Raw genomic sequence first — 54,806 nt, 5'->3', positions numbered from 1 at the left:
ACGCCCTGCTGGTCTTCTCCTATATCACGCTGTCCCTGCCCTATATGTACCGCGCCGTCGATACCGCCATGCGCGCGATCGACGTCCGCACGCTGACGGAAGCGGCCGAAAGCCTCGGCGCCCGATGGACGACCATCATGTTCAAGTGCATTTTCCCGAATGTCATGAGCGGCGTGCTCTCAGGCGCTTTCATCACGCTGGCGATCGTCATGGGCGAATTCACCTTTGCCGCACTTTTGAACCGTCCGGCCTTCGGTCCCTACCTGCAGCTCGTCGGCGCCAACAAGGCCTACGAGCCTTCGGCGCTTGCGGTCATCGCCTTCTCGATCACCTGGCTCAGCATGGGCCTGCTCAACCTCGTTTCCCGCTTCGGCAAAGCCGCCCCGGCAAAGGCTTAAGGTATCTGGCTCATGTCTTTTCTCACGCTGAACAACATTCAGAAATCCTTCGGCCCGGTTCAGGTCGTCAAGAACTTCAACATGACGATCGAGAAGGGTGAGTTCATCTCCTTTCTCGGACCGTCGGGCTGCGGCAAGACGACCGTCCTGCGCATGATCGCCGGCTTTGAAACGCCGACTGGCGGCACGCTGACCATCAACGGCAAGGATCAAAGCTCGCTGAAGCCGAACCAGCGCAATATCGGCATGGTGTTCCAGGCCTACGCGCTGTTCCCCAACATGACGGTGCACGACAACGTCGCCTTCGGCCTCAAGGTGGCAGGCGCGCCGAAGCCTGAGGTCGACGCCCGCGTCAACGAAATGCTCGGCCTGATCAAGCTCGATCACCTGGCCGACCGCTTCCCCTATCAACTGTCGGGCGGCCAGCAGCAGCGTGTAGCCCTTGCCCGTGCGCTTGCCGTCAAGCCGCAGGTGCTGCTGCTCGACGAGCCGCTCTCCGCACTCGACGCCAAGATCCGCGTGTCGCTGCGCGAGGAAATCCGCCAGATCCAGCAGCAACTCGGCATCACCACGGTCTTCGTCACCCACGATCAGGAGGAAGCCCTGTCAATCTCCGACCGCATTGTCGTCATGAATGCCGGTAAGGCCGACCAGATCGGTTCGCCCTTCGAGATTTACAACACACCAGCGACGCGCTTCGTCGCCTCCTTCGTCGGCACGCTGAACCTCATCGAGGCCAAGGTCGTCGATCCCGATACCAACCGCATCCAGATCGGCGATCAGGGCATAACGCTGAAGCAGTCGGTCGCAGCCCACAAGGCAGGCGAAACCATTTCGCTGGCGCTGCGTCCGGAAGCCGGCTCCCTCTCCGACAGTGTCAAGAGCGACACGGCACTGACCGGTCAGGTCGTTTCGGCCCACTTCCTGGGATCAGTCATCCGCACCCGCATGAATGTTGGGGGCAATGTCATCTCCTTCGACATGTTCAACAGCCCGGGCACCACCCCGCCGCAGGCCGGCGAAACGGTGACGCTGCGCTTCATGGCAGCCGACCTGCTCATCATCCGCGACTAACCAGCGTAGCGCGACCTCGCCTGGAAGGCGCCGCCGACGCGGTGCTTTTTTCATTTCAGGCCGGCCGACCTGTCAGCAAACGTGATGCAACCATCACCGTAAGGCACTTGAACTCTCCCAGCCCGGTGCCAGAAGTTGAGTAAACCAAATGAGCCGGGCAGCCCTCCGCCCGGCATTTACGCGATGGGATATGTCAATGATTACCTGCCACCTGCGTTATGTGATCGATCCGTACAAGCTTGCCGAATTCGAGGAATATGCCCGGCTCTGGATTCCGATCGTCAACAGAATGGGCGGCACCCATCACGGTTATTTCCTGCCGTCCGAAGGCGCCAACAACATTGCCGTTGCCTTGTTTTCCTTCCCGAGCCTTGCCGCCTACGAGGACTATCGCACACGCATGGCAAGCGATCCGGAATGTCAGGCCGCTTTCGAACTCGACAAACGCAACCGCAGTATCGTCAGCTATGAACGCAGCTTCATGCGGCCCGTGCTCGGCTGATCGAACCGCACACGACGGAACGAAAAAGCCCCGCCAGGCTGGCTGGCGGGGCTTTTTCGTTCTGTCGTGCGCTTAGCGGATCGCCTGGTCGTCTACATCGAAGCGATGCACGTGCGCCTGGTCCGGGGTCGCATAGACGATCTCGTCCGGCTCATACTGGTGCTCGCCGAAAAGACGCGCCGTCAACAGGCCGCATTGATCAGATTCCAGATAGATGATCGTGTCGGCGCCGAGATGCTCAACATGCACGACCTTCGCAGCCCAAGTCCCCTGTTCGCGCGACAACGTCAGGTGTTCGGGACGCACGCCGATCGTCTTGGCGCTGTGATCGCCGACCTTCTCGGCCGCGATGAAATTCATCTGCGGCGAGCCGATGAAGCCGGCGACGAAAACATTGGCCGGTCGTTTATAGAGTTCCATCGGCGAACCGATCTGCTCGATCGCCCCGGCATTCAAGACAACGATCTTGTCGGCAAGCGTCATCGCCTCGACTTGATCGTGGGTGACATAGATCATCGTCGCCTTCAGACTGCGGTGCAGCCGGGCGATTTCGAGACGGGTCTGGACACGCAGCGCCGCATCGAGGTTCGACAGCGGTTCGTCGAACAAGAAAAGTTCGGGTTCGCGTACGATGGCACGGCCGATGGCGACGCGCTGGCGCTGGCCGCCGGAGAGCTCGGCCGGCCGCCGCGCCAGATAGGGTTCCAGCGAAAGCATGCCGGATGCCTTGCTGACACGCTTGTCGATCTCGTCCTTGGCGGTGCCGGCCTGCTTGAGACCAAGCCCCATATTGTCCTTGACCGTCAGATGCGGATAGAGCGCGTAAGACTGGAACACCATGGCGATGCCGCGCTTGGCCGGCGGCGTCAGCGTCTCATCGCGACCATTGATGACGACGGCGCCTGACGTGACGTCTTCGAGGCCTGCAATGCTGCGCAGCAGCGTCGATTTCCCACAGCCCGACGGCCCGACGAAGATGACGAATTCGCCGTCCCTGACCTCGAGGTCGATGCCTTTCAGCACCTCATGCGTGCCATAGGTCTTGCGGATGGATTTGAGTTGAAGTGATCCCACTGTCTTTCCCTTACAATCTGACCGGCTGGCCGGTACGCACGCTCTCGTCGGCGGCAAGGCAGATGCGCAGCGACGCCACCGCATCCGCCATATGGCGGTCGAGGTCCAGATCCTCGCGGATCGCCCTCAGCATGAAGGCCTGTTCCAGGTCGCAGAGCGCCTGATGGCCGGGTTCGCCTTCCATCGTCATGTCCTGGTCGGGTCGGATGAACTTGCCGTCAGGCCCGGTCTCGGCCGTGTGCAGCCGGATCACCGAGGTCTTGGTGTGGGTGTCGATATCGTCGGACTTGGCGTTCGGTTCCATGACGATCGACACCGCGCCTTTTGGCGACATCACATCCTTCACGAAGAAGGCGGTCTCCGAGATCATCGGGCCCCAGCCGGCCTCGTACCAGCCGACCGAACCATCCTCGAACAGCACCTGCAGGTGACCGTAATTATACATGTCGGCGGCGATCTCTTCCGACATACGCAGCCCCATGCCGCGCACCTCGACAGCCTTGGCGTCGGTGATCTGGCACATGACGTCGACATAATGCACGCCGCAGTCGACGATCGGCGAGGTGGTGCGCATCAGCGACTTGTGCGTCGCCCACGTCGGGCCGCTGGACTGCTGGTTGAGGTTCATGCGGAAGACGTAAGGTGGACCGAGCTTGCGCGCCTCTTCGATCAGCTTCATCCAGGAAGGATGATGGCGAAGGATATAACCGATCACCAGCTTGCGCCCCGCCTTCCTGGCCGCGGCGACGACGCGCTCGGCGTCGGCGACCGTGGTCGCCAGCGGCTTTTCAACGAAGACGTCGCAGCCGGCCTCGAAGGCGGCGACGGCATAATCGGCATGACTGTCGGAGTAGGTGTTGATCGAGCAGAGGTCCGGCTTCAGTTCGGTCAGCGCCGCCATGAAGTCGGGATGGATCGCATAGCCCTGCAGCTCGGGCTCCAATTGCGGCGTCGAGCGGTTGACGAGACCGACGATCTCGAAGCCGGGATTGTTGTGATAGGCGAGCGCGTGGCTGCGACCCATATTGCCGAGGCCGGCAACGAGGACACGGATCGGTTTTACTGTCACTTGACGGCTCCTGACGTGATGCCGCGGATCAGCTGCCGCGAGAAGATGACGTAGAGGACGAGGATTGGCAGGATCGCCAGCGATAGCGCCGCCAGTACCGCGTTCCAGTTGGTGACGAACTGGCCGATGAAGATCTGCGAGCCGAGCGTGACCGTCTTGGTGGCCTCGGAGGGTGCGAGGATCAGCGGGAACCAGAGATCGTTCCAGATCGGGATCATCGTGAACACCGCGACCGTCGCCATCGCAGGGCGCACCAGCGGCAGCACCAGGCGGAAGAAGATCGCATATTCGGAAAGCCCGTCGATGCGCCCGGCATTCTTCAGATCGTCCGAAACCGTGCGCATGAATTCCGACAGGATGAAGATCGCCAGCGGTATGCCCTGCGCGGTATAGACGAGGACCAGCGCCGTCAGCGTATTGACGAGGCCGGCCGCCACCATGCCCTGCAGGATCGCCACCGTGCCGAGACGGATCGGGATCATGATGCCGATCGCCATGTAGAGACCAAGCAGCATATTGCCGCGGAAGCGATACTCCGAGAGCGCGAAGGCCGCCATGGCGCCGAAGAGCAGTACCAGCAGGATCGAGACGATCGTGACGATGAAGCTGTTCTGGAAATAGGTGGCGAAATCGCCCTGCCCGAGCACCGTCTGATAGCCGACGAGGCTGAAGGTCGATGGCGTCGGGATCATCAGCGGCTCGCGGAAGATCGAGGCACGATCCTTGAACGAGTTGACGATGGTCAGAAACACCGGAAACAGCGCGACCAGTGTATAGGCGCTCAGCGCCAGATGCACGAGGCCGGTGCGGATGGGAGATGTGCGTGCCTTGGACATGCGCGCTCCTCAGAACTGGTAGCGACGCATGCGCCGCTGGATGACGAACAGATAAAGCGAGACGCCGGCGAGGATGATGAGGAACATCACCGTGGCGATGGTCGCGCCCATCGAGCGATCGCCGAGCTGAAGCTGGAAACCGAAGAAGGTGCGGTAGAGCAGCGTGCCGAGAATGTCGGTCGACATGTCAGGCCCGGCAAGCGCCCCCTGCACGGTATAGATCAAGTCGAAGGCGTTGAAATTGCCGACGAAAGTCAGGATCGAGATAATGCCGATCGCCGGCAGGATGAGCGGCAGCTTGATTTTCCAGAACTGGGCCCAGCCGGTGATGCCGTCGCATTCGGCCGCCTCGATCACCTCTTCGGGGATGCTGAGCAGTGCGGCATAGATCAGCATCATCGGAATGCCGATATATTGCCAGTTCGAGATCAGCGACACCGCGATCAGCGCCGAACCGGACTTGCCGAGCCAAGGCGCGAACAGGAATTTCAAGCCGATGAGATCGAGCATCCAGGGCGCCACGCCCCAGATCGGCGAGAGGATGAGCTTCCAGATGAAACCGACGATGACGAAGGACAGGAGAGTCGGCAGGAACATCGCCGTGCGATAGAAGGCGACGCCGCGTAGCTTCGGCACCGAAAGCAGGGCGGCAAGCGCCACGCCGATCGGGTTCTGCACGCACATGTGGATGGCAAAGAAGATCAGGTTATTGACAAGGGCATTCCAGAAATCGCGCGCCCAGCGCGCATCGCCGAACAGCACTTTAAAATTCGCCAGTCCGACGAAGGCCGGCTGCCCGTCGACCGTATTGTAGAGCGACAACCGGAGCGTTTCGATAAGGGGCAGCACCATGACGGCGGAATAGACGATCAGGGCCGGCAGCATGAAGACGAAGATGTGCCAGCGCACCGGGCGCCTGATCGGGACGATATCGACCGCGTTGTCGGTTTCGCTCATGGCTTTTGCCTGTTCTTGTCGACTGGCCGCAAGGCGCAGCACAGATGGAAAACATTGCGCCTCACCCTGCCCTTCTCTCCGGCTGCGGGGAGAAGGAACGTGCCCTGCTGAAATGCCATGTCGGGCTGGGAGGTCGCTGCGAGTCTCCTTCTCCCCGCAAGCGGGAGAAGGTGGCCAGCAGGCCGGACGAGGGGCGGCAAACGCCGCCCCTGATCACATCACTTGGCCGGCTTGTACCAGCTGTCGAGGCCCTTCTGGAGCTTTTCGGCAGCAACCGCAGGCGTATCCGTGCCGTTGATCACATTGGCCGATTCGACCCAGGTCTCGTTTTCGAGGTTCGGCGTGCCGCGCGACAGGATCTGATAGGTCGAGCGCATGGTCGACTTGTACGGGCCGCGCCAGGAGACGAACTCCTGAGCGAGCGGATCGGACATCTTGACCGGGGTGGAGTTCAGGCTGAAGAAGCCCGGCAGCGAGTTCGCATAGATGTCGGCGAACTCAGGCGAAGCAACCCAACTGAGGAACTTCTTGGCTTCCTCGGCATGGGTGCTCTTCGCGTTCAAGGCGACGCCGATGTCCGGATGGTCGGAGATGTAGCCGGTGTCACCGGCCTTCGGAACCGGCGGCGGGAAGGCGCCCATCTTGAACTGGGCCTGGCTGTTGAACAGCGAGATTTCCCACGAACCGGCCGGGTAGATGGCGGCACGGCCGAGCGTGAAGAGATTCTGGCTGTCCGAATAGGTCTGGGCTTCGAAACCGTCGCCGAGATAGGGCTTCCACTTGGCAAGCTCTTCATAGGGCTTGACCCATTCGGCGTCGGTCAGCTTCTGCTTGCCTTCGATCAAGGCCTTACGGCCTTCCTCACCCTTCCAGTAGTTCGGGCCGATATTCTGGTAGCCCATGGTGGCGGCCTCCCAGAGATCCTTGGTGCCCATGGCGAGCGGGATGTAGGTGCCGTCGGCCTTGATCTTGTCGAGCGCTGCGTAGAACTCGTCCTGCGTCTTCGGCACGGAGATGCCGAGCTTATCGAAGGCATCCTTGTTGTAGATGAAACCGTGGATGACCGATGCCATCGGCACGCAGAAGGTCGACTTGCCATCGTCGGTCGCCCAGGCGGCCTTGGCGACCGGAGAGAAGTTCTCCATGCCCGGCAGGCTGGTGATGTCGACGAGCTGTTTCTTGTTGAAGAGCTCGAGCGAGGTGAACGGACGGCAGGTGATGATGTCGCCTGCGGAACCGGCATCGAGCTTGGCGTTCAGCGAAGCATTGTATTCGGTCGGCGCGGTCGGCGAGAAGACGATCTTGATGCCCGGGTTCTTGGCTTCGAACGCCGGAATGATCTTTTCCTGCCAGATCTGCAGGTCGTCGTTACGCCAGCTTTCGAGCGTCAGCGTGACGTCGGCGGCATGGACGAGACCTGCCGGCGTCAGCAGGCTAGAGGCAAGCAGCAAGCTTTTCAGAGCAGTGTTTTTCATTTCCCTCTCCTGTTGTCAGGCGCCGAAGGCGCCGTTTTTCGATCTGAAACAAGCAATTGGCGTGTCTGAGGAAACACCCCAATGCCCCTTGGAGGACCGCCAGCGACTGCCGGCCCCGAAAGCTCGTGGACGCAAAGGCGGATCGCCTGCGGCCGGAAGTGCGCGCCTTCCCGGTGGCCTGCACCGGGCGTGGCGAAATGACGAGGGAAAGCCGATGGATGCCTGAACTCAACCACTGGCCACACGGGCCGGCAGGTGTCCTTGCAATCATCCTCGAAGCGGTTCCGGCTTGGCTTTACTGCCGGTTTTCGTGGGCTTCGAAACGCTGTTCCCTTTGATCGAATTAAGGCCAAAAAAATACCAATTGTCCAGCCGAATTTAACTTTTTCGCTGCCAAAAATTCATTAAAAAATTTTATCAAGTAAAATCAATAAGATAAAAAGATTGATTTTCTCCTTCATTCCTACTTGGTAAATGGTATTTTTTTGGTATTGTAGTAAAAAACATGGGGAACGGCATATTCGGAGGCCCGATGACGGAGCTTGCAATCGGCATAGACGGCGGCGGAACGAGCTGCCGAGCCGCGGTCGCGGACAGAAACGGCAATATCATCGGCCGCGGCAAGGCAGGCCCTGCCAACATTCTGTCGGATCTCGAAAACTCTCTTCTCAATATCGTTGAATCCGCCCGGCAGGCGCTGCGCGATGCCGGGCTTGCTGCAGAAACCATTTCCTCCGTCGCAGCCGTCGTCGGCGTCGCCGGCGCCAATGTCGGGGATTACGGCAGGCGAATCGAAAAGGCCCTGCCCTTCGCCGAAGGCCGCGTCGTCACCGATGCGCTGATCGCGCTGCAGGGCGCGCTCGGCGATGCCGACGGCATCGTCGGCGCCTTCGGCACCGGCTCGGTCTATAACGCCCGTAGGGATGGCCGACTGAATGGCATCGGCGGCTGGGGTTTCGTCGTCGGCGACCAGGCAAGCGGCGCCCGCCTCGGCCGTGACCTCCTGGAACGATCGCTGCTCGCCCACGACGGAGTGCGCCCGGCATCGCCGATCACCGAAGCGGTCATGGCCGAATACGGCAATGATCCGGAGCGCATCGTCGAATTCGCGCATTCGGCAAGACCGAAGGACTTTGCCCGCTACGCACCGATCGTCTTCCAGCATGCGGCCAAGGGCGATGCCGTCGCGGTCGGCATCGTTACGGATGCCGCAACGGCGATCGGCGAAAGCCTCGACGCGCTGCTCTGGCCCGAATGCCCGTCGATCTGCCTGCTCGGAGGTCTTGCCGAAGCCTATGAACCCTGGCTTTCCGAACGCTACAGGCCGCTGCTTGCCAGACCGAAGAACGATGCCTTGCACGGCGCGGTGGAACTTGCGGTGAAGCTCCTGAACGACCGACAGAGAGGTGCGGCATGAGCGACGACCTCGCTACCATCCTGTCCCTGGAGCGCCTGCAGGCTGCCGGCACCGGCCCGCTCTACGTCAAGCTGCGCCGCATGCTCGAAGAGGCCGTGCGCACCGGCACGCTCGGCCACGGCGATGCGCTGCCGCCGGAACGTGACATCGCCGAATTCGCCGCCGTCAGCCGCGTCACCGTGCGAAAGGCGATCGACGATCTTGTCGCCGACGGCCTGCTGGTGCGCCGCCACGGCTCGGGCACCTTCGTCGCCAAGCCGGTCTCCAAGGTCGAGCAACGCCTGTCGCAGCTCACCTCCTTTACTGAGGATATGGCGCGCCGCGGCATGTCCTCCCGCTCCGAATGGCTGCACAAGGGCATCCACACCCCCTCGCCCGACGAGATGATGATCCTTGGCCTCGGTACCGACGTCAAGGTTTCGCGCCTCTCCCGCCTGCGCATCGCCGACGACCAGCCGCTGGCGATCGAGAACGCTAGCGTCTCCGGCGAATTCCTGCCCGATCCCTCAGCCGTCACCAATTCACTCTATGCCGAACTCGAACGCCTCCAGGTTCGCCCTGTGCGCGCCGTGCAGCGCATCTCGGCGACCAACATGAAGGAAGCCGATGCCCAGCTTCTCGGCGTCTCCGTGGGTGCGGCCGGCCTGTCGATCGAGCGTATCTCCTATCTCGGCTCAGGCCGCGCCGTCGAATTCACCCGCTCGCTCTATCGCGGCGACGCCTATGATTTCGTCGCGGAGTTGACGATCGCGGTGACTTGAACCGCAAAGCCGACAGCATCGGCTCCAAGGAATAATCTTCTTGATTTTCAAAAGCATGGAGCCGGAAAGTGAATCACTTTCCGGCTCCATCGTTTCTTGAATCACTTTATCAGCGGACGACGCCAAACGGCTGGTTACGCCGCATCCTCGATCTCGGTTTCGACCTTGCGCGGCACGTAGTTCAGCACCGGTCCGAGCCAGCGCTCGACTTCGGAAACCTCCATGCCCTTGCGGGCCGCATAGTCTTCCACCTGATCGCGCTCCACCTTGGCAACGCCGAAATAATAGGAGTCGGGATGGCCGATATAGAGGCCGGAGACCGAGGAACCCGGCCACATCGCATAGCTCTCCGTCAGCTTCACGCCAGCCGCTTTTTCAGCGTCGAGCAGTTTGAACAGCGTTGCCTTTTCGGTGTGGTCAGGCTGGGCGGGATAACCGGGCGCCGGGCGGATGCCGGCATAGGCTTCGGTGATGAGATCCTCCTTGCTGAGCGTCTCGTCCTTGGCATAGCCCCAGTATTCGCGTCGTACCTGTTCATGCATGCGCTCGGCAAAAGCTTCGGCGAAGCGGTCGGCCAGCGCCTTGACGAGGATCGAAGAATAATCGTCGTTCGCCCGTTCGAAACGTTCGGCGATGGCGATCTCCTCGATACCCGCCGTCACCACGAAGCCGCCGACATAATCCTGAACACCGCTTGTGACAGGCGCGACGAAGTCGGAGAGCGCCACGTTCGGCCGCCCGTCCCGCTTCGAAAGCTGCTGCCGCAGCGTATAGAAGGTCTCAAGCTCCTGTTTCCGGCTCTCGTCCGTGAACAGCCGGATATCGTCGCCGACGGCGCCGGCCGGCCAGAAGCCGATGACGGCGCGCGGGCGGAACCACTTCTCGTCGATGATCTTCTTGAGCATGGCCTGCGCATCGGCCCAGAGCGCGCGCGCCGCCTCGCCCTGCTTCTCGTCTTCCAGAATGGCGGGGTAACGGCCGCGCAGCTCCCAGGTCTGGAAGAACGGCGTCCAGTCGATGTATTTGGCAAGCTCGGCCAGATCGTAATCCTCGAACACCCGCGTGCCGAAGAATTGCGGCTTCACCGGCTGGTAGGCAGACCAGTCGATCTTGTGGGCATTCTCGCGAGCCCGGGGCAGCGGCAGGCGCACCTTCTCGGCCTCGCTGCGCGCATGGGCGGCCGCCACCTTGGCATATTCGGCTCTTATATCGTCGACATAGCTCTGGCGGGTCTCCGGCGACAGCAGCGCCGAAACAACGCCGACGGCGCGGCTCGCATCGGTGACGTAGACCGTCTGCCCCTTGTTGTAGCCCGGATGGATCTTCACGGCCGTATGCACGCGGCTGGTCGTCGCCCCGCCGATCAACAGCGGGATCTCGAAACCCTGCCGCTCCATCTCGGCGGCAACATGCACCATCTCGTCGAGCGACGGCGTGATCAGGCCGGAAAGGCCGATGACGTCGACCTTCTCGGCAATCGCCGTTTCAAGGATCTTCGTCGCCGGCACCATGACGCCGAGGTCGACGATCTCGTAATTGTTGCAGGCAAGCACGACGCCGACGATGTTCTTGCCGATATCGTGTACGTCGCCCTTGACCGTCGCCATCAGGATCTTGCCGGCCGACCGGCGTTCATCGCCGCCGTTGAGGCGCTTTTCCTCTTCCATGTAGGGCAGCAGCACGGCGACCGCCTGCTTCATCACGCGCGCCGACTTGACCACCTGCGGCAGGAACATCTTGCCCGAGCCGAACAGGTCGCCGACGACATTCATGCCGGCCATCAGCGGCCCTTCGATGACGTGCAGCGGCCGGGCAGCCTGCTGGCGCGCCTCTTCGGTATCGGCCTCGATATATTCGGTGATGCCGTTGACCAGCGCGTGTTCGAGACGCTTCTCGACGCTCCATTCGCGCCAGGAGAGATCCTGGACCCGGCCTTCCCTGGCACCGGCGCCACGGAAACGCTCGGCCACTTCGAGCAGCCGCTCGGTGCCGTCAGGACGGCGGTTCAGCACCACGTCCTCGCAGGCCTGGCGCAGTTCGGGATCGATATTGTCGTAGACGGCAAGCTGGCCGGCATTGACGATACCCATGTCCATGCCAGCCTGGATGGCGTGGTAGAGGAACACGGCATGCATCGCCTCGCGCACCGGCTCGTTGCCGCGGAACGAGAAGGACAGGTTGGAGACGCCGCCCGAAATATGCACCAGCGGCATGCGCTCGCGGATCGTCCGCGTCGCCTCGATGAAATCGACGCCGTAGTTGTTGTGCTCTTCAATGCCGGTGGCGACCGCGAAGATGTTCGGATCGAAAATGATGTCCTCAGGCGGGTAGCCGATCTTTTCGGTCAGCAGCTTGTAGGCGCGCGTGCAGATATCCACCTTGCGCTCGTAGCTGTCCGCCTGCCCCGTCTCATCGAAGGCCATGACGACGACGGCGGCACCGTAATTGTGCAGCAGCCGCGCCTGGGCGAGGAAGTTCTCCTCGCCTTCCTTCAGCGAGATCGAGTTGACGATCGGCTTGCCCTGGACGCGCTTCAGGCCGGATTCGATGATCGAGAACTTCGACGAATCAATCATGACAGGCACGCGGGCGATGTCAGGCTCGGCGGCGATCAGGTTGAGGAACTCGACCATCGCCTTTTCGGAATCGATCAGGCCCTCGTCCATGTTGATGTCGATCACCTGCGCACCGTTCTCGACCTGGTCGCGCGCCACATCGAGCGCTGCGGTGAAATCGGCATTGGTGATCAGTTTGCGGAAGCGGGCCGAACCGGTGACGTTGGTGCGCTCACCGACGTTGACGAAAGGAATATCCTTCGTCAGTTCGAAGGGTTCGAGACCCGACAGCGACATGAAGGGGCGATGCTCGGGAATCGGCCGTGGCTTGTACTTCGCAACGGTCTCGGCGATCGCCTTGATATGTTCCGGCGTCGAGCCGCAGCAGCCGCCGACGATATTGACCAGCCCCTCGCGGGCGAAGCTGTCGATCTGCGCCGCCATCAGCTCCGGCGTTTCGTCATACTGGCCGAACTCGTTCGGCAGGCCGGCATTCGGATAGGCGCAGATGAAGGTGTCGGCAACACCCGAAAGCTCCTGCAGATGCGGGCGCATCGCATTGGCGCCGAGCGCGCAATTGAGCCCGATCGTGAAGGGATTGGCATGGCGCACGGAATTCCAGAAGGCCGACGGCGTCTGGCCGGACAGCGTGCGGCCGGAAAGGTCGGTGATCGTGCCCGAGATCATCACCGGCAGGCGCACGCCCTTGGCCTCGAAGCGCTCCTCGCAGGCGAAGATCGCCGCCTTGGCGTTCAGCGTGTCGAAGATCGTCTCGATGAGGATGATGTCGGCGCCGCCGTCGATCAGCCCGTCGATCTGCTCGCCATAAGCGGAACGCAGATCGTCGAAGGTGACGGCGCGGAAACCCGGATTGTTGACGTCGGGCGAGATCGAGGCGGTGCGGTTGGTCGGCCCGATGGCGCCGGCGACGAAGCGGCGGCGGCCGTCCTCACGCTCGGCGCGCAGTGCGGCCCGGCGCACGATCTCGGCGCCTTCTTTGTTGAGGTCGTAAACCGCACCTTCCATCTCGTAATCGGCCTGCGCGATGCGGGTCGAGGAGAAGGTGTTGGTCTCGAGAATGTCGGCGCCGGCCTTGGCGTATCTGTAATGGATCTCTTCGATCGCATCCGGCTGGGTCAGGATCAGAAGGTCATTATTGCCCTTCTGGTGACAGGCGCAGCCGATGAAGCGCGTTCCGCGAAACTGGTCTTCGTCATAGCCGAGCCCCTGGATCTGCGTGCCCATGGCGCCGTCGAGAACAAGGATGCGTTCGCTCGCGGCTTGTTTCAAAGCTGCGAACACTTCACTGCCGTCACGCTTGCCCGTTTCCGGACCAAAGAGATTGTCAAACACGGGAGGGCTCCTTGACGTCGTAAGACCAGACTTCCAAATCACATAAAGATATCTTTATGTCAATATATGCCTGTCGATTTCGTGCTTTGCAAATCTCGCCGGATGACAGGCTTGCCCGACCTCTATATAGGCGTTTGCGACGCTTGTGCACGAAATCGGAGGAGCATCATGGCACCCGCAACCGGCAACGCCGCGCTTGGAAACTGGACGACCCGCGCCTATCATCGCGACTGGCTGCTGACCCAGGCGAACGGTCTTTTCGATTTCTTCCAGCACAATTCGGTCAACCCCAAGGGCGGTTTCTACGATCTCGACGACGAAGGCGGGCCGCTCGACGCCGAGGGCCAGGTCCGCGGCATCCATATCGCCGCGCGCGCCGTGCATTGCTTCTCGATCGGCGCCCTGCTCGGCCGTCCTGGTGCTGCCGATGTCGTCGACCACGGCATGGACTATATCTGGAACCATCATCGCGACCGGAAAAATGGCGGTTATTTCTGGTCCCTGAACAATGATGGTCCCGTCGATTCCAACAAGCAGGGCTATGGCCATGCTTTCGTGTTGCTTGCCGCCTCAGCCGCAAAGACGATCGGCCATCCGCTTGCCGACGGCATGCTTGATGATATCACCGAGATCCTGAACACGAAGTTCTGGGAAGCGAATCACGGCGCGATCGCCGAGGAATTCACCGCCGACTGGCAGCCGTTCGATGGCGGCGCCTATCGCGGCCAGAACTCTAATATGCACCTGACCGAAGCGCTGATGGCCGCCTTCGAAGCCACCGGCGACCGGGACTATCTGACCAAGGCCGAAAGTATCGCCGATCTCGTCATCCGCCGCGCCGCCGGTTCGGTCGACTGGCGCGTCGCCGAGCATTTCGACGCCGAATGGAATCTCGACAAGACGTACTATCATCCGAACGAAATGTTCCGCCCGGCCGGCACGACGCCCGGCCACTGGCTGGAATGGGCCCGCCTCATCCTGCAGCTCTGGGCGCTCGGCGGCAAACGCATCGAATGGATGCCGGATGCGGCCAAGGCGCTCTTTGCGCTATCCATGGCGCTCGGCTGGGATAACGACAAGGGCGGCTTCTTCTATACGCTCGATTGGGACGACAAGCCCGCCAAGCGCAACAAGCTCTGGTGGCCAGCCTGCGAAGGTGCGGCCGCCGCGCATTTCCTCAACGAGCACCTGCCGAGCGATTTCCATGAAGAGAGCTACCGCAAGATCTGGAACGTGATCGAACGCGCCTTCATCGATCACAAGAATGGCGGCTGGCACGAGGAGCTGACGGAAGATCTCGTCCCCTCACACTCGCTGTTCCCCGGCAAGGGCGATATCTATCACGCCCTGCAGGCCTGCCTCATCCCGCTCTTCCCGGCGACCGGCAGCCTGACAAAGGGCATCGCCGAGGCCGGCGGGAAGCTCTGAAGCAGAGCATGATGCCGAAAAGTGCGAGCGGTTTTCGGACGACATCATGCTCTAACTATTTAATTACAGCGTCCTTTGCGCGTCCAAAACGACGCGCGGCGCTGTAAGGATCAGTAGCCTGGCGCCGGCAGTTCGGCACTCGGGTTGCGCTGGAACCACTCGACATCCTCGCTGACGCGGTCGAGATCGTCCTGCACGTCGCGCTGGTCGCGGCGGATGTCGTGCATGTCGTCTTCGAGATCCTCGGTCCGCCGGCGCAGTTCCGAGCGGTCGCCATCCTTGGCATCCCTCAGCTTGTCGGAAAGCTCGTCGATTTCAGTTTCCTTATTGCTATAATCGCTCTGCATCGAGCTGAGGCGTGCCTGCAGCTCGTGCTGCTTGCTGCCGAGGCCGAAGCCACGCAGGAAACCCGGCGCGGTCTCGGGCGGGCAGACATTGGCATAGCCGCTGCCCGCCTGGCCGCGCGCAAGCCCGCTGAGCGGCGTGCAGTAGCGCACCAGACCGGCCTGATATCCCTGAAACCAGATCGTCTGATCGGGTACGATCTTGACCCGCTCGCAGGATTTCGCATGTGCGGCGAAGCGCTGTTGCGGCTCGTAGCCCGCCGCCCCGTCGCTCTCGCCGATCACCCGCCAGTCGGCGGCGACGCATTCCTCCTTGGAAAGCGTGTTGCAGGAGGCAAGCAAAAGACCGAAGCCGATGGTGGCGGCAAGCGCAAGAAACAAGCGGATCATGGCGTCCCGGGTAAGATGAGGAGTGCGATGCCGCAGCTTAGCCGCACGACAAGCCCGCGTCACCGTCACGGCGACGCAAATTTGCAGTTTTCATGGCTTTTTTCTGTCAAAATTACGGCGGAAGAAACCGCATCAAAGCAGCGGGGCGAGCCGGAGCGTATCCAGATCCTTCGCCAGCATCAGCGCCAGCGCTTCGACCGCGAGATTATGGTCGTCACGCTGCGGCAGTCCTGAGACGGTGACGGCGCCGATGCAGCCGGTGCCCTTGACGTTGATCGGGAAACTGCCGCCATGCGGCGCATAGTCGGCGCCGGAAAGCCCGTTATCCTCGACCGTCTTGCCGTCCTTCTGCAGCTTCAGGCCGGAAGCGTAGCTGCTGCGGAAATAACGCAGCACCATATTGCGCTTGCGGCGCACCCAGTTGACGTTGTCGGGCGTGACACCCGGGAGTGCCGCATAGAAGACCGGCATCGAATGCAGGGTCACGTCGATCGCGATGCCGAGGCCGCGCTCGGTGGCGAGTTCCTGCAGGAGCTTGCCGAGTTGCCATGCCGTCGTCAGGTCGAAAGCGTCGAAGCTCAGGACTTTCTCCTGCTCCGCGATCCGGCTGAGATCGTCCTCGATTGTCATGGGTAAAGCGCTCCTCTGCCGCAATGATCCGTAGCCGACCATTCTCGCGGGAGCCGAAAAAGTAAAGCAAAAACTTGGGCCTATCCCTGGAGCAATTCCAGCAAGAGTGCGCAGCGGTTTTGCGTCCGGAATTGCGCGAAGACAAAGAGATAGAGCACTTTCGTGACTCGAAGAAAACGCAAATGCCCTATGTCAGAGCTTCGGCGTCAACATCTCGAAACGGTCGCGGATGGTGGCGCAGGTATCGCCGCCGAGCCTCGCAATGGCATCGACCGCGGCCGGATCGACATGCAGCCTTTCCGGATCGACGACCCCGTCGCGGTAATGCGCATAGACGATCTCGCCCATGACGATCTGCCGCGAGCGGCCGAGCTCCAGCGTCACATGCCGCCGGCATTCGAAGGCAGCCGGCGCCTCGGCGATAAAGGGCGAGGCCACTTTCTCGCCCGGCATCGCCGTCAGGCCGGCTTCCTTCAACTCGTCGACGCCGCGCGGATATTTGGCGCCGCAGATATGCATCGCCTCAGCGATCGCGAAGGAGACGATATTGACCGTGAACACCTCGGTCATGCGGATATTGTGGCCGGTGTCCTTGAACGACATGTCGGCATTGTTCTCGACCCCGATCGCAAGGATCGGCGGATCGGCCGAAAGGCAGTTGAAGAAACTGAAGGGCGCGGCGTTGATCCGGCCATTCTCGTCGACCGTCGTCACCAGCGCAATCGGCCGCGGAATGATCGTGCCGATCATCAGCTTGTAGCGTTGGCGCTCGGTAAGCTGCTCGAAGTCGAAGGAAACGGACATCGGTCAGCCGACCTTCAGGATCGGCGAGAACGCGCTCATCGCCCCAGTGAAGGGTTTCGGCAGCGGCGTGGCATAGGAGCCGCGCTTGCTGGTGCAAAGTCCGAGCGACACCAGCGCTTCGGCCTGCTTGACGGCGGCGGCGACGCCATCGACGACAGGCACGCCGTAGATCTCCTGCAGCTCACGCGCCAGATCGGTCATGCCGGCACAGCCGAGTACGATCGCCTCGGCGCCGTCTTCCGAAAGCGCCCGCTCGATCTCGGCCCTGAGCTTGCCGATCGCGCCGGAGGCCGCATCTTCCAGCTCGAGCACCGGAATGTCGGAGGCGCGCACCTTGGCGCGGTCGCCCATGCCGTAGCGGCGCACCAGATTGTCGATCAGCACCCGCGACCGCTCCAGCGTCGTCACCACGGTGAAGCGCTGCGCCAGAAAGCCCGCCGTCACCACCGCGGATTCGCAAAGCCCGAGGATCGGCACATCAGCGAAGGTTCGTGCCGCTTCGAGCCCGGTATCATCGAAGCAAGCGATAACAGCTGCATCATAACCCGCCGGCTGCCGGTCCCTGAGTTCGGCGAGCAGACCGGGGATCGCCAGCGCACCGTCGTAATGTCCCTCGATGGAGACCGGTCCCATGCGCGAGGTGGCGGCGATGATCTCCGTGCCGGATGCGGCCACCGCACGCGCGGCGGTCGCGGCCTTCTCGGTCATGGAGGCCGTGGTGTTCGGATTGACGATGAGGATGCGCATGTCAGTTTATCTTTGCCTGCCGCCGGCTGAGCATCGTCATGATGCCGAGTGCGACGAGAATGATGGTGAAGGAGAACAGCGTCGTCACCGTGCCGAGCGCATAGAGCACCGGCGTCGTGACGTTGGTGGTCATGCCGTAGATTTCGAGCGGCAGCGTATTGTAGGTGCCTGATGTCATCAGCGTGCGGGCGAATTCGTCATAGGAGAGCGTGAAGCCGAACAGGCCGACGCCGACGAGGCTCGGCGCGATCATCGGCAGCACGACATGGCGGAACGTCTGCCAGGAGCTGGCGCCAAGATCACGCGCCGCCTCTTCATAGGCCGGCGAGAAGCGGTTGAAGACGGCAAACATGATCAGCACGCCGAACGGCAGCGTCCAGGTCAGATGCGCGCCGAAAGCCGACGAATACCATGCGGGCTTCAGCCCTCCCTCCTGGAAGACGACGCCGATGCCGAGCGAGATGATGATCGACGGCACGACGAGACTGGCGACCGTGGCGTAGAACAGCGCGGTCGAACCGCGGAAGCGGCGGCGGAAGGCAAGGCCGGCGAGCAGCGAGACGACGACAGTCACCACCATCACCATCAGCCCGAGGGTGAAGGAGCGGCGGAAAGAAGCGCCGAAATCGCCGACCGCCTGCTTCTCGAACAGGTTGAAGAACCAGTGCGTGGAAACACCGTTCATCGGGAAAGTCAGGCCGCCATCCGGCCCCTGGAAGGAGAGGATCAGGATCGCCGAAAGCGGGCCGTAGAGGAACAGCACGAAGATGATGAAGAAGATCGCCAGCAGATAGAATTCCAGGCCGCGTTTTTCGTGGTTCATCTCAAAGCTCCTTGCGGATGTCGACGACACGCAGGATGGCCGCGACCATCAGGAGCACGACGGCAAGCAGCACCACGGCGTTGGCGGCAGCCGCCGGATATTGCAGGAGCGACATCTGGTTCTTCATCATCAGTGCCACCGAGGCGCTCTGGCCGCCGGACATCACCTGCACCGTCGAAAAATCAGCCATGACAAGCGTGACGACGAAGATCGTGCCGATCGCCATGCCGGGCTTGGCAAGCGGGATGACGACATTCCACAGCACCTGCCAGCCGGAGGCGCCGGCATCGCGCGCCGCCTCGAACAACGATCGGTCGATACGCATCAGCGTGTTGAAGATCGGCGTCACCATGAACAGCGTATAGAGATGCACCATGGCGAGCACGACAGCGAAATCGGAATAGAGCAGCCATTCGATCGGCTTGGGGATGATACCCATATTGATCAGCGTCGAATTGACCAGGCCGTTGCGCCCGAGCACCGGGATCCACGAGATCATGCGGATGATGTTCGACGTCATGAACGGCACGGTGCAGACGAGGAAGAGGATCATCTGCGTCGAAGTCTTGCGAATGTGGAAGGCCAAGAAATAGGCGACCCAGAAGCCGATGACGAGCGTCAGCGACCAGACAATCGCAGTGAATTTCAAGGTGTTAAGATAGGTCTTCCACGTCACCCACGAACCGAGCGTGTCGGTGTAGTTCATTGTCAGGAAATCGGGATAGAGACCGGCAAAATCGTAGTCCCAGAAGCTGACGACGCCGATCATGGCGATCGGCAGCAGGAAGAAGAAGCCGAGAATGACGAACAGCGGCGTCGCCTGGAGATAGGATATCGCCGATGGGGAAAGCCTCAGTCCGCGCCCGCCGCGCGCGCCTTGGCCGTCCTCCTCCGTTTCCGCCGCGATGGTCGCCATGATCCGGTTCTCCGTTGTCTCATTGTCAAGCGTGACGACCGAGGGCTCGTGCCCCGCCCCTCGTCCGCCTGCCGGCACCTTCTCCCCGCCGAGGAGAAAAGAATCGCGGCGGCACCTAAGCCACCGCGCACCTCAGTTTCGTCTCGCGGCCAAACCGCGAACTCCCTCTTCTCCCCAGCGGGGGTCCAAAGGACGGGTCGAGACCCGTGGGTCGACCCCGGTCAGATGCCCGAAGGGCAGGTGAGTGGGCGGAGCGAAGCCACGTCTTGAGCATCGCCAAAGACAGTGGCTCTCCACCCTCTCTGCGGAGATCAGGCAGCGATGAACTCGTTCCAGCGACGGACCATGTAGCGGTCCTCGTCCATGACGGAGTTCCAGCAGGCAACCGCGCCCATGCGGGCTTCGAAGGAACCGCCGTCGCGAACGGCGCCGGCCTTCTCCATGACCTTGCCCTCGGGAGACAGGATATCACCCTGCGCCGGCTTGCCCTCGATCCAGTAGCCCCATTCGTCGGCCGACATGAATTCCTTGGCGGTGTCCATGCAGGCGGAATAGTAACCCTGGCGGTTGAGGTAGCCGCCGACCCAGCCCGACGTGTACCAGTTGATGTATTCATAGGCGGCATCGAGCTGCGCGCCCTTGAGGTGCGAGGCAAGGCCGAGACCGCCGCCCCAGGCGCGATAGCCTTCCTTGAGCGGCTGGAAGGTGCAGGCGATGCCCTTCGAACGGACAGCGGCGACGGCCGGCGACCACATCGATTGGATGACGACTTCGCCCGAGGCCATCAGGTTGACGCTTTCGTCGAACGACTTCCAGAAGGCACGGAACTGACCGTCACCCTTGGTCTTGATCAGGAAGTCGATCGTCTTGTCGATTTCTTCCTTCGTCATGTTGCCCTTGTCGGCATATTTGATCTTGCCGGAGGCTTCCATGATCATCGCCGCATCCATGATGCCGATCGACGGGATGTTGAGGATCGCGGTTTTGCCCTTGAAGGCCGGATCGAGAATATCGGCCCAGCTGGTGATCGGACGGCCGGTGAGGTCGGGGCGAATACCAAGCGTATCGGCGTTGTAGATGGTCGGAACCATCGTCATCCACTGCGTCGGCTCCTTGGCGAACTTCTTGGAACCCTGCGCCTCCACGAAGCCGACCGTGTGCGGCGCCGTACCCTGGGCGATGACGCTTTCCGGCTTCAGCTTGCCGTTGATGAACAGCGGCACGATCTTGTCGTAATATTTCAGCTTCTTGACGTCCATCGGCTGCATGACGCCGGTCGGGAACACCTTCTTGGCGATCCAGTATTCGATGTCGGCAATGTCATAGCTGTCGGGCTGGGTGACGGCGCGCTGGGCGGCGGCGTCGGAATCGGTTGCCGTCATCTCCAGCGTGATGCCAAGATCGGCCTTGCACTTCTCGGCGATGGCATTGATGTTCGAAACGCCGGTGCCGAACTGGCGAAGCGTGATGTTCGTCTGCGCCCAGATTGTGGGAAAGCCGGTGATGGCGCCGGAGCCGGCGATGGCGCCGACGGCGGCAGCACCCGTCTTCAGCAGCGTGCGACGGGAAAGTCCCTTCTCCGCTTTGGTCGATGTCGTTTCAGTCGTCATGTCAGTTCCCCTTTTCTTGGATAGAAGGTTCAGTGTTCTTGATGGTGATGGCTCATGCGGAAGAGCGGCCGAGAAGCACGGCATCTTCGAGCGCCCAGCTGAGCGAGACGGTGTCGCCAACGGCGACCGGCCGGGCGAAATAGTCGCCGTCGTCGGCAATGACGGTGAAATCGTCGCTTCCCGCGCCGATAACGGTGATCTTCACGGAAGAGCCGCGATATTCGATGTTGGAGACGATGCCGTCGAAGCCGAGCGTCCATTCGGTCGCCACCTGTAGGCGCACGCGGTCGGTGCGGATACCGATATCGACAGGCTCGCCGACCTCCCTGTCCGTCCCGCGCACGGAAAAGCTCTGCCCTTCCGGCACGGTCATGACGAGCACGCCGTTCTCGCTCGAAGTCACCCGGCCGGACAGCACATTGTGGTCGCCCATGAAGCGCGCGACGAAGGCAGTCGCCGGCCGTTCGAAGACCTCGCGCGGGGCGGCCGCCTGCTCGATCCGGCCATCATTCATGATGACGATGACGTCGGCGAGCGCCATCGCCTCTTCCTGGCTATGGGTAACGTGCACGAAGGTGATGCCGAGCGACTTCTGCAGCTTCTTGAGTTCGGCGCGCATGCGGATCTTCAGGAACGGATCGAGCGCCGACAGCGGCTCGTCGAGCAGCAGCGCTTCCGGATCGGTGATCAGCGCGCGCGCCAACGCCACGCGCTGCTGCTGGCCGCCGGAAAGCTGGGCCGGACGCCGGTTGGCATAGGCCTCCATCTGCATCAGCTTCAGCATCTCGAGCGCCTTGGCCTGCCGCTCCTGCCTGTCGACGCCCTTCATCTTCAGGCTGAAGGCGACGTTGTCGATCAGGTCGAGATGTGGAAACAATGCGTAGGACTGGAACATCATTGCCGTGCCGCGCCTGGCCGGCGGAAAATCGGTGACGACGACATTGCCAAGCCTGATATCGCCCGACGAGATGCTCTCGTGACCGGCAATCATGCGCAGCGTCGAGGTCTTGCCGCAGCCCGACGGGCCGAGGAAGCAGCAATAGGAGCCGGCCGGAATCTTCAGGCTGATCGCATGGACCGCCGTCGTCGCGCCATAGACCTTCGAAACGGATACTATATCGATCTCTGCCGCTTTCGACATCATGCCTTCCCCTGTTCGGAAAAGACGATGCATCTGCCGTGCCAAACTCCGTTGCTCGCGTCAAGCCATTGCGAAATCAGGCTTTTTTCGACGAAAAACTTGCGAGAGCAAATTATATGCACAACGAAATCTGCACATGATTTAGGCTATCGTGCACAGTTTGTGCAGAAAATCGTATACAATATTGCCATCATTTCGGGCACAAATTCCGTTTAACTTTTGCCGCGAACACGGATATGGTTTCTCGTCATCAGGAAATCGATTTTCATGAAATCCGCCGCCAAGGCTCAGCAAGCCGAAGACTCCGCCGAAACAGGCGCGCAACAGATCCGCGATGCCATTCGTGAAGCGATTGTCGAGCGCAGGCTCTCGCCCGGCACCAAGCTTTCGGAGAGCGATGTCGGCAATCTCTTCAACGTCAGCCGCACGCTCGCGCGCGCCGCCCTGCAGGCGCTGTCCTATGAAGGCCTCGTCAGCGTCGAGAAGAACCGTGGCGCTTTCGTCGCCTATCCCTCGCCGGAAGAGGCTCGCCAGATCTTTTCCGCCCGCCGCCTGGTCGAACCCGGCATATTGCGCGAGGCCGCGGCGCGGATCACGCCTGATGACATCGCGCATCTGAGACAGCTTCTGCTGGAAGAAGGCCGCCTGATGAGCGAGCGCGGCCAGACGGCGCGCCGCGCCGAAATCAAGGCATCGGGCGATTTTCACCTGACGCTGGCGCTCATATCAGGCAATTCGATCATGCAGCGCTTCATGGAGGAACTCGTCGCCCGCTCCTCCCTGGTGATTGCGCTCTACGGGCAGTCGACCGCATCGAGCTGCGGCCACTCCGAACATGGTGACATCATCTCGGCGATCGAAGCCAACGAACTCGACCGTGCCTGCCAGCTGATGCTGCATCATATCGCCCATATCGAGGCCGATCTCGACCTGCGTGAACGCAAGAGTCTGGGCCTTAAGGAAGCTTTCGAACTCTGAACATGCAAAAGCTGCGGGGCGGATGCTCCACCGCGCTCCGCTTCAAACGGAATCTCGAAACACTACCAAGGCGTCTTCTTCGGCAACATCTCGAAGGCCGCGAAGATATCCTCCGCGGTCATTGGCTCGATCGAGCGCAGCTTCACGGTTCCGTCGCGTCCGATCAGGATCAACCCGAACTCGCCGGTCGGCGGCCCCTGCAGCCGCTCGCGAATATCGTCGGCATCGAGTTCCCAGTCATCGTCGAACAGCGCAAACGCGCCGCCGCCGGCAATGCTGAACACTTCGACGTCTTCTTCGATGAGGCGCATATGCGCCTTGCGCAGCCATTCGTCCTGAATGAGCGCGCGGTCGTCTTGCGCATCGGCGAAGATGATCAGCACCCGCTTCCTGTCGCGAAACTGCTCGAGCGATTGCGGAAGGTCAGGCTCACGCCTCGGTGTGCCCATGATTTCATGAACGATGGATTTTAGCATGGTACTTATTCCTCGCCCGTCACGACTGCATAATTCCTTAGATCGGGATCGATTTAAGGATAGAATTATGCGGCAATTCAAAGTGCCACAGCGGCGCTGTAGCGGCGGGCCGTGCCTGCCGAATTAAACGGTTGGGAATAGGTGAGGTTCCGCCAGGAAGCGGAAAAGGATCGCAGCCATGGCCGCGATCCTCATCCTGTCAGTCGCGGCTCTGGTCTTCGGACGCGTGGGCCGAAACGGCAACGAGATCCACGGCACCGGTGGCGAGAAGGCGCTTGCGCACCAGCACGCGCATGACGCGCGCCGCCGTGGAGAAGGTCATCTGGTCGAGCGGGCCTTCGCCCTCCCACGGCTTGGTCAGCCGTTCAGTGACGGCGCCGACAATGTTCATCGGCACGATGTCGGTGCATTCGCGCATGGCTTCGAAAACGAAGCTGATTGGAATGACCCTTCCTTCGTGGGTCACGATCGGCTCGGTCAATTCGCTGTCCCATTCCTCAAAGGCATAGAGCGCTTCGCGAAACAGCTGCTGGAGGGTAAACGGCGCGTGGCCGTTATGAAGTGGCGGCAGTGCATTCATCATGTCTGTCTCCTCTTGTTGGATTGAAGCCAAGTCCTCCGGTATCGGTCGGCATCAACGCGGGGAACGAATATTTGCCCCTGCGGACCGAATAACACGATTGATTCTATAGAGTAACGCGCCGGGGTAAAGCCCATTTATCAACCGCTGCGGAAACGAATTCCATAACACCCTGATATTTCTGCATGTTTTAGGCGAAATTTTCTGAGCGTCCCGCATTCTTAAAAATCTATGCCAGCCGCTTCAGATCGCTCCGGAATGGCACGCCGAGGCGAAAAAACCCTGAAAATTCACGGAACTTTTGTCTCTGTAATTTGTTTTGTTCTCACATTCGCAAAACAGTCTGGGGTTATCACCAATGACGCAAATCCATGAACCGGAGCGCCGAAGCAGAATCCTGCGCGGCCGCCCCTATAGCCTTGACGAATTCGCCTCCAAATATGGCCTGCATGGCGATCAGGCCGAAAGTCTTTTCACCCGTTTCGGACCCTCCTCGATCGAACTCGACCTGCTGATGGCAGCCAAACGCCGGCCACCGGTTCTGCAGGACAAAATTGCCGAATAATACTTTAGACGAGTGGAATGGATAGATGAGCAATAGACGCCACGAATGGATCAGCAAAAGAGCTTACGCGATCTGGGAGGAACAGGGCCGTCCTCACGGCCGCGACGACGAACACTGGCGCCAGGCAGTTGCCGAACGCGATGCACTGGAGCGCACGAAGGCCTCTTCCGACGGTCGCGAAGTACTGAAGTTTCGCCCGAGGCAGCCCGAAGCGCTATGCACCGGCTGGCTCGGCCGATCGGCAAGCGTCGGCTGAACCGCTTCCTGTCTCGGCCCGGACGGCTCAATCCGTACCGGGTCGAGCGGCAAATCCCCGCGGGATCGCATCCCCGTTAGGGGTGACTCAGTCGAGCCTTAACCGGAAACGCGCCTGAAAATCTCCCTGCCACCACATCGGGAAATTGGTTCCCCATTTATTGTTGTGCAGATTGAAACGGATGCCGGCGGTGAAATCCGGCAACGTCCTGCAAAACGTCATGAAATCTGAGCCTTGCGGCGCAACGAGCGGCGCATCGAAGGTTTCGATTGTCAGCGGACCATCGGCAAGATCACCGCGTGCCGATGTCACCGCCTGCAATTGTCCGCCGCCGCTCGTCGCAATATTCCCCGATCGATGCCAGAGGCCCATCTTGCGGAAATTCCACTCCGCGGCACGATCAGGCGTGAAGGAGAGGAAGCTTGCCTCCGGCATGCGGTTGGCCGGCTTGTCAAGCAACGTCAGACGCAGATCAAGACGATCGCCCTCGGCGGTGAAATGCAGCATCACATGCGGCGGCGCGCCATATTTCTGCACGGCCTCGACCGGCATCGACAGAAGGATGCCCGCCTCATCAGTCGCTTCCAGCACCGGCAGAAAAATCTTCGAAAGTGCCGCCCCCGACCGGGCAAGCCCCGGCTTGTCATGGTCTAGTATCGCCCATTCCTGCCGATGAGTCAGATAGGTCTGCATGTGACGGTTGATGTCGCCGGCATCGTAGCTCTCGTATCGATAGGCGATCAGCGAGCCGTCGCGGCCGGTGATCGTCCTGCCGGAAGGCGAGGTAATTTCGGCAATATCGCCGCTCACGCCGTCGAGCGCGATCGACCAGCCACCGGCCTGCAAGCGGAGCTCCCGCCCACCGCCCTCGATGACGGCAGGCGTGGCGAGTTCGGCGAGCACGGCCTGGGCCGCCTTCCGGTCCGTCTCGTCGAGCTCCGAAATCGCCTGGTCGAGATAGGCCCGCTGCTCGTCCCATGAGGCTTCGGTATAGGCGAAGCGATAATCGGATCGGCGTGCGGCCTCGAAATCGGCCCGCGACCACGCCTTGTCGTCGCGCAGATAGGATTTGATATCGACGCCGCAGGTATGCTCGGCCACCATCGCCAGCCCGCGCCCGAAGGCAAGACGCCGCGCGTCGAGACCATCCGCCGCGAAGCGGTCGTAGAGCCGCTGCAGCGCGAGAAACCGCGCCGTCTTCACCGGATCGCTGCCGCTGCCATGGATCCAGCTGTCGCCGAGTTCCAGCTCGACCACAGGAAAACGCTCACGCTCGCTCCAGAGAATGGCGCCGTAATCCTCGAGCGTTGCTGCGCGGATGATCGCATCCGGCTCACGGGCGCGCAATTCGCGATAGGCCTCGGCCGTCTGCGGCACGCTCTGCGGCCCGATATTGTCGTTGGTATGGGCAAAGCTCAGGCCATCCTCGAAACCATCAGGGAAACAGGTCTCGCCATAGGAGCGCTGGTACATGACGACCACCTCTTCGCCGCCGGGCACCCGCCAGCGGAAGATGTCGGGCACATCGGGCGGCGGTGAGGCCGTATTGACGCCGAGATGCAGGAAGCGGATGCCCGCCTCGGCAAGCAACGGCACCATGCCGAGCGTATGGCCAGGCACATCGGTCATCTTCGCCGCGATCGTCGTCTTGCCGAAACGCCGGTCGAGCTCCTGCGAATAGGAAAGCCCGGCCCGAAAGAGATCCGGCGACATCAGCTCCGTATGCGTGGTGAACGGCAGGCCGTGCCAGCGGATCTGCCCGCGCTCGATCGCCTGCTCCAGCGCTGCGACCTCTCCCGCCGAGCGCGAATTCAGATGGTCCCAGATCAGCCAGGCGCCTGTCGTCCAGATGAATTTCGGCTCTTCGGGATTTTCGGCATGAAAATGCCTGGCCGTCTCGATCGCCTGCGGAATGAAGCGCTCGTGATATTGCCGGCGGACTTTCTCGGCATGGTCGGTAAAGCCGATATCGAGATGGGTCTTGAAGACCAGATGCACGCGCTTTTCAGTCATTCCATTTCACACATCGGTGATGACAGTCGAAACAGTCTGCAGCCAGTGGCGGTACAGGTGAGGAGTGTAACCGTTTCCACAAGCACCCTTGCTCCTGCCGCAAACGCTCCGTCAACCGTTTTGGCACAAATCCATAAATTAATGCGGATTTCTTAACCATATATCCAGAACGCAGCGTCCGATCCTTTCGCCGCCAAATCGAATCACGACATGAATGAAGACGTGTTCATTGGCAATTTTGCAGAGCAGAAAGGCGGTGGGATTTCCCTGCCGACCGGCGTGGGTGGCCCGCCTAAATTGCGGAGAAAGGGCTGAGCCGTTCGGGAAGGCCGATCGTCAGAAAGCGTTGGTTTCCTGGCAGAGCGCCCGGTGAACCTCGGTCCAGAACAACGCCAGCGGCCTGTCGCCATTGCGTTCGGCAACGAGGGCGCGGATCAGCGCTTCGGAGCCTGCCATGTCCTGCCAGCTGGATTTCAGGCCCTTGGCGGCCTGTTGGCATTCGGCAATCTCGAATGGTCTCTTGCTGTCCATATGAGGTCTCCTCATCACAGGCGCTAGCAGATGGGACCCGGATTGTCATTCCCCGCATATGTGGGGATGCCTTGTATTTGTGACGGCCCTCGCGGTAGGATTGAGGGAATTGGGGCAGTGGAAATGATTGAGAATACCTATAGCGAAAAGTTCGAGTCCGCGTTCGAACAGATCAAGGCGGCGGCCAACGTGGATGCCGCCATCCGTATTCTCCAGGCGGAATATAACCTCGATTTCGTCACCTACCATCTCGCCCAGACGATCGCGAGCAAGATCGATTCGCCCTTCGTGCGCACCACCTATCCGGATGCCTGGGTTTCCCGCTACCTCCTCAACAGCTATGTGAAGGTCGATCCGATCGTCAAGCAGGGCTTCGAACGCCAGCTGCCCTTCGACTGGAGCGAGGTCGAACCGACGCCGGAGGCCTATGCCATGCTGGTCGACGCCCAGAAACACGGCATCGGTGGCAATGGCTACTCCATCCCCGTCGCCGACAAGGCGCAGCGCCGCGCCCTGCTGTCGCTGAATGCCCGTATACCGGCCGACGAATGGACCGAGCTCGTGCGCCGCTGCCGCAACGAGTGGATCGAGATCGCCCATCTGATCCACCGCAAGGCCGTCTATGAGCTGCATGGCGAAAACGATCCGGTGCCGGCATTGTCGCCGCGCGAGATCGAGTGTCTGCACTGGACCGCCCTCGGCAAGGATTACAAGGATATTTCGGTCATCCTGGGCATATCAGAGCATACCACACGCGATTACCTGAAGACCGCCCGCTTCAAGCTCGGCTGCGCCACGATCTCGGCCGCCGCGTCGCGGGCTGTTCAATTGCGCATCATCAATCCCTAGCCCTTTGTGCGTCCAAACGGACGCACGGCGCTCTAAAGCGGGTCGCGATCTTTCAGATTCGCTCCTCGCGCTTTCAGTCTTTGTTTTGGCGCATGTCGTTATCGCAAAACCGCTGCACACTTTTGCGCGACATGCTCTGATCCCCCTCATCTGGGGGGGCCTATCTGAGGGAATTTCCGATCCGGCTCGCCTGAACCATTCTGCTTTCCACGAACTTGAAAACGCTGGAGGGCAAAATGTTCGTTATCATTCAGGCACATGAGTATCAGAAATACGCTGCCGTACTCGACCAGATGTTTCGTCTGCGCAAGAAGGTCTTCGCCGATACGCTCTGCTGGGACGTTCCTGTCATCGGCCCTTACGAACGTGACAGCTACGATTCGCTTGCTCCCGCCTATCTCGTCTGGTGCAACGACAGCCGCACCCGTCTTTATGGCGGCATGCGCCTGATGCCGACGACCGGCCCGACCCTTCTCTACGACGTCTTCCGCGAGACGTTCCCTGATGCCGCCGATCTTATCGCCCCCGGCATCTGGGAAGGCACGCGCATGTGCATCGACGAGGAGGCGATCGCCAAGGATTTCCCCGAGATCGACGCCGGCCGCGCCTTCTCCATGATGCTGCTCGCGCTTTGCGAATGCGCGCTCGATCACGGCATCCACACGATGATCTCCAACTACGAGCCCTACCTCAAGCGCGTCTACAAGCGCGCCGGCGCCGAGGTGGAAGAACTCGGCCGCGCAGACGGCTACGGCAAATATCCCGTCTGCTGCGGCGCCTTCGAAGTCTCGGACCGCGTGCTGCGCAAGATGCGCGCCGCCCTCGGCCTCACCCTACCCCTTTATGTCAGGCACGTGCCGGCCCGCTCGGTCGTGACCCAATTCCTGGAGATGGCAGCATGAACCGCCTCGCTGAAACCGCTACGCAGACCTCAATGCAGAAGGATATCGGCGCGCTGGAGCGCCATGTTCTCGCATCCCGCGACATCGCCACGCAGATCGGGGATCCCTTCCTCTCCTATCTCCTCTCGATGGCGCTGTTCACGATCTACGAAAAGAAAGCCCATCACGAGAACGAGGCGCTGAAGAGCAGCTTCAGCTGAGGGTGCGGTTCCCCTCCGCCCGCCTGAAGACGAGCATGTCTCCCGGCGCCTCGCGCGCAGCCGCAAAAACAGTCCCCGTTTTGCGGCTGCGCGCCCCTGCCATGTCATCAGGACATTGCCGTTACGTCATCAGGGAATTGATGGTCGATATCAGCGCGTCGTGCAGATAGGGCTTCGGCAGGAAAGCGGTATTGGCGGGCAGCGCCATCGGGTCGAGCCGCACCATGCCGGAGGTGATGATGATGCCGATGTTCGGCCGCATCGCCCTCACCCGCTTGGCAAGCTGGAGACCGTCCATCGAACCGGCCATATTGACGTCGGTGAACAGGATATCGACATCCTGCCTGCCCTTCAGCACCACCAGAGCCTCGTCGGCATTCGCCGCCTCCAGCGCCACATGGCCGACCTCCTCCAGCACATCGAGGATATTGAACCGGATCAGCGGCTCGTCCTCCACGATGAGCACCACGGCACTGTTCGAAGCCACCATCTGCGATCGCCCTCTTCATGCGGAATGTGACTTGGATAAGTGTAGCCCGCGCGAGAAGGTTCCAGTGGCTGCCCACGAATTATGCATCGTCCACAGATGCTTGCGCTGCCCGCTTGTGGCTCCTTGCAATTTGCGTTAGAGCGAACCGATGCTCGCGGGAACCATTGCCCCGGCATCACGGCGCCGGCCACCCGACGCCAAGGGCCTGTAGCTCAATGGTTAGAGCCGGCGGCTCATAACCGCTTGGTTGGGGGTTCGAGTCCCTCCGGGCCCACCACTTTTTCCAGGGTTTTGCGCCGTGCGGCCCGTATCGCCGGCTTCCCCTGGTCAACAGGACGACGGCTTTATATCGCCTCCTGTCCCGCATATTTTACAGGAAATGAGCGGTGTTTTCAAACCCTTAGTGAACCGCTGGATTGGTCACTCCTGCACGACGCTGAGCTTCTTTTGCCTTGGAACGCCTGACTGCCGTTCGAGCGCCGGTTCTAACCGCCCCGTCCTGCGGCGGCTAGGCGGGATTCCACTCGCGGAGTTCCAGCGGAGTGTCGTTGCGGAGGGCATTATGTTGAATTGCGAGGACTGCCGTCGGCTCGCCTTGAAATATGGCGACAAGCTTGAAGTTCGTGAGTAGGAAGCAAGAGCCCTGAGCACTGGCCGATCAGCTTGGACATCAACACGACATCCGACCTCGGAGCCACGAGAGAATTCAGTTCGATGATGGTGTTCGGGAGTTTCATGGTTGAGACGTGGGGCATTGAACCCGCCTCGGCTGATGCTCTTTCGTCCACCATTCTTCACCTTTGAGTTCTCGTAATCGGGCAGCGTAGTGAAGCAGATGGGGATTGCGTTCATGTCGGCCTCCGATGACGGACGCCGCATGACGTAGAAGAATATCTCCTGCCATTCAGTGCGAGGTGATCGCACGACCGCTGGACGCGAGATGCTCAGTAATGGCGCGCCGGATTTCGGTAACCGTGTCGAAGAGCCTGTTGTCCAAATCGATGACATTGAACCGGACAGCGATGAATTTGAGGCGGTTTTCGACAGGGACCGCGATCCCGACTTCCTGACCGTTGAATACGACAGCTTGCTTTTGCATAACAAACCTCGGGCGCGCCACACGGGAGCACCATCTTAGAAAAGTGGAACAAAGGGTTTACGACGCGTCAGATTGCCGACGTAGGTCGGTATCGGATCGAGACGAGATCACGCACTCGCTGCACCGTTGCGAAGAAACGAAGTCGGACAAACAACGTCATCATCCTCCTCAAGCGAGGTCAAACGACCGCTGAGTATCGCCGGCGAGGGCCGGTTATTTCGGAACTCTTCTGTAAAAAACGTAGTCGAGAAATTTCAAGTAAGCAACTGATTTTTGTGATTATTTAGCGTTTTGAATCGTATGACAATTACCGCAGGTGCGAAGTAATAAATGATGTACGTTCGTCCGACCCCATCATCGAAAGCCCGCCGACGGCTTTACTGGCGATATTGCAGATCGCCACTGAGCGCAGGTGCCAGGCCGGCTGGACCAAAGAGTCCTATTCCGCTCCCACGTAGTTTCCGGACGGGCGCGATATCCCTGAGGGCTTCAGAAGTACCTGATCACCGTATAACCAGCGATATATCCGAGTGGGAACATTGCCGCTACAGCCAGGTCGATAGTTCGACGTCATGGCAATGACGCTGGTTACTAGCCCGGCTGCAATTCCAGCCGCGAGGACAGCTGGAAGGGCATCCGCCGCGAACGCGCCTGGGCCATCCCCTGATCCTATAGAAAAGAAATAAACAACAATCATTGCGACGGTTGCCGCCATAAGCGTCCACCCCTGTCGCCAGAACGCAAGCGCGACGAAGCCGACGATGTACGGCAAAACAAAAAGGATAAAGAACAACATACCCTACCAACTTGCTATTTCGGAGAATAAGACCCCTCGCGCTGCGGTGCCAGCAGAGCGTCGCGAACAACGATGACCGCGTTCGGCGGCCAGGAAACATTAACCCGTCGCCTTTCAGGAGCGGCCATTGTGGTCGCTCGCGAAGCGCCGATCATTCGGCTGATTTTCCGGACCAGAAGGAGGCGGCCGATGTCCAAAGTATTCGAGGTTTAGAACGGCTCGATGATGCGAACGTCCACTATTTCATCGGGAGATATCGTACTGACACGATAGACGACATGCTCCCGCCTGCCAAATGGAAGGTGACTTTCATCGCCCACTGCCAATCAATCTCCACCGAACCCGCCGGTCGTCGTGTGGGACGAGCTGCCACCGAACGAACTGGTGGTCGACGAATCGTCGAAGCCGCCAAAGCCACCGGAGGAACTGGAGGACGAGCTGCCACCAAAGCCACCACCGAAATCGCCCGACGATGGTGTCGGACGCGGTCGAGGCGGGTCGCGGTGCGCATCGTTCAGCTGCCCAATGACGCTCGCGTCCGTCATCATGTCGCGAAGGAAGGCGTCCGCGAGCGTGCCAACGTTAACACCGCTGAACGTATGACCAGTCGCGTGCCAGTTATTGTGGTCGATCTCACTTTCGATGCGGCGCAGACCTTCAAGCTTGCTCTCGCACGAAGAGAGATTGCGCTTCTCGTCGTCGATCTGGCTGTCGCGGGTTGCGACCTCAGAGGCGATTGCCTGGATGCGTGAAACCGTCGCGTCGTCTTCGGTTGAAGGCGTCTGCTCTGCCATCGCACGCATCTTCGACTGGAAATCCGGCTTTGCCAGCAAGTCTGCAAAATTCGAGATGATCGACTTCAGGTCGGCGTCCTCAGCGAGTGCGGCGTCGGCCAGGAACTGATTGATCGTAGCAAGGGCATCGGCGTGGCTCTTACCGCTGTCGATTGCCTGCTGCCGCTGTTCCTTCAGAGTTTCCAGCTCATCGCGCTTCGGCTTGGTGACGTCGAAATATTCTGCTTCCAGTACATCATACTGGGCCTGCAGTTTCTCATGCTCCGGCTTGCGAGCCGCAATGCGATCTTCGATCATACCCGGCCGGGCAACGAGGAAATCGTAGTCGGCAGCCTGAACGACATAGTTGAAGCTGTTGGCAAGCCGACGATCAAGCATCCGCGTGATCGGAAGGAGACCTCCCTTGTAATCCGGCGTGCCGAACTTGCGCTTATGCAGGTAGACGAACAGTTCGTCCATTTCGAACGCAAGGCGCTTTTCAGCCAGCTCTTCGTTGGCAGCCTGTAGCGCACGATTCATGTCGCTATGAGCCTGCGAGGCGGCCGCCAAATCAACATAGATCGGCTTGACCCGCTCGTCAGCCATGAAGCGCTCACGGATCGCGGCTTCTTCGCTTTCGATTTCGGCAGTGAGAGCGTTGATCTTCTCGTCAAAGATCGCGACCTGCTTCTTCGAGACACCGATCAAGCGGGTCCGTTCGCCGACCTCTTCCTTCTTGGAGGCGACCTTGGCTTTCCGTTCGTCAAGCGCACGCTCGACGGTGGCCGGAAGGGCAACGTCTGCGGAAACGTGGAATGCCGCCAACTTTTTGAAGAGCCCAGACTGCTCGCGAAGTAGCTTGTCGACTTCGCCCTGCAAGCCGAGAATTTTCTCGGAAATGTTGCGACGGTCACGCTCGACATCGTCACGGATGCTGCTGAACTGGCGGTAAACGTCATATCCTGAGATCATGGTCGATCTCCCTACCAGTGCGTGATCGTCTGATTGTCGATGGCGTCAAGGGTCCAGTTCACATCGAGCGAGCCCTTGGGTTTCGTTCCGGCACGGTCGTCGTCGATGATCTTGTCATCGGAGTAATCGTCCAGAACTTTGGTGTATTGGCGCTTGGAAACCCGAATACCCCAGTAGGGAACCGTCTCAGCAATGCCGTCCTCCTTGTTACCAACTTCGACTGGAACGGGCTTTCCGCCGACAAGTGCTTCGACAACAAGATACCAGCGGGTGCCATCCCGCTCGACACCGGCTCGCACGCCACGACGATTGACGATCCTAATCTTGGCTTCGTTCTGAACGTAGGTGACGAGGTTCTTGTATGACGTCATAGCCTGACGCATCTGCTGACCGTCGCCATCCTCGGCCGCTTCCGTGATCAACGAAAGTCGACGGGTCAGCGTGGTACGAGCGACATCGTCGATAGGATTGCCCGAATTAACATAACGAGACAGGGACGCGTCCGCATCAGCAACGAAGTTCGCCGCTTCACCAGTAAGCTGCTTTTGCGCCTGGACCTGTCGAAGATGACTTTCAATCACCCCGATAGCCGCGATAGCTTGCTGCGCACCTTCGACATTCTTCGCAGCAATCGCGCCGAGACCTTCGGTATTGCGGCTTTCGATGTCGGTGACAGCCAGATTGTCGGAGACCGCCACAGCAAGTGCCTTGGCCGAAGTGTAGGCGGCCTGAAGTTGGCTTGGCTGAATCGCAAGCTTGGCTGCCACCTGCTGTACCCGTTGTTCCTTCCAACGCATCGACGTTTCGATAGTGCCAATTTGACGGATTGCCGTTTCAGCACCCGCAACGTTGCGAGCGGTGATGGCAGCCAGCGCCTCTGTATTTCGGCTATCGATGTCAGCCTTGGCCTGAACATCCGCCACGCGGTCTGCGGCGACGGTTGCCGACGACACTGCCGCCTTCAATTCGGCTGGGAGCCGAACGGTGAGCGCAGTTTCAAGCTCGCGAGCCGCCGCTTCCTTTGCCGCCGCTTCGCGGGCGATGGCCGCCTCACGCGGTTTGATCACGAACTGATCGTAGCCAACGTTGTACGCTACCGTACCGACCACCAGGACAGCCGCCGCAATGGCCGTATTGCGGAGATACCGGCCGCGACGCACGTAAGCCGTCGCCGCGAGCCGGTTAGCCCCGGATTTCATCGGCGTGAACGTGAAACGCCGCTCTTCATATTGCTCCACGGCAGCTTCGATGACGTCATCTTTAACGACGACGCCCTCCTTGGCCTTCTGCTCCTTGAGGCGCTGGATGAGGGCCTTCCGGCGTTCACCGGCCCCCAATTCAAAGTCAACCACCCGGTCGCTGGCTCGAATATCGTCGATGATGTTGGAAACACCCAACATGTCGCCGAAGGAAGGGCTCGCGCCCGATGCTGACGAAGCTGCCATGGATATTACCCGTTACGCTGCGATTTTGTTCGCCGTTGCCGCATAGCGACGCTTGACGTCCTCGACCGACGCGCGAATTTCGTCCGCGTTCTGACTAGCTTCCGCGCGGCTCTGTTCGATGAGCTTGGCGTTTTCTTCGTCTTCGACGAGAAGGGCTTCGGCCAGCGTCTTGACGACATCAGCGTCGATGGTCTTTCCGTAGCCACTCCTGATTGCCTTGGCGTTCACCTCGCCGGAAACATCCGCGAGATCGGAAAGCGACTTATTGATGCCGCCGGTCATGGAGTCCAGGGCATTGGTCCCCTCGGCCAGACCGATGGTGGCGTTGTAGTTCGCCTTCAGCGAAGCAAGCGTCGAACGGTTGGTGGCATAGAAGCTGACAGAGCGCTTATAGATGCGGTCCTTGAGCTTGCTGGTGCCTTCCAGCTTCTTCATGGTCACTTCTGTGATGTTGTAGGCGATCATCAGGTTGTCGGCGAGGTCCTTGCCGATATCAAACTGACCTTCGGCCTTTGACCGAGCGTCGTTGGCGCTGTCGCGAGCGATCTGCAGACTGACCTTGGTCGCCTCATCAGCAGCCTGGGCATCATCAACAGCCTTCTGCGCAGTTTCCGCCTTTTCCTTGGCCGCGTTCCAGGTCGCTTCCAGGTTCGCCTTGATCGCGAGCGCCGCGACCTGCGACTGGCCGAGTGCGCCACGGAACAGCTGGTAGGCTTCGAGAATTTCCTTTTCACCCTTCAGCTGGGCCGCAAGAGTCGTCGTGACCTGCTCGAAACGATCTTCGATCTTTGAGAAACGGTCGGCGATGTCGCCCTGGGTCGCTTCCTTGAAGAAGCCGGTGATCTTGCCCCAGATGGATTCATTGCCATCGGCTGCATCAAGCACAGCTTTTTTGGCGTCGGCGCGGATGGAGTCGAAGGCTGCCGTGATTTCCTTATAGTCGTCGCCGACGGCGATGCCGGAAATCTTCTGGACGACTAGGTCGTCGAAAGCCTCCTGCTCAGACAGCGTGCGTGCGATGAAATAGGCAAGGTCCGGATCGGCGTCCTTGATCTCTTCGATGATCGACACGATAGCCTGCGGCTTGCGAACGTCACCACGCAGACCGAGCGACTTCACAATGTCGATAGCCTGCTGCAGCTTTTCGCCGCCTTCCTTCAGAACCGTGGAAACGGCCGTGCTTGCCGTCGCCACGATGGCGTTCCCTTGCGCGGTCAGATCGGTCATGCTGTCCTCCTTCTCCGTGGACGAAATCTCGTCTTGGTGAATATCTAATGCAACAATAACTTGTTCGCAATTACCGGTTTCCCGTGCTTGATATCGCCACGGCACCGACGTCGCCAAACAAGCGACCGCCCGTGGTCTGATAGGGTCTGATAGGGTCTGATCAGCTCTGCAGCTTGCTCGATGATGTAGTTGTTATTCATGTGGGCAGGTTAGCATCCCCAGTCATTTCACCAGGTATCGATGATATCTTTCATGTGCGGCTAGTAAGCAGCTCCAACTTGATCTGCCGTCGGGTCTCAATCGACTCCACACGCTTTCCGAGTGCCGGGGTTGACAGACCCTCAGAGGTTCCTACTTGCCGCCGATATTGATGATTATAGAACCTTAGATTGAGCGTATCTCAGGGATTTCATTCGGAGAACGTTTTGAACGACCTCTTTTTGTCTTCCGATTTCATCCAAGCAAATCGCGTTATAAAGCTTACGTCACCGTTGGGTGACGACCAGCTCCTACCGGAGAGGATGTCGGTCGAGGAAGGGGTAAATCAACTTTTCGAGATAAAGCTCGTCGTTCGTGCCAAACGTGAAGTGGTGAAGCCGGAAGAGCTGATTGGCAACCTGGTGACCGTCGACGTCGAGATCGCCGAAGGCCTTCGACGGCCCTCCTTCTCGGCCTTCCAAACTGCAGGATCGTATATGCCGACGCTATTGGCTTCTTGCCTGTCGTTCACACTTTCAGAGCCCTCATTCCGCGCATCGTTTTCGAACAAAATGCCGCCGATCAAGATCGAGGCGGTTAGGACAAGAAAGGCGATTCCAGCACGCTTCAATTTGGACGTCCTTCGGCTCGGCACGAAAAGAGACGTGAGCAGGTTCCAGCCCATGTAAATGGTGGCAAACCAACCTAGAAAGGCAAATGCCGTGCTCATTCAATTTCTCATCAAGCCGAAGGCACCGCCCTCAATGTCTAGCTCCTTCGCATTGATGCCGATTCCCGCGTAGACCAAATAGCGAAATCGACTGGATGAATGGGACCCCTTTGAACAGACTGCGGCTCCCCATATCGTTGTCCAAACAAACGACATCTGTAGGCGTAGAGGCCAACCTTGATCGTGGCAGCGAGCGCTGGCGAAGGGGTTTTCAGCCAATAACAAAATCTTGATCGGCAACGACAGTTATCGGAACGCCTCATCGGCCCTACTTGCCAGGATTATACGGACACTTTGGACAGTAAGGGGTGGGGAGATGCTTCAAACTCGCAAACTATCGGGGGCCATGACAGCCGTCTTCGTCATTACCGTATCGGCGTCGTCGTGCACCACGAGTTCAAACGACTCGGTGCAGACGGGTTCGGTCGGCTATACCGCTCAGAGCGCTGACTTTGCGCTCCGGCCTGCCTGCCGCGATGGATTCGGCAACGATCGTCCGTGCAGCTATTAGCGCTGGAAAATGAGAAGTCTGATTGCCGCGATGGTTCGTCTGTGGGGATGGCCAGTATCACACGACTTCGTCCGGCGGCATCATGCCCGATCGGCGCACAATTCTAATAGCTACAAGAGCGGCCATCGCTCGGCCTGAACCCACCCCCACACGCCGGATTAAGCGGCTGACGCTCATAGTAACCGCCATAACCGCCGCCGATTGACGACGTCTGGTCGAGGCTTCCGGATGAAGTGCAAGCCGAAGTGATCGTGGCAAGACTGATCAGCGTTCCGGTCGCGATAAATGCGAAAAATCGGTTCATCTGAGCTTCTCCTCGGAGGGGCACGGCTTTAGCCGAAGTTTGCAATCTACCACGCCATCACGAGGGTATGCGAGGACTTATAGGGGCTGAGCGGCCTCGGCGGCCGCTTCTAACGCCAATGTGATCGTTTTTCAGGCCCAATGCCTCAAGCCATGCACTGTCGCATAACTGTCATGTAAAATTGCCCATTGCGATAGCAGCTTGCGCAAAATATATGCTGCCAGCTAACAAAAAAAAGAATGAGTAAACTGCCATGAGTGCCATACAGAAACTTTTCCACCGCAATCTCCTGACCCGCTTCGTTGCTGGTCTCGGCGCGGTTCCCCAGCGTATTCGCGACGCACGCGAAGAGCGCAAGCCCGCCATCCATCCATCCTTCATGGACGATTTCGGCGCCTGAAGCGCGTAGCGAACCTTTAAGTTCGCTTACCGCGCTTTCGCCTTTGGTTTCGCGCATGTGTTTATCGCGAAACCGCTCCACACATTTGCGTGACATGCTTTGGCCATCCAAGGCATCCGCTCGCCGCCGGGTAAGGTAGTGACCTCATCCCGGCTGGCGCGCATCCTCAGTTGACTACGGGTGCGGCCGGTTCGCCCCAGCTGGATATAGGTTGGCCGGCCTTGGTCGCCACCCTGACGTCATAGAGCGCGAGTGAAGCCTGGAGCTGCCGCATATCGTTGCAGCGGTTGATGATGCCACCGATATACTGCACGCAATCGCTGGCGCTGCCCTGTACCGAGCCCGTGGCCCAATCCTTGACGATTCCGTCGGCGCCCACCAGGAAATAGGAAAGCCGGTTGTTCTGCGAAATCGTGGAACTGCCGACCAGGCCGGCGAAATTCGTGCCGGTCTCGGTCTGGGCGCCGGGCGCCATATGCCGGTAGATCGTCATGCCGTTCATCAATGGCGTCGCGCCGATCATCGGCCCGAAGGTTGCGTCGGAGCCGGAAAGCTGCGCCATTGGCGACTGGCCAAGATTGGCGACCTCCGTATAGGGCTTGCCCAGCGCATAGCTGGTGTAAGAGCGGTTGGCGGCGTTCTCCGCCTTTTCCGCCACCTGAGAGCACCCCGCCAGACCGATGGCGAGGCTGATCGAAAGAATTGCCATGAAGCGCATGCTGCCCCCTTGCCGGCCGTAGCAGCGCGGCCGCCGTTTGTTCCTTAACCCGCCTTATTTGCTATCAGGTTTGCAGGATTTGGGAAGCGGTCGCGCCAGAGCAGCATTGTTTGCTACAGCTTTACCGGCGTGCCGTGTGAGTCCCCTCTGCCCAGGCCCGGGCAGAGGGGGGCGGCCACAGCCGGCGGTCATGATCAAGCCACGGCGGAAAATTCCTTGCGGAACCAGATCCGGTCAACGGGCCGGCCTCCCGCATGCCCGCTGATCCTGCCGAATTCGACATATCCGAGCTTCGGGTAAAAATCCGGGGCCTGGGTCGAGAGCGTGTCGACGCAGGCGGCGACCGCGGCGCGGCGACGCCCTTCTTCTTCGGCCGCCGCCATCAATTTCGTGCCGATGCCGCCCAGCCGCAGCGATTTTGCGACCCACAGATTACCGATGAAAAGAACCGAGAAGGAAACGGACGCCGTTATTCCGGCGATGAGCCCTCCGTTCTCTCGCCAAACGACGGCAAAAGCCTCGCGTCTGATCTTAGCGCCCTCGTTGAAGGCGTTCAGGCCGTCTGATATCGCGGTGGCGATCTCGGACGGGACGGGATCGAGCGTTTCGAACATTGCTTCCTCGTCGTCGATGGTCGCCATATGATAGCGAGCCGTCGGTTCCGGTCCAGCCGTTTCGGCTCTTAAGAGTTGGCGGACGTCCTGCAGGTTCAGGCTCCGATACAGGCATCCCTGACATTTTTTTCTCGCTACACATGCGCCTGTCTTTTCCGCCGTAATAGCTTCACAATCAACCGACAGAAAGCTCTTCCGGGAAACGACAACCAAGGAATGAAAACATGGCGCCGATCTATACCAGAACAGTCCTGATGACCGCCCTTTTGGCGCTGCCGCTGGCCGCCGCAGCGCCTGCCTTCGCGCAGGAGATGAAGCCGCGCGAGCCGGTGATTTCGGTGACCGGCGATGGCGAATCGTCCGTCGCTCCCGATATGGCCATCGTCAATTTCGCCGTCGTCAAACAGGCGAAAACCGCCCGCGAAGCGCTCGACGAGAACAACAAGGCGATGAACGACGTGCTTGCCGCGCTGAAGAGCGGCGGCATCGCCGAGCGCGACCTCCAGACCTCCGGCTTTTCCATCCAGCCGCAATACAATTATCCGCAGCCGGTCGACGGCCAGCAGCAGCAGCCGCAGCTGATCGGCTACCAGACCATCAATTCGGTCACCGTCCGGCTGCGCGATCTCGCCAAGCTCGGCGCGGTGATCGACCAGTCCGTCAGCCTCGGCATCAACCAGGGCGGCGACATCCAGTTCACCAATGACAAGCCGGATGCCGCCATCGAAGAGGCGCGCAAGGATGCCGTCGCCGAAGCCGTCAAAAAGGCGAAGACGCTGAGCGAAGCCGCCGGCGTTAAGCTCGGCCGCATCATCGAGATCAACGAGAATGTGCCTCGCGCAATGCCGCAGCCGGTCTATCGCGCTACGATGATGAAGGAGGCCTCCGACGCTGCCGTTCCCGTCCAGAGCGGCGAGAACAATTACAATGTCAGCGTCACCGTGACCTTCGCCATCGAGCAGTAAAATGAAAGCGCCGCGCGTCTTTTCAGGCGCACGGCGCTCAAACTGCTGTCAAAGTCTACCGACTTCCTGCTGATTGAGACACGCGACATCTCGGCTCTGGAGATCGGCGACACCAGCCCCTCATCCGGCTGCCGCCACCAGCCGGATGAGGGGCAGCCATTGGCACCAACCGGACAGCCGTGGCACAAGACCCAAGATGATGCCGGAGGAAAGAGCGCAGTCAAACTGAGCGCACAAAGAAAACCGCCCTTGCCGATCCGGGGAGACTGGCAAAGGCGGTTGTGGCCGCCGCATCGGGGAGACGAGGCGGTATTCGACCTTGATATCAGCGGCGCAGAGCGGGGCAACCGCGCACATTGCCGAAGCTCATCTCATCGGGGCCGCGACGGGTCCAACCCTGGACGATCACGCGGCGCGGCGTGATGTCGACGACGCGGGCGCGGCGGAAGCCGTAATCGCGAGCGAGGTTTTCGGCGAGCTGCGGATTGCAGCCGCGCGACGGGCGGCCATAGCCCGGAGGCGGACGGTCATAACCCGGAGGCGGACGGCGATAGTCCTGCGGCGGACCCCGGTCCGGCTCGCCAATAATGATATTCAACTGGGCGGCGGCAGGCGCCACCGTGCCGGCCAGGGTACCGGCTGTCAGCATGACGGCAAGACCCGCCTTTGCCAGAAACTGCATCATCGAAAAACCTTTCGTTTGAAAGTCGGGCCGGTCAAGCCGCCCTCCCCATTCGTCCGCATTACGCCGAAGCGTCATTTGGGAATCACTCATACAGGTCAGAGAAGAGACGGCTGAAAGTGTCAGCGTCAAGGCAAAAACGGGGCGGCAAGCACCACATGGGCGCTTGCCGCGGAGTCCTCAGCGCCGGATCAGCGGGCAGCCGCGGACATTCGCGAAGGTAATCCTGTCCCAGCCGCGGCGTTCGCGCCCCGCGACGACAACGACCCGCGGTGACATGCGGGTGATGTGGGCGTCCCGCAGGCCGAAATCACGCGCCTTGCGCACCGCATGCATCGGCGAGCAGCCGCGTATCGGACGATGGTATTGCGCCTCGACGATAAAGCTCGTCTGCGGCCCTGCGGCGGCGGCCGTGGAAACTGTGGCCGGAATGGTGCAGAGGGCGAGCAAAGCGGCAAGCGAAGCCTTGGTCAGGAAATGCGTCATGGGGTGTCTCCGTCGATTGGTATTACCTAAGCTCTCCCTTCAGGGATTGTCTCGACAGTAACCGCCGCAAACTGAACGGTGTTCGAACCGGGCATTCAGTTTGCATTCACAAGAATGAATCCGGTTTCAGCTGCTAAGATGCAGCACGATTTCGCGCCGGTGCGGCCGGTCGCGATGTTCGTAGAGATAGATACCCTGCCAGGTGCCAAGCATCAGCCGCCCCCTGGCGACGGGAATGCCGATCGAGACCTGCGTCAGCGCCGCCTTGATATGCGCCGGCATGTCGTCCGGCCCCTCGGCCCGATGCACGACCCAGCCCATCGAGGGATCGGAGGCCGGCGGCACGAGGCGGCGGAAGAAGGAGAGAAGATCGGTGCGCACGTCGGGATCGGCATTTTCCTGGATCAGCAGCGAACAGGAAGTGTGGCGCACAAAGACAGTGAGAAGCCCCTCCTCCCGCCCCGACGCGTTGACGAAAGCGCTCGCCTGGTCGGTGAATTCGTAAAGGCCCTGTCCGCGTGTGGACAAGGTGAGGATCGTCTGAGGCAAGGCGCTCTCCCGTCTTGGAATGACATCTCCCGGGAGTTGGCGCGCCGTGACGGCCAAGTCAATGCTTGCCTCACGCAAGTCTACACGCGCCCTGGCAAGGCGGCATCAGAGCTTGAGCATCATCTCGAAGCCGCCATAGATCATCCGCTTGCCGTCGAACGGCATCTGCCATTGGTCGCCCTTGAGCCTCGGATCGTCCATCACCTTGGCATTGATATCGTCACGCTCCTGCCGGGACCGGTAGACGATCCAGGAAAACACCACCACCTCGTCCTCCTTGGCCTGCACGGCGCGGGGAAAGGAGGTCAGCTCGCCATAGGGCACGTCGTCGCCGATGCATTCGACATATTCGAGCGCGCCATATTCCTTCCAGATCGAGCCGGCGAAGGTCGAGAATTCTTTGTAAGCATCGACATTCTCCTTCGGCACCGCCACGATGAAACCGTCGACATAGGACATTGCGCTTCTCCTCCACCTGCCCTCGTTAGCGGGAGAGATAGGAGGCTGGCCGGACAGGTCCAGGGATAAAGCGCGCGGCAGCGACGGGCAATCAGGGCCCGTTCACCAGCTTGAGGATGAGCTGCTGGATATTGCCGCCGTCACCCATTTCGATCTTGTCGAAGTCACGGCCGCGCTGGCGCTGCCTGCCGGAAATCTCGCCGAGGCGGCGGGTCAGTTCGATCCGGATCTTCTTGCAATCGGGATCGTCGGCGACGGTGAGGCCGATGCTCGTCGCCTCGATTTCCTTGACCATCTCCTTGATGGTCTCGCCATGCACCCGCTCATGGGCCTGCACGCCTGATATGAAGGCCTGCCAGCTGCTCTTGACGGCGGCCGGCAGCTCGGCCGCCGGCTTCGGCAGCGTGTAGGTGATGATCAGCTTCGGCCGGTTGGTCGTGATCACGCAGGCGTTTCCCTGCGGTTCGTATTTCCGGGTCCAGGTCAACTTGAACGTCGTATGCGCGATCACCCTGCCCGCACCGGCTTCAGGCCCTCGCGCCCCAATCGATTCATAGAGCTCAGCGCCCGTTTTGCCTGATATCGAATAAGGCCGCACCTCTTCGACCGCCTGCCACTCGGCCAGCGCCATAGCCGGCACCGACGTGAAAACTGCCGCCAGGACACAGGATAGGAAATTTGTCGTCACGCGCGGCTCCGCCGAATGATATTTGGGGCGAACCTAACGGGAGCGGTCGCCGCTTTCAACGCGTCATGCATGCTCTAGCCCTGCAGCGTCTTGACCTTGGTGAGATCGGGGAAGAGCCGCATCCACAGGAGCACGACGACGATCGTGCCGAGCCCGCCGACAACGCCGGTGGCGACAGGCCCGAGGGCTGCTGCCATCATGCCGGATTCGAATTCCCCGAGCTGGTTGGAGGTGCCGATGAACAGCGAGTTGACGGCACTGACGCGGCCACGCATTTCGTCCGGCGTCAAAAGCTGCACCAGCGAGCTGCGCACGACGACGCTCACCGTGTCGGACGCGCCGACGACGAGCAGCGCTACGACGGAAAGCGCGATATTGGTGGAGAGCGAGAAGACGATGGTGGCGACGCCGAACACGGCGACGGCGGCAAGCATCTTGCGCCCGACATTGCTCTCGAGCGGCCGGCGGGCAAGCACGATCGACATGGCGAGCGCGCCGACCGCCGGCGCCGCGCGCAGCAGGCCGAGCCCCCACGGACCGGCATGCAGGATATCGCGGGCAAACATCGGCAGCAGCGCGGTCGCGCCGCCGAGCAGCACCGCGAAGAGATCGAGCGAGATCGTGCCAAGCATCACCGGCCGGCTTCGGATGAAGGAGACGCCGGCAAAGACCGAGGCTAGTGTCACCGGCTCGCGCTTGGCAGGGCTCCATTGCATCCGGATCGAGATGACGTTGAAACTCGCAACGGCAAAAAGCAGCGCCGCTATAGCAAAGGGCGCGACGGGATGGAGGCCATAAAGCAGGCCGCCGAGCGATGGGCCGACGATCAGCGCCGTCTGCATCATCGAGGTCGAGGTTGCGACCGCCTTCTGCAGCATCGAGGCCGGCACGATGTTCGGCAGCAGCGCCGCCATGGTCGGGCGCTCGAAGGCGACGACGGCGCCGAGCACCGTGACGGCGGCAAGGATGCCGGCCGGCGTCAGCCATTGCTGCCAGGTGGCGATCGCCAGCACCAGGGCCGTCACCGCCTCGATCAACTGGCAGACAAGCCCGATGCGCCGCCGGTCGAACCGGTCGGCGACATGACCGACGACGAAGGTCAGCACCGCCATCGGCAGGAACTGGCAGAAGCCGACGAGGCCGAGCGCAAAGGCGCTGTGCGTCTGATCGTAGATCATCCATCCCATGGCAATGCCAATGGACTGGAAGGAGAGCGAGGAAAAAACGCGGGAGGCAGCGAAGTTCAGATAGCCGGGGTGGCGAAGAACGCTCCCCGGTCCTTGGGATATGTCCATTGCGATGTCACCGGCCGGCAGCGCGGGTCCGCCAGCCTTTATAGAGTTTTTGAATGCCGGAACGGTGTTCTGCTCGAATGGATGGCTTGTCAATCGGAATGAGCTGCGCTCACCGGATTGCGTTAGGCCCGGGCCTTTACTCATACAAAATATGGATGGGACGATATATCGAGTATCAATTTCCGATATGGAGCGGCTGGCCGTAGCCTCATTGCTGTTACCAAACCAAGAGGCTTTCGATGACCATCGACACCACGGCAAGTACGCTGACCGCAGAGCAGCACGCAACGCTTGAAACCTTCTACGGCGCCTTCACGCGCAAAAATCCCGATCTTCTCGATGAGGCCGTCACATCAGGCTGGCAGGATATTCCGCTCGCCCCCGGCCAGGGTCCCGGCCCAGCCGGGCTGAAGCCGATCATCCTCGGCTTTATCGAATCCCTGCCGGATGTGGAGATCGTGGTCGACGAAGTGATCGGCTTCAACGACCGCGCCGGCGTTCGCGCCCGTATCGTCGGCACCCAACGCGGCGCGCTCTTCGGCATTCCGGCGACGAACCGCCGAATCGAGATCGCGCTCCATGAATTCCACCGCTTCGAAGGCGACATGATCTCTCACACCTGGCATCTCGAGGACTGGTTCGGCATGCTGCACCAGCTCGGCGCCTGGCCGCCAAAGACGACGTCCCTTCATCCGAAGAGCGCGTGATGAAGGCCGCCCGCATCCATGCCTATGGCGCGATAGACGATATCCGGATCGAGGACGTGCCCGAGCCGGTACCCGGCCTTGACGACGTGCTCATCCGTGTCGAGGCCGCCGCCCTCAATCCAATGGATAACAAGCTGCTTGCCGGATATCTGAAGGACTTCTTCCCCCTCGCCTTCCCCTATACGCTCGGGACCGATCTCGCCGGAACGGTGGTTGCAACAGGCCCGCTCGTCGCCACCGTCAGGCCGGGTGACAGGGTGATCGCGCGCACCGATCCGGCAAGCGGCGGCGCCTTTGCCGAACTGGCGGCCGTGCCTGCCCGATTGGTCGTTCCGGTGTCGGCCGATCGGCCGCTCGCAAGCCTTGCCGGCCTGCCGACGGCTGCGGCCAGCGCCTGGCAGGCGCTGTTCGAGGCCGGAGCCGTCCAGCCCGGCCAATCGGTGCTCATCCATGCCGGCGCCGGCGGCGTCGGCAGCTTCGCGGTTCAGCTCGCAAAGCGTGCCGGCGCGCATGTGACGGCAACAGCCTCCGCGGCCAATCTCGACCTCGTCCGCTCGCTGGGCGCTGACAAGGTGATCGACTATCGCAACCAGGATTTTACCGCCTTGGCGACGGGCCTCGACCTGGTGATCGACACGATTGGCGGCGAAACGCTGGAGCGATCACTCGGCATCATCCGCCGCGGCGGCAAGCTCATCGGCCTTTCCGCACCGTTCGACACCGAAGGGCCGAAGGCGCGCGGCATCGATGCGCAATTCCTCTTTCACCAGAGCGATGCCGGCCGCCTGGCTGCGGTGGCGGCACTTGCCACAGATGGCCGTCTCCAAAGCGTTATCGGCCAAGAATTCGCCCTTGCGGACACGGCCGAGGCCTTGCGGTCCCTTTCTAGGGGCGGCGCCCGCGGCAAGACGCTGCTGATGGTGTAAGACGAGCTGGCGACTTCAGAAGCAGGATCAGTTCGATTCCCCGAGCCGATCCTGCTTTTTCGCCGCAACTGACCCGATCAGTTCGCGGAACCACTGCTGCCCGACATGGGAATCGTTGCGGCGATGCCATGACAGCGCAAAGGAGACCGGCAGCAGCTCGATCGGCGGCTTATGGAGAGACAGCTGGGCGCGGCTATCCGAAACGTCGACGATGCCGCGCATCAGCGTGGCGACGAGATCGGTCTCGGCGACGATCGCCGGCGCCGCATACATCTGCGGCAGCGTCAGGCCGAGCCTGCGGCGCAGGCCGAGTTCCGAAAGCTTACGGTCGACATGGCCATAACGATCGCCTTCCGGCGATACGAGCAGGTGGTCGAGCGCGACGAAAGTATCGAGATCGAGACCCCTTGCCGCCGCCGGATGATCGGCGCGGACGATCGAAACGAAGCTCTCCTCGAAAAGCAGCCGGGAAAGGATGCGTGGCGACGTGGAAACCGGCACGCCGACCGCCGCATCGACCTCGCCAGCATCGAGCATTTCCACCGCCTTTTCACGGGCGATGAAACCCTTGACATCGATGCTGATATTCGGCGCGGCCTGCCTGATCGCAGCCAGCAGCTTCGGCAGAAGCACGAAGGCTGGGTGTTCGGAGAGACCGAGCCGGAACGAAGCCGATGACGACCGCGGGTCGAAGACGCCACTGAAAGCCAGCGCCTCCTGCGCATGCCGCAGAGATTTTCCGATCGGCTCGGCAAGATCGAGCGCGCGCGGTGTCGGCTCCAGCCCGCTCGGGCTGCGCACGAAGAGCTCATCCTGAAAAAGCTGGCGCAACCTGGCAAGCGCAGCACTCATCGCCGGCTGGGTGCGGCCGATGCGGGCGCCGGCCCGGGTGACGCTGCGCTCTGCCATGATCGCGTCGAAGGCGACGAGGAGGTTGAGATCGACCGCTGGAAGATTATTCATGATGTGGATGATCCCGGTCGACGACTATCGACCGGCAACATGTTGCAAACCCCGTTTAGATGCAAGAACCATGACGCCCTAGCGCGGTTCCCTGGAGATGCTGAGATAGCCGGGATCGAATTCGGCGATTTCCTGCAGGCGTTCCCAGTCGACGATGGTGATCGTCCGGTTCTCCCAGATGAACACGCCCTCGCGCCTCAGCGCCTGCAGCGTCTTGTTCAGATGGACGACGGAAACGCCGAGCACGTCGGCCATCTCGATCTGCGTCAACGGAAACTGGAAGCTTGCGCCCCGCGTCCGCTTCACCACCTGCAGCCGCACGAACAGTTCGCAGACGAGGTGGGCGATATGGGCGCGCTTGGAGCGCCGGCCCATGGCGACGATCCACTCGCGGTGGATGGCGCCATCGACCAGCGTGTCGAGCCAGAGCAACCGCGTCAGGTGCGGCATGCGCTCGGTGATCGTCCTGAGATCGCCGTGGTCGGCGAAGGCGACATGGCAGGACGACAGCGCAACGATGCCGTGATCCATCTTCTTGATCGGGAAAGCGTGCAGATCGACGAAATCGCCGGCGACATGCAGTGCGGTGATCTGGCGACTGCCATCGGCCATCACCTTGTAGCGCGCCGCAAAACCATCAAGCAGCAGCGTGCTGTAACCCGGCCTGCTCCCTTCGGAGACAAGATCCTCCCCGGCAGCAAAATACCTGTCCTTGACAATGATCGCTCTGAGATGGCTTTCCTCTTCGGCCGACAAAATATCGCGGCTTCCAAGGTTGAGCACCAGGGATTCAATCACGGTCTTGCCCGCCCGATATTGCTGGAGCCCTGATCCATTTCGATGCGACCTATATTTTCTATAAGAATCAATGCCTAGCCTCGGGAACAATTGTCTTCATCTGTGATTTCTCCTGTGACGCGCAGGAAAGAACATGGCTCGCTACTATTTCGATCTACACAACGGGGAAGGCCCCACGCGCGACGAGCACGGTACCGAGCTCAGATCTCGTGAAGACATTCCGAAGGAGCTGACCCGCATCCTGCTGGATGTGGCCCGCGACGAACTGCCCGCGGGTGATCGCATGACGATCGCCATCACCGTTCGCGACGAGAGCGGCGATCCGGTCACGGTTGCCAGCCTCGTCTTCAACAATGAATGGCTCGACGTCTTGCGATAGCGGTTGCCGTTTAGGGGCTGCCGCCGGTCACTCCTACGCATCAATCCGACTCGGTCGGTTGGCGCGACGCTAAGACCCGCCTTGATAGCCGGCAATTAAATTTGACATAGTCTTTTGATTGCTTTGGCTCGATCGACCGGCATTCGCAGGTTGGCGTGCCTATCGTGGCTGTTTCGCAATTTCTTCGAGAATCAGCCGGATTTCTGCGAGCGGTCGCCGGCTTTCATCGAAGAGTTCCACCGACATCATGTTCAGAGGTGCAGCCGGCAGACCTTCGGTGGCCATCTCCGCCAACACGCGCCGTGCCTCCGCTTTCGCAGCTTCGATGGATTCAAAATCATATGCCGTCTCGGTCGTCCCGGCGCCATCACGATCGAAGAGCTGAAAATAGAATTTTGGCACGACACATCTCCCCGCTAGATGACCCTAACGGTCCGGCGGCAAACATGTTCCGCCGGAACGGGTTCAATGTCATGCGTGCCGTCAGAAGGCGCCGGCTTCCGGAGAGGCCATCTCTTCGATGCCGTCGACACGGTCGGGATAGAAGGCGAGATGGTCCTTGATGCTGCTGACCGCGGCATTCGGCGCCTCGTAGGTCCAGACGGCATTCTTCGAGCGCTCGCCGCCCGGAATGATGCTGTAATAGGAGGCGTCGCCCTTATAGGGGCAATGGCTGCTATGGTCGGTGCGCTGAAGCAGCGACATGTCCACATCCCTGCGCGGAATATACTGCACCGGCGGATAGGAGGCCTCGCACAGCGTCAGCGCATCGCGCGTATCGGCAATCGTCTTGCCGCCAAGCGTGACGACGACGCGGGAGGGATTGTGCTCGACGGTGATCGGATGATCCGGCCCCGGAATCTTAAACGACTTGTCTGACATCGGGTTCGTCTCCAGAAGCTATCGATCGCATAGAGATAGGGCGGGCATGCCGCCGGCCCAAGGCCCCGAACGTTGCTTTCCCTGAAACGCTGCGCCCTTAGAACTCGAAACGCGGCGACACCGGACTGAGCATCGCCGTTTTCGCCGCCGCCGGCCAGTGCCGTGCAAGCGCATCCGCAACTGTTTCGACCAGCCTGGCGATGTCGTCGCCGGCGGAGGCGTGCAGCGCCTCGGCAACGATCAGCACCGAGCGCGTCGTCGCCCGCACCGCCGAAAGCCCGCTCTGCCGGTTCGTCCAGCGCCGCGCATGCGCATTCTGCGCCCCATCTGCGAAGATCACCTCGTTTGGCTCCGGATGTTCGCTCTCGCCGCCAAAGGTCAGATAGGTCTCGTCACCCCTAGCCCGCCGGACCTGGAGATCGCCTACGATCTTTTCAGCGTCGAAGACGGCGACCGGAATGGCGAAGGCAAGCGAAATCGCATTGCAGAGATCGATAAGCGGATGCAGGCGCGGCAGCGCATGTTCCTGGCGGAAGCGGCGCAGCAGCGCCTCGGAAGCGCAGCGATATTGCGTCGGCTTCAGCCCCATGCGGGAAAAGCCGCGCCGCCAGGCCTGGATTTCGGGGAATTCGCCTTCCTGCGCTTGCGCCAGCCGGGCCTCGGCGATTGCGTTGAAGTCTGCGATCGCCGCCTCGACATCGGCATCCGCATGGATCCCTCCCGCATGCAGCGCGCCGGCGCGAAGCTCCGGAAAGGCCTGCCATATGGCATCGGAATGGCTGAATTGCATGGTCTATCTCCCGCCGGCAAGTTTGATCGTGTGGCTCCCGGCAAAGGCAAGCCCGAGCACGGCCGCAAGCACGCAGGCGATGCCGGCGAGCTGGTGGAGCCCGACCGGTTCGCCAAGGATGATGAAGGCAAGCATGACGGCGGAAACCGGCGCAACCGCGGTGAAGAGTGCGGCTTCGGTGCCGCTCACCCTTTCTGCCCCCGCATACCACAGCAGAAATCCGCCGACGGTCGGCACCAGCGCATAATAAAAGACGGCGGCGACAGTGCTTGCGGAAATGTCCTGTGCGAAAGGCGCTTCGAAAACGGCGGCCGGGATGGCGGCAACGATGAAGCCGATGCCGGTCATCAGCGTCGACTGGGCTAGCGGCGCAATCTCCGTCTTCAGCTTCTTGTTCAGCAGGATGAACAGTCCCTCGCAGACGACCGCCAGGAAGATCAGCGCATTGCCGGAGAGCGATCCTCCGGCCGCATCTGGCGTGAAGGCGATCGACAGCACACCAGCCGTCGCAAGCGCCACGGCCAGAAGCACGGCACGCTGCGGCCGTTCGCGAAGCAGCAGGATGGAGATTGCGGCCGACACCACCGGCAGCGTGCCGATGATGACGCCGGCATCGGCCGCCGAGGTCAGGCTGAGGCCGGAGATCAGCAGCGTCGTATAACCGACGCTGCCGGCCCCCGCCTGAATGAGGAGGATGAGGCGGTCGCTGCTGGAGAGCTTCGGCAACCGCGCGCCGGTCGCCCGCATCAGCAGAAGAAAGACGGGAAAGGCGATGGCGAAGCGCAATGCGGCGGCGCTGAACGGCGGCAAACCCGACGCGATCAGCTTGCTGGCTATGACGGTGCTTCCGACCGTCAGCATCGCCAGCGCCAGATAGAAAAACCCATGAACCTGCCTCGACATCCAGCGTCTCCTGTTGGAAGCGCCGAGGAAATAGCAGGAGCCGGCCGGGGTCTTGAACGAAATTGCAGCCGCAATATCGACGTTCAGATAAAGGCGCCGGCATAGAGGCGCGGCGACAGACCGTATTTGCGCACGAAGACGCGCGTCATGTGGCTCTGGTCGGCAAAGCCGCTGGCAAAGGCGGCTTCCGCCAGCGGCATGCCCTGAGCGATCAGCCGCCTCGCGATATGGATGCGGGCCTGGATGAGATAGGCATGCGGCGTCAAACCGGTCGCCTTGGCAAAACCGCGCAACACCTGGAAGCGGCTCAGCCCGCTTTCCCTGGAAAGATCGGCGAGCGAGACGGCGGCAAGCGGATCGTCGTCAATCAGGTTTCGGGCGGCGCGGATCGACGCCGGCACCAGTGGCCGCTCTTCGGTAGCAAAGCGCTCGCGCATGACGTCGGCGACGAGTTGCAGAAGCAGTTCCTCGCAGAGCAGCCCATCCGCCGCCCCGCCGCCGGTCACCGCGCGAAACAGCATTTCGAAGCGGGCGGCGATCGCCGCATTGCGGATGACCGGATGCGGGATTTCCGATCGCCCTGCCCCGCCTTCGCCGATCTCTTGCCACAGACCACGGACGATGGCGGGGTCGAAATAGAGGATGCGCCACGACCGCCCCTCACCGATCGGCGCACCATCATGCACCTCGTTCGGATTGACCGTGATGATGTCGCCGGCCTCAGCCTTCACCATGCCGCGGCCGCTGAGCGAAGATTGCGCGCCGGCGGAAATCAAGCCGATGCCGAACTGCTCATGCGTATGGCGGGCGAAGCTGTGATGCGTTTCCGCTTCCACCGCTTCGACGCCAGCCAAGGCCGAGCGCAACATCCTGAATTGGTTTTTCGCCATTGTCTGCCCGCAGCTCCGATCGTCGGCCACTCTGCCCGCCGCCGTGAGATGACGCAATCGAGGCAGCTAGGATGCCTGCCTAGAAGAACTCATCGAGCAGCTGATAGTATTCGAGCCGAGCCGGATCGGTGGCCGGCATGCCATAACAATCAAGGAAGGGCTGCACCAGCGCCTCGCCGAAATTATAGGCGATGCTGCGGCAGGCGAGTGCGATATCCTGATAGCGGTCGGCGACGCCGAGGCGGCTGCAATCGATATAACCCGAAAATCCCTCTTCGGAGGCGATGAAATTCGGCAGGCAGGCGTCGCCATGGGTGACGACGAGATCCTCGCCGCCGGGCCTCCCGCTTTCGAGTTCGGCAAACAGAGCCTCGGCACTCTTTCCAAGCCGCGTCTCATCGAAATCGGTCTCGTCGACGATGCCGGCCTGCATCCGCGCTTTCGCCGCCGCCATGCGTCTCTCCAGCCGATGGTCGAAGGGGCAGGATGCGATCGGCAGGCGATGCAGGTCAAGAAGCGCCGCAGCCAGCAGCTCGACCCGTGCAAGCGGCGTCACCGCCGATGCACTGGCGAGATCACTCCCGGGGAGCGCGCTGATCAGCAGCCGGTTGTTCACGCCATCACTATCCTCTGCAATGACAACAGGACAGGACAGACCGTAAGTCTGGAGCCAGCGAAGCCTGGCTGCCTCGTCGGCGAGTTCGCGGAAAGCACCAGCCTCTTCAACTTTCAGATAAAGCGTCGGCAATCCGAGAACTTCCAGCCGGAAGACACTCGCGGCGGAACGACCGAGTGCATCGCGCTCGAACCGGTAACCGGCTAGGCAGGCATCAAGTGCGCCCGCTTGCGGCGATTGATCCTCTTGAAAAATCGACATGATATCTAGGCCATCGATGCTGGCGCATTATCCCGACCGGACGGGAGACCGCAAGCGGCACGGTCAGTCAGCGCACATCGGCACTGAACCCTCTGCGACCTCAATGAACGGTGTCGGCGGGGGCGGCTTCGAGCAGGATTTCGAAAGCCTCTTCCAGAGCAGCCACCAGAATATCGGTCAACTCGTCGCCCTTGTTTTCCAGGAACAGCGCGCTCACGGCTTCGTCCTGACGCTCAAAGAAACGCTCGATCTCATTCGACATATCATTGTCCTCTTCTTCACCGGAATCATCACGGCCATAGGAAGAAGCTAGGTAGGGTTGCTTGCGCGTGGCTTGTTGCGGCGACTCACCAAGAGCGCCATCAATCATGGATAGTCATAAATCGCCCACTCACTTTTGGGAATTACATTCCCGACACCGAATTCAAACGATACAATTTTCGTCGCATTATCGTTCACTTCGCAACTGAACGCCAACTGGTGCAATTGCTGGCCGTCAAAGAACGCACTTCGCTTAAGCGCGAGGAAATTGCCGTTCGGCAGATTGTATCGAGGCACCTCAATACGATTAGGATCATATGCCGCAGACGAATGAAGGAGCTGCTCTCTGAGCTCGCTCCAGCAAAGCTGACCACCCCGCGTTTGGCGCGGCAAGTTATTCATCGCCGTCTTGACCGCGCGGTCTGAGACAAAGTTGTCGGTAAATAGCGTCTTCGCTTTCGTGAGCTTATTCGATTCCTTAGCCTCAACGTCTGGTGGCGTTGAGGAGGTTGTTGCCGTCGAATTCGTCGACGGCTTTGCCGGCTCGAAATTCGTCTTTGCCTCATCGTGTCCTGTGGCAGCCGGCCCGTTCTTTTCCGGATTGGCCTCAGCAGTATCTACCTCGGGAAGTTCGATATCCTGCGGCACCGGATTCGCGGCGGGCATAGTCTCCGGAACCTCCGGCCTTTGGAGTTGCGGCGATTCGACAGGCGGCGTTTCTTCGGGTTTTGGCTCAACGACCGGCGGTTTTGGTGCTTCTGCCTGCTGCGGTATACCCCGCTCGCTTTGTTCCGGCGCTGAATCCTTCTCGGCAAATTCGAAGACCGGGCGGGCGACACGTTGTGGCTGGGGAGCGACGGGCGCTTCCGGCAGCTTCGCAGCTTTTGGAGGCGGTGGCGGTGGCGGCGGAGGCGGTGGCGGTGGCGGTTCCTTCTTGGCCTCTTCCGGCGGCTTCGGCTCCGGTGGCTTTTCCTTGGGCTTGGGCTCCGGCTTCTTCTCCTCCGGCGGCGGAACGAGCTCCACCTTCACGCTCTCGTCTTCGACAGGCTTCGACTCGATCTTCGGCAGCCCGAAAATCAGAAGAGCAATGATAGGAATATGCGCAACAACGGACGCAACGACGCCCCAGCGGATTTCAGGCCGCTGCTTTCCCGTTTCGTGCTGCGTTTCCGCCGGTTCCACGTCTTCTTCTGTCACAGCAGCGATGTGGCCTCTAAAGCCGGCAGCATCAAGCCACAAAAGAAAAAAACCGCGTGATCGCAACAGCCATTTAAAGTGCTACGGCGTCCTTTGCGCGTCCGAAAAGACGCGCTACGCTATAGTGTCATTGGTCGGCGGCTCCATCGTCGGCCACCAGATCATGCGCCTGCCATTC

The 54,806-nt window shown here is 60.8% G+C and carries 61 protein-coding genes, 1 tRNA gene and 1 pseudogene (2 of these 63 cut by a window edge); 20 read left to right on the top strand and 43 right to left on the bottom strand.

Annotation, left to right across the window (positions count from 1 at the left end; genetic code table 11):
• The 3 genes from BS629_RS17695 to BS629_RS17685 all read left to right on the top strand — a co-directional run.
• Window positions 1-398, top strand: partial view of an ABC transporter permease gene (locus BS629_RS17695; protein WP_018446585.1) — the 3' portion only. The gene continues 391 nt to the left of window position 1, outside the view; the window shows 398 of its 789 coding nt (coding positions 392-789); its start codon lies off the left edge, out of view; the stop codon is at window positions 396-398.
• A 12-nt stretch (window positions 399-410) separates the two neighbouring features.
• Window positions 411-1,472: an ABC transporter ATP-binding protein gene (locus BS629_RS17690; RefSeq protein ID WP_018242907.1), complete on the top strand. Its 1,062-nt coding sequence runs from the start codon at window positions 411-413 to the stop codon at window positions 1,470-1,472.
• Window positions 1,473-1,668: 196 nt separating this feature from the next.
• Window positions 1,669-1,974, top strand: a complete 306-nt coding sequence (locus BS629_RS17685; RefSeq protein WP_012758329.1) for an NIPSNAP family protein — start codon at window positions 1,669-1,671, stop codon at window positions 1,972-1,974.
• A gap of 72 nt (window positions 1,975-2,046) precedes the next feature.
• Here BS629_RS17685 and BS629_RS17680 read toward each other — a convergent pair whose 3' ends face one another.
• From BS629_RS17680 to BS629_RS17660, 5 genes are all read right to left on the bottom strand, one after another.
• Window positions 2,047-3,048, bottom strand: coding sequence for an ABC transporter ATP-binding protein (locus BS629_RS17680; RefSeq protein WP_018242908.1), 1,002 nt, complete (start codon window positions 3,046-3,048; stop codon window positions 2,047-2,049).
• Between the two features lie 10 nt (window positions 3,049-3,058).
• Entirely contained in the window at window positions 3,059-4,117 is a 1,059-nt protein-coding gene (locus BS629_RS17675) for a Gfo/Idh/MocA family protein (protein WP_018242909.1), read from the bottom strand.
• On the bottom strand, window positions 4,114-4,953 hold the full coding sequence (locus tag BS629_RS17670) for a carbohydrate ABC transporter permease (RefSeq protein ID WP_018074095.1): 840 nt from the start codon (window positions 4,951-4,953) through the stop codon (window positions 4,114-4,116). Before BS629_RS17670 ends, BS629_RS17675 begins: the two co-directional genes overlap by 4 nt.
• A 9-nt stretch (window positions 4,954-4,962) precedes the next feature.
• A complete protein-coding gene (locus tag BS629_RS17665) occupies window positions 4,963-5,910 on the bottom strand; it encodes a carbohydrate ABC transporter permease (protein WP_018242910.1) in 948 nt (315 codons plus the stop codon).
• Window positions 5,911-6,128: 218 nt separating this feature from the next.
• Entirely contained in the window at window positions 6,129-7,385 is a 1,257-nt protein-coding gene (locus BS629_RS17660) for an ABC transporter substrate-binding protein (RefSeq protein ID WP_018242912.1), read from the bottom strand.
• Between the two features lie 532 nt (window positions 7,386-7,917).
• Between BS629_RS17660 and BS629_RS17655 the strand changes: the two genes are divergently transcribed.
• Window positions 7,918-8,802 (top strand): glucosamine kinase nucleotide-binding domain-containing protein, encoded by an 885-nt coding sequence (locus BS629_RS17655; protein ID WP_018242913.1) that lies wholly within the window; start codon window positions 7,918-7,920, stop codon window positions 8,800-8,802.
• A complete protein-coding gene (locus tag BS629_RS17650) occupies window positions 8,799-9,563 on the top strand; it encodes a GntR family transcriptional regulator (protein ID WP_018242914.1) in 765 nt (254 codons plus the stop codon). Before BS629_RS17655 ends, BS629_RS17650 begins: the two co-directional genes overlap by 4 nt.
• Window positions 9,564-9,697: 134 nt before the next feature.
• On the opposite strand, the gene metH is transcribed toward BS629_RS17650, so the two are convergent.
• Window positions 9,698-13,471, bottom strand: coding sequence for a methionine synthase (gene metH / locus BS629_RS17645; protein ID WP_018242915.1), 3,774 nt, complete (start codon window positions 13,469-13,471; stop codon window positions 9,698-9,700).
• A gap of 168 nt (window positions 13,472-13,639) precedes the next feature.
• Between metH and BS629_RS17640 the strand changes: the two genes are divergently transcribed.
• Window positions 13,640-14,899, top strand: a complete 1,260-nt coding sequence (locus tag BS629_RS17640; RefSeq protein ID WP_018242916.1) for an AGE family epimerase/isomerase — start codon at window positions 13,640-13,642, stop codon at window positions 14,897-14,899.
• 110 nt (window positions 14,900-15,009) lie between these two features.
• Here the strand turns inward: BS629_RS17640 and BS629_RS17635 are convergent, their stop codons facing one another.
• From BS629_RS17635 to BS629_RS17600, 8 genes are all read right to left on the bottom strand, one after another.
• Window positions 15,010-15,633 carry a DUF2799 domain-containing protein gene (locus BS629_RS17635; protein ID WP_018242917.1) on the bottom strand — a complete coding sequence of 208 codons (624 nt, stop codon included), beginning with the start codon at window positions 15,631-15,633 and terminating at the stop codon, window positions 15,010-15,012.
• 132 nt (window positions 15,634-15,765) lie between these two features.
• Window positions 15,766-16,263 (bottom strand): heme-degrading domain-containing protein, encoded by a 498-nt coding sequence (locus tag BS629_RS17630; RefSeq protein WP_012758341.1) that lies wholly within the window; start codon window positions 16,261-16,263, stop codon window positions 15,766-15,768.
• A 192-nt stretch (window positions 16,264-16,455) separates the two neighbouring features.
• Entirely contained in the window at window positions 16,456-17,067 is a 612-nt protein-coding gene (locus BS629_RS17625; RefSeq protein ID WP_018242918.1) for a flavin reductase family protein, read from the bottom strand.
• A 3-nt stretch (window positions 17,068-17,070) separates the two neighbouring features.
• On the bottom strand, window positions 17,071-17,814 hold the full coding sequence (locus tag BS629_RS17620) for an aspartate/glutamate racemase family protein (protein WP_018242919.1): 744 nt from the start codon (window positions 17,812-17,814) through the stop codon (window positions 17,071-17,073).
• Between the two features lies 1 nt (window position 17,815).
• Window positions 17,816-18,637, bottom strand: coding sequence for an ABC transporter permease (locus tag BS629_RS17615; RefSeq protein WP_018242920.1), 822 nt, complete (start codon window positions 18,635-18,637; stop codon window positions 17,816-17,818).
• Window position 18,638: 1 nt separating this feature from the next.
• On the bottom strand, window positions 18,639-19,553 hold the full coding sequence (locus BS629_RS17610; RefSeq protein ID WP_018242921.1) for an ABC transporter permease: 915 nt from the start codon (window positions 19,551-19,553) through the stop codon (window positions 18,639-18,641).
• Window positions 19,554-19,864: 311 nt separating this feature from the next.
• A complete protein-coding gene (locus tag BS629_RS17605; protein ID WP_018074083.1) occupies window positions 19,865-21,163 on the bottom strand; it encodes an ABC transporter substrate-binding protein in 1,299 nt (432 codons plus the stop codon).
• Between the two features lie 52 nt (window positions 21,164-21,215).
• A complete protein-coding gene (locus BS629_RS17600) occupies window positions 21,216-22,304 on the bottom strand; it encodes an ABC transporter ATP-binding protein (RefSeq protein WP_020493400.1) in 1,089 nt (362 codons plus the stop codon).
• Window positions 22,305-22,571: 267 nt separating this feature from the next.
• Between BS629_RS17600 and BS629_RS17595 the strand changes: the two genes are divergently transcribed.
• Window positions 22,572-23,282, top strand: a complete 711-nt coding sequence (locus tag BS629_RS17595; RefSeq protein ID WP_018242923.1) for a GntR family transcriptional regulator — start codon at window positions 22,572-22,574, stop codon at window positions 23,280-23,282.
• A 62-nt stretch (window positions 23,283-23,344) separates the two neighbouring features.
• On the opposite strand, the gene BS629_RS17590 is transcribed toward BS629_RS17595, so the two are convergent.
• Together BS629_RS17590 and BS629_RS17585 are read right to left on the bottom strand one after the other, a co-directional pair.
• Window positions 23,345-23,758 carry a DUF4174 domain-containing protein gene (locus tag BS629_RS17590; protein WP_018242924.1) on the bottom strand — a complete coding sequence of 138 codons (414 nt, stop codon included), beginning with the start codon at window positions 23,756-23,758 and terminating at the stop codon, window positions 23,345-23,347.
• A gap of 199 nt (window positions 23,759-23,957) precedes the next feature.
• Entirely contained in the window at window positions 23,958-24,341 is a 384-nt protein-coding gene (locus BS629_RS17585) for a BRA0787 family protein (protein WP_018446599.1), read from the bottom strand.
• A gap of 355 nt (window positions 24,342-24,696) precedes the next feature.
• Here BS629_RS17585 and BS629_RS17580 point away from each other — a divergent pair, with 355 nt between their 5' ends.
• A complete protein-coding gene (locus BS629_RS17580; protein ID WP_018242926.1) occupies window positions 24,697-24,903 on the top strand; it encodes a hypothetical protein in 207 nt (68 codons plus the stop codon).
• Window positions 24,904-24,928: 25 nt separating this feature from the next.
• The gene (locus BS629_RS17575) at window positions 24,929-25,159 is read left to right on the top strand and encodes a DUF2934 domain-containing protein (RefSeq protein ID WP_018446600.1); all 231 of its coding nucleotides are present in this window, start codon (window positions 24,929-24,931) and stop codon (window positions 25,157-25,159) included.
• Between the two features lie 87 nt (window positions 25,160-25,246).
• Here the strand turns inward: BS629_RS17575 and BS629_RS17570 are convergent, their stop codons facing one another.
• Together BS629_RS17570 and BS629_RS17565 are read right to left on the bottom strand one after the other, a co-directional pair.
• A complete protein-coding gene (locus BS629_RS17570) occupies window positions 25,247-27,172 on the bottom strand; it encodes a DUF5054 domain-containing protein (RefSeq protein WP_018242927.1) in 1,926 nt (641 codons plus the stop codon).
• 336 nt (window positions 27,173-27,508) lie between these two features.
• Window positions 27,509-27,703, bottom strand: a complete 195-nt coding sequence (locus BS629_RS17565; protein ID WP_018242928.1) for a hypothetical protein — start codon at window positions 27,701-27,703, stop codon at window positions 27,509-27,511.
• Window positions 27,704-27,826: 123 nt separating this feature from the next.
• On the opposite strand from BS629_RS17565, the gene BS629_RS17560 reads away from it, so the two are divergent.
• From BS629_RS17560 to BS629_RS17545, 3 genes are all read left to right on the top strand, one after another.
• Window positions 27,827-28,552, top strand: a complete 726-nt coding sequence (locus tag BS629_RS17560) for a LuxR family transcriptional regulator (RefSeq protein ID WP_018242929.1) — start codon at window positions 27,827-27,829, stop codon at window positions 28,550-28,552.
• A gap of 236 nt (window positions 28,553-28,788) precedes the next feature.
• Window positions 28,789-29,454 carry an acyl-homoserine-lactone synthase gene (locus BS629_RS17550; protein WP_018242930.1) on the top strand — a complete coding sequence of 222 codons (666 nt, stop codon included), beginning with the start codon at window positions 28,789-28,791 and terminating at the stop codon, window positions 29,452-29,454.
• Window positions 29,451-29,654: a hypothetical protein gene (locus BS629_RS17545; RefSeq protein WP_018242931.1), complete on the top strand. Its 204-nt coding sequence runs from the start codon at window positions 29,451-29,453 to the stop codon at window positions 29,652-29,654. The genes BS629_RS17550 and BS629_RS17545 overlap by 4 nt, the downstream gene beginning before the upstream one ends.
• A 121-nt stretch (window positions 29,655-29,775) precedes the next feature.
• On the opposite strand, the gene BS629_RS17540 is transcribed toward BS629_RS17545, so the two are convergent.
• The gene (locus BS629_RS17540; protein WP_018242932.1) at window positions 29,776-30,144 is read right to left on the bottom strand and encodes a response regulator; all 369 of its coding nucleotides are present in this window, start codon (window positions 30,142-30,144) and stop codon (window positions 29,776-29,778) included.
• Between the two features lie 201 nt (window positions 30,145-30,345).
• On the opposite strand from BS629_RS17540, the gene BS629_RS17535 reads away from it, so the two are divergent.
• Window positions 30,346-30,421 (top strand) — tRNA-Ile (locus BS629_RS17535).
• A gap of 627 nt (window positions 30,422-31,048) precedes the next feature.
• Here BS629_RS17535 and BS629_RS17525 read toward each other — a convergent pair.
• From BS629_RS17525 to BS629_RS17505, 4 genes are all read right to left on the bottom strand, one after another.
• Entirely contained in the window at window positions 31,049-31,243 is a 195-nt protein-coding gene (locus BS629_RS17525; protein ID WP_003577126.1) for a hypothetical protein, read from the bottom strand.
• Between the two features lie 1,122 nt (window positions 31,244-32,365).
• The gene (locus BS629_RS17515; protein ID WP_018242946.1) at window positions 32,366-33,784 is read right to left on the bottom strand and encodes a coiled-coil domain-containing protein; all 1,419 of its coding nucleotides are present in this window, start codon (window positions 33,782-33,784) and stop codon (window positions 32,366-32,368) included.
• Between the two features lie 11 nt (window positions 33,785-33,795).
• Entirely contained in the window at window positions 33,796-35,229 is a 1,434-nt protein-coding gene (locus BS629_RS17510) for a DUF6384 family protein (RefSeq protein ID WP_018242947.1), read from the bottom strand.
• Between the two features lie 12 nt (window positions 35,230-35,241).
• Window positions 35,242-36,456, bottom strand: coding sequence for a hypothetical protein (locus tag BS629_RS17505; RefSeq protein WP_018242948.1), 1,215 nt, complete (start codon window positions 36,454-36,456; stop codon window positions 35,242-35,244).
• Window positions 36,457-36,881: 425 nt separating this feature from the next.
• Here BS629_RS17505 and BS629_RS40535 point away from each other — a divergent pair, with 425 nt between their 5' ends.
• Window positions 36,882-37,343 (top strand): hypothetical protein, encoded by a 462-nt coding sequence (locus BS629_RS40535; protein WP_018242949.1) that lies wholly within the window; start codon window positions 36,882-36,884, stop codon window positions 37,341-37,343.
• Between the two features lie 357 nt (window positions 37,344-37,700).
• Window positions 37,701-37,895, top strand: a complete 195-nt coding sequence (locus BS629_RS39785) for a hypothetical protein (protein ID WP_018242951.1) — start codon at window positions 37,701-37,703, stop codon at window positions 37,893-37,895.
• A gap of 103 nt (window positions 37,896-37,998) precedes the next feature.
• On the opposite strand, the gene BS629_RS17490 is transcribed toward BS629_RS39785, so the two are convergent.
• Window positions 37,999-38,199: a hypothetical protein gene (locus BS629_RS17490; RefSeq protein ID WP_018242952.1), complete on the bottom strand. Its 201-nt coding sequence runs from the start codon at window positions 38,197-38,199 to the stop codon at window positions 37,999-38,001.
• Between the two features lie 253 nt (window positions 38,200-38,452).
• On the opposite strand from BS629_RS17490, the gene BS629_RS39240 reads away from it, so the two are divergent.
• Window positions 38,453-38,599 (top strand): hypothetical protein, encoded by a 147-nt coding sequence (locus BS629_RS39240; protein ID WP_018242953.1) that lies wholly within the window; start codon window positions 38,453-38,455, stop codon window positions 38,597-38,599.
• Between the two features lie 166 nt (window positions 38,600-38,765).
• Here BS629_RS39240 and BS629_RS17485 read toward each other — a convergent pair whose 3' ends face one another.
• Window positions 38,766-39,317 (bottom strand): hypothetical protein, encoded by a 552-nt coding sequence (locus BS629_RS17485; protein ID WP_018242954.1) that lies wholly within the window; start codon window positions 39,315-39,317, stop codon window positions 38,766-38,768.
• A 194-nt stretch (window positions 39,318-39,511) separates the two neighbouring features.
• Complete coding sequence (locus BS629_RS17480) at window positions 39,512-39,958, bottom strand: GNAT family N-acetyltransferase (RefSeq protein ID WP_018242955.1); 447 nt, start codon at window positions 39,956-39,958, stop codon at window positions 39,512-39,514.
• Between the two features lie 197 nt (window positions 39,959-40,155).
• Between BS629_RS17480 and BS629_RS17475 the strand changes: the two genes are divergently transcribed.
• Window positions 40,156-40,896: an SIMPL domain-containing protein gene (locus BS629_RS17475; protein ID WP_018242956.1), complete on the top strand. Its 741-nt coding sequence runs from the start codon at window positions 40,156-40,158 to the stop codon at window positions 40,894-40,896.
• Window positions 40,897-41,221: 325 nt separating this feature from the next.
• Here BS629_RS17475 and BS629_RS17470 read toward each other — a convergent pair whose 3' ends face one another.
• From BS629_RS17470 to BS629_RS17445, 6 genes are all read right to left on the bottom strand, one after another.
• Window positions 41,222-41,581, bottom strand: coding sequence for a hypothetical protein (locus BS629_RS17470; RefSeq protein WP_018242957.1), 360 nt, complete (start codon window positions 41,579-41,581; stop codon window positions 41,222-41,224).
• Window positions 41,582-41,758: 177 nt separating this feature from the next.
• Complete coding sequence (locus BS629_RS17465) at window positions 41,759-42,064, bottom strand: hypothetical protein (RefSeq protein ID WP_018242958.1); 306 nt, start codon at window positions 42,062-42,064, stop codon at window positions 41,759-41,761.
• A gap of 126 nt (window positions 42,065-42,190) precedes the next feature.
• The gene (locus BS629_RS17460) at window positions 42,191-42,613 is read right to left on the bottom strand and encodes a secondary thiamine-phosphate synthase enzyme YjbQ (protein WP_018242959.1); all 423 of its coding nucleotides are present in this window, start codon (window positions 42,611-42,613) and stop codon (window positions 42,191-42,193) included.
• Between the two features lie 105 nt (window positions 42,614-42,718).
• Window positions 42,719-43,072: a DUF1428 domain-containing protein gene (locus tag BS629_RS17455; protein WP_018242960.1), complete on the bottom strand. Its 354-nt coding sequence runs from the start codon at window positions 43,070-43,072 to the stop codon at window positions 42,719-42,721.
• A gap of 91 nt (window positions 43,073-43,163) precedes the next feature.
• Window positions 43,164-43,760 (bottom strand): DUF922 domain-containing Zn-dependent protease, encoded by a 597-nt coding sequence (locus BS629_RS17450; RefSeq protein ID WP_018242961.1) that lies wholly within the window; start codon window positions 43,758-43,760, stop codon window positions 43,164-43,166.
• Window positions 43,761-43,834: 74 nt separating this feature from the next.
• A complete protein-coding gene (locus BS629_RS17445) occupies window positions 43,835-45,055 on the bottom strand; it encodes an MFS transporter (RefSeq protein ID WP_026188476.1) in 1,221 nt (406 codons plus the stop codon).
• A 239-nt stretch (window positions 45,056-45,294) separates the two neighbouring features.
• On the opposite strand from BS629_RS17445, the gene BS629_RS17440 reads away from it, so the two are divergent.
• Window positions 45,295-45,762, top strand: a complete 468-nt coding sequence (locus BS629_RS17440) for an ester cyclase (RefSeq protein WP_018242963.1) — start codon at window positions 45,295-45,297, stop codon at window positions 45,760-45,762.
• Window positions 45,762-46,688, top strand: coding sequence for an NADP-dependent oxidoreductase (locus BS629_RS17435; protein WP_018242964.1), 927 nt, complete (start codon window positions 45,762-45,764; stop codon window positions 46,686-46,688). Before BS629_RS17440 ends, BS629_RS17435 begins: the two co-directional genes overlap by 1 nt.
• Window positions 46,689-46,715: 27 nt before the next feature.
• Here BS629_RS17435 and BS629_RS17430 read toward each other — a convergent pair whose 3' ends face one another.
• Window positions 46,716-47,651 carry a LysR family transcriptional regulator gene (locus tag BS629_RS17430; RefSeq protein ID WP_018242965.1) on the bottom strand — a complete coding sequence of 312 codons (936 nt, stop codon included), beginning with the start codon at window positions 47,649-47,651 and terminating at the stop codon, window positions 46,716-46,718.
• A 78-nt stretch (window positions 47,652-47,729) separates the two neighbouring features.
• Complete coding sequence (locus tag BS629_RS17425) at window positions 47,730-48,449, bottom strand: Crp/Fnr family transcriptional regulator (protein ID WP_018242966.1); 720 nt, start codon at window positions 48,447-48,449, stop codon at window positions 47,730-47,732.
• A 133-nt stretch (window positions 48,450-48,582) separates the two neighbouring features.
• Here BS629_RS17425 and BS629_RS17420 point away from each other — a divergent pair, with 133 nt between their 5' ends.
• Window positions 48,583-48,828: a DUF6894 family protein gene (locus tag BS629_RS17420; RefSeq protein ID WP_018242967.1), complete on the top strand. Its 246-nt coding sequence runs from the start codon at window positions 48,583-48,585 to the stop codon at window positions 48,826-48,828.
• A gap of 159 nt (window positions 48,829-48,987) precedes the next feature.
• Here BS629_RS17420 and BS629_RS17415 read toward each other — a convergent pair whose 3' ends face one another.
• The 9 genes and pseudogenes from BS629_RS17415 to BS629_RS40350 all read right to left on the bottom strand — a co-directional run.
• A complete protein-coding gene (locus BS629_RS17415) occupies window positions 48,988-49,230 on the bottom strand; it encodes a DUF6894 family protein (RefSeq protein ID WP_018242968.1) in 243 nt (80 codons plus the stop codon).
• An 81-nt stretch (window positions 49,231-49,311) separates the two neighbouring features.
• Window positions 49,312-49,710 (bottom strand): DUF427 domain-containing protein, encoded by a 399-nt coding sequence (locus BS629_RS17410; protein WP_003541590.1) that lies wholly within the window; start codon window positions 49,708-49,710, stop codon window positions 49,312-49,314.
• A gap of 97 nt (window positions 49,711-49,807) precedes the next feature.
• Window positions 49,808-50,500, bottom strand: a complete 693-nt coding sequence (locus BS629_RS17405; RefSeq protein ID WP_018242969.1) for a B3/B4 domain-containing protein — start codon at window positions 50,498-50,500, stop codon at window positions 49,808-49,810.
• Window positions 50,501-50,503: 3 nt separating this feature from the next.
• Window positions 50,504-51,403, bottom strand: a complete 900-nt coding sequence (locus tag BS629_RS17400) for a DMT family transporter (protein ID WP_018242970.1) — start codon at window positions 51,401-51,403, stop codon at window positions 50,504-50,506.
• Between the two features lie 83 nt (window positions 51,404-51,486).
• On the bottom strand, window positions 51,487-52,293 hold the full coding sequence (locus BS629_RS17395) for an AraC family transcriptional regulator (RefSeq protein WP_018242971.1): 807 nt from the start codon (window positions 52,291-52,293) through the stop codon (window positions 51,487-51,489).
• Window positions 52,294-52,372: 79 nt separating this feature from the next.
• Window positions 52,373-53,170 carry an APH(3') family aminoglycoside O-phosphotransferase gene (locus tag BS629_RS17390; protein ID WP_018242972.1) on the bottom strand — a complete coding sequence of 266 codons (798 nt, stop codon included), beginning with the start codon at window positions 53,168-53,170 and terminating at the stop codon, window positions 52,373-52,375.
• Window positions 53,171-53,270: 100 nt separating this feature from the next.
• On the bottom strand, window positions 53,271-53,540 hold the full coding sequence (locus BS629_RS17385; RefSeq protein ID WP_018242973.1) for a hypothetical protein: 270 nt from the start codon (window positions 53,538-53,540) through the stop codon (window positions 53,271-53,273).
• On the bottom strand, window positions 53,537-54,670 hold the full coding sequence (locus BS629_RS17380) for a DUF930 domain-containing protein (protein WP_018242974.1): 1,134 nt from the start codon (window positions 54,668-54,670) through the stop codon (window positions 53,537-53,539). Before BS629_RS17380 ends, BS629_RS17385 begins: the two co-directional genes overlap by 4 nt.
• Window positions 54,671-54,755: 85 nt before the next feature.
• Window positions 54,756-54,806 (bottom strand): annotated as a pseudogene (locus BS629_RS40350) (DUF930 domain-containing protein); it runs 692 nt beyond the window's last position.

The organism is Rhizobium leguminosarum bv. viciae USDA 2370 (assembly GCF_002008365.1).
GTDB classification, from domain to species: domain Bacteria; phylum Pseudomonadota; class Alphaproteobacteria; order Rhizobiales; family Rhizobiaceae; genus Rhizobium; species Rhizobium leguminosarum.
This window is presented reverse-complemented; position numbering and strand designations above follow the sequence as displayed.

Excerpts from the sequence above, each read along its gene's own strand:
- BS629_RS17690 (WP_018242907.1), top strand. The coding sequence starts at position 411 with ATGTCTTTTCTCACGCTGAACAACATTCAGAAATCCTTCGGCCCGGTT.
- BS629_RS17685 (WP_012758329.1), top strand. The coding sequence starts at position 1,669 with ATGATTACCTGCCACCTGCGTTATGTGATCGATCCGTACAAGCTTGCC.
- BS629_RS17670 (WP_018074095.1), bottom strand. The coding sequence starts at position 4,953 with ATGTCCAAGGCACGCACATCTCCCATCCGCACCGGCCTCGTGCATCTG.
- BS629_RS17665 (WP_018242910.1), bottom strand. The coding sequence starts at position 5,910 with ATGAGCGAAACCGACAACGCGGTCGATATCGTCCCGATCAGGCGCCCG.
- BS629_RS17660 (WP_018242912.1), bottom strand. The coding sequence starts at position 7,385 with ATGAAAAACACTGCTCTGAAAAGCTTGCTGCTTGCCTCTAGCCTGCTG.
- BS629_RS17655 (WP_018242913.1), top strand. The coding sequence starts at position 7,918 with ATGACGGAGCTTGCAATCGGCATAGACGGCGGCGGAACGAGCTGCCGA.
- BS629_RS17650 (WP_018242914.1), top strand. The coding sequence starts at position 8,799 with ATGAGCGACGACCTCGCTACCATCCTGTCCCTGGAGCGCCTGCAGGCT.
- BS629_RS17640 (WP_018242916.1), top strand. The coding sequence starts at position 13,640 with ATGGCACCCGCAACCGGCAACGCCGCGCTTGGAAACTGGACGACCCGC.
- BS629_RS17635 (WP_018242917.1), bottom strand. The coding sequence starts at position 15,633 with ATGATCCGCTTGTTTCTTGCGCTTGCCGCCACCATCGGCTTCGGTCTT.
- BS629_RS17630 (WP_012758341.1), bottom strand. The coding sequence starts at position 16,263 with ATGACAATCGAGGACGATCTCAGCCGGATCGCGGAGCAGGAGAAAGTC.
- BS629_RS17625 (WP_018242918.1), bottom strand. The coding sequence starts at position 17,067 with ATGTCCGTTTCCTTCGACTTCGAGCAGCTTACCGAGCGCCAACGCTAC.
- BS629_RS17620 (WP_018242919.1), bottom strand. The coding sequence starts at position 17,814 with ATGCGCATCCTCATCGTCAATCCGAACACCACGGCCTCCATGACCGAG.
- BS629_RS17615 (WP_018242920.1), bottom strand. The coding sequence starts at position 18,637 with ATGAACCACGAAAAACGCGGCCTGGAATTCTATCTGCTGGCGATCTTC.
- BS629_RS17610 (WP_018242921.1), bottom strand. The coding sequence starts at position 19,553 with ATGGCGACCATCGCGGCGGAAACGGAGGAGGACGGCCAAGGCGCGCGC.
- BS629_RS17605 (WP_018074083.1), bottom strand. The coding sequence starts at position 21,163 with ATGACGACTGAAACGACATCGACCAAAGCGGAGAAGGGACTTTCCCGT.
- BS629_RS17600 (WP_020493400.1), bottom strand. The coding sequence starts at position 22,304 with ATGTCGAAAGCGGCAGAGATCGATATAGTATCCGTTTCGAAGGTCTAT.
- BS629_RS17595 (WP_018242923.1), top strand. The coding sequence starts at position 22,572 with ATGAAATCCGCCGCCAAGGCTCAGCAAGCCGAAGACTCCGCCGAAACA.
- BS629_RS17590 (WP_018242924.1), bottom strand. The coding sequence starts at position 23,758 with ATGCTAAAATCCATCGTTCATGAAATCATGGGCACACCGAGGCGTGAG.
- BS629_RS17585 (WP_018446599.1), bottom strand. The coding sequence starts at position 24,341 with ATGATGAATGCACTGCCGCCACTTCATAACGGCCACGCGCCGTTTACC.
- BS629_RS17580 (WP_018242926.1), top strand. The coding sequence starts at position 24,697 with ATGACGCAAATCCATGAACCGGAGCGCCGAAGCAGAATCCTGCGCGGC.
- BS629_RS17575 (WP_018446600.1), top strand. The coding sequence starts at position 24,929 with ATGAGCAATAGACGCCACGAATGGATCAGCAAAAGAGCTTACGCGATC.
- BS629_RS17570 (WP_018242927.1), bottom strand. The coding sequence starts at position 27,172 with ATGACTGAAAAGCGCGTGCATCTGGTCTTCAAGACCCATCTCGATATC.
- BS629_RS17565 (WP_018242928.1), bottom strand. The coding sequence starts at position 27,703 with ATGGACAGCAAGAGACCATTCGAGATTGCCGAATGCCAACAGGCCGCC.
- BS629_RS17560 (WP_018242929.1), top strand. The coding sequence starts at position 27,827 with ATGATTGAGAATACCTATAGCGAAAAGTTCGAGTCCGCGTTCGAACAG.
- BS629_RS17550 (WP_018242930.1), top strand. The coding sequence starts at position 28,789 with ATGTTCGTTATCATTCAGGCACATGAGTATCAGAAATACGCTGCCGTA.
- BS629_RS17545 (WP_018242931.1), top strand. The coding sequence starts at position 29,451 with ATGAACCGCCTCGCTGAAACCGCTACGCAGACCTCAATGCAGAAGGAT.
- BS629_RS17540 (WP_018242932.1), bottom strand. The coding sequence starts at position 30,144 with ATGGTGGCTTCGAACAGTGCCGTGGTGCTCATCGTGGAGGACGAGCCG.
- BS629_RS17525 (WP_003577126.1), bottom strand. The coding sequence starts at position 31,243 with ATGCAAAAGCAAGCTGTCGTATTCAACGGTCAGGAAGTCGGGATCGCG.
- BS629_RS17515 (WP_018242946.1), bottom strand. The coding sequence starts at position 33,784 with ATGATCTCAGGATATGACGTTTACCGCCAGTTCAGCAGCATCCGTGAC.
- BS629_RS17510 (WP_018242947.1), bottom strand. The coding sequence starts at position 35,229 with ATGGCAGCTTCGTCAGCATCGGGCGCGAGCCCTTCCTTCGGCGACATG.
- BS629_RS17505 (WP_018242948.1), bottom strand. The coding sequence starts at position 36,456 with ATGACCGATCTGACCGCGCAAGGGAACGCCATCGTGGCGACGGCAAGC.
- BS629_RS39785 (WP_018242951.1), top strand. The coding sequence starts at position 37,701 with ATGCTTCAAACTCGCAAACTATCGGGGGCCATGACAGCCGTCTTCGTC.
- BS629_RS17490 (WP_018242952.1), bottom strand. The coding sequence starts at position 38,199 with ATGAACCGATTTTTCGCATTTATCGCGACCGGAACGCTGATCAGTCTT.
- BS629_RS39240 (WP_018242953.1), top strand. The coding sequence starts at position 38,453 with ATGAGTGCCATACAGAAACTTTTCCACCGCAATCTCCTGACCCGCTTC.
- BS629_RS17485 (WP_018242954.1), bottom strand. The coding sequence starts at position 39,317 with ATGCGCTTCATGGCAATTCTTTCGATCAGCCTCGCCATCGGTCTGGCG.
- BS629_RS17480 (WP_018242955.1), bottom strand. The coding sequence starts at position 39,958 with ATGGCGACCATCGACGACGAGGAAGCAATGTTCGAAACGCTCGATCCC.
- BS629_RS17475 (WP_018242956.1), top strand. The coding sequence starts at position 40,156 with ATGGCGCCGATCTATACCAGAACAGTCCTGATGACCGCCCTTTTGGCG.
- BS629_RS17470 (WP_018242957.1), bottom strand. The coding sequence starts at position 41,581 with ATGATGCAGTTTCTGGCAAAGGCGGGTCTTGCCGTCATGCTGACAGCC.
- BS629_RS17465 (WP_018242958.1), bottom strand. The coding sequence starts at position 42,064 with ATGACGCATTTCCTGACCAAGGCTTCGCTTGCCGCTTTGCTCGCCCTC.
- BS629_RS17455 (WP_018242960.1), bottom strand. The coding sequence starts at position 43,072 with ATGTCCTATGTCGACGGTTTCATCGTGGCGGTGCCGAAGGAGAATGTC.
- BS629_RS17445 (WP_026188476.1), bottom strand. The coding sequence starts at position 45,055 with ATGGACATATCCCAAGGACCGGGGAGCGTTCTTCGCCACCCCGGCTAT.
- BS629_RS17440 (WP_018242963.1), top strand. The coding sequence starts at position 45,295 with ATGACCATCGACACCACGGCAAGTACGCTGACCGCAGAGCAGCACGCA.
- BS629_RS17435 (WP_018242964.1), top strand. The coding sequence starts at position 45,762 with ATGAAGGCCGCCCGCATCCATGCCTATGGCGCGATAGACGATATCCGG.
- BS629_RS17430 (WP_018242965.1), bottom strand. The coding sequence starts at position 47,651 with ATGAATAATCTTCCAGCGGTCGATCTCAACCTCCTCGTCGCCTTCGAC.
- BS629_RS17420 (WP_018242967.1), top strand. The coding sequence starts at position 48,583 with ATGGCTCGCTACTATTTCGATCTACACAACGGGGAAGGCCCCACGCGC.
- BS629_RS17410 (WP_003541590.1), bottom strand. The coding sequence starts at position 49,710 with ATGTCAGACAAGTCGTTTAAGATTCCGGGGCCGGATCATCCGATCACC.
- BS629_RS17405 (WP_018242969.1), bottom strand. The coding sequence starts at position 50,500 with ATGCAATTCAGCCATTCCGATGCCATATGGCAGGCCTTTCCGGAGCTT.
- BS629_RS17400 (WP_018242970.1), bottom strand. The coding sequence starts at position 51,403 with ATGTCGAGGCAGGTTCATGGGTTTTTCTATCTGGCGCTGGCGATGCTG.
- BS629_RS17395 (WP_018242971.1), bottom strand. The coding sequence starts at position 52,293 with ATGGCGAAAAACCAATTCAGGATGTTGCGCTCGGCCTTGGCTGGCGTC.
- BS629_RS17390 (WP_018242972.1), bottom strand. The coding sequence starts at position 53,170 with ATGTCGATTTTTCAAGAGGATCAATCGCCGCAAGCGGGCGCACTTGAT.
- BS629_RS17385 (WP_018242973.1), bottom strand. The coding sequence starts at position 53,540 with ATGATTGATGGCGCTCTTGGTGAGTCGCCGCAACAAGCCACGCGCAAG.